Genomic DNA, 57,671 nt, shown 5'->3' with positions numbered 1-57,671 from the left:
TCATGATCTCCTCGGTGCCGCCGCCGATGGCGTTGACCTTGACCTCGCGGTAGATGCGCTCGGCCTTGATGCCGCGCATGAAGCCGGCGCCGCCAAAAATCTGCACGGCTTCAGAGGCGCAGAATGCCATGGTCTGGGTCGCCTGGTTCTTCATCATGCAGATTTCGGCGACCGGGCTTTCACCCTGCTCCAGCCGCCAGGCCAGCATCTCCAGCATCGCTTGCGACGCGGCGACCTTCTGCGCCATGTCGACGATCTTGTGGCGGATCACCTGGTGCTGCGCGAGCGGCTTGCCGAAGGTCTTGCGCTCCTTGGCGTAGGCGATGGCTTCGTCGAGGCAGACGCGCGCGAACGCGGTGCAGCCCGCCGCCATGCCCATGCGCTCGCTGTTGAAATTCCGCATGATGATCTTGAAGCCCTGGCCTTCCTCGCCGATCAGGTTTTCCGCCGGTACGCGACACTCGTCGAAATGCAGGGTCGCGGTGTCGGAGGCCCACCAGCCCATCTTCTTCAGCTTTGTCCGGGACAGGCCCGGCGTATCCCCCTCGATCAGGAGCAGGCTGACGCCGCCGGCGCCCTCACCGCCGGTGCGCACCGCAACGGTCAGATAGTCGGCGCGCATACCCGAGGTGATGAACGTCTTCTCGCCGCTCACAACGTAGTGATCGCCGTCGCGCCGCGCCTTGGCCCGGAGGCTCGCAACATCAGAACCGCCGCCCGGCTCGGTGATCGCGAGCGCGGAGATTTTCTCACCCGCGAGCACCTGAGGCAGCACGCGCGCCTTGACCTCGGGGCGCGCGGCCCGCGCGATCGGCGGCGAGCCGATGGTATGGCTCATCAGGCTGGCGCTGACGCCGCCGGCGCCGGCCCGCGCCAGCTCCTGGCTGGCGACGATCTTCATGAACTGGTCGGCGGCGATCCCGCCATATTCCTCGGGAAATCCGAGTCCCAAGAGGCCGATCTCGGCCGCCTTGCGATAGAGCGCGCGAGGGAATTCGCCGGCCTCGTCCCACTCGTGGGCAAAGGGCGCAATCTCTTTGTCGACGAAGCGGCGCATCACATCGCGAAAGGCGTCATGCTCGGCGGTATAGAACGGGCTCATCATCGCACTCTCGCCCTGCTGGCGGATTCGTCTCGTGCACCATGGCCGGAACTTTGACGGCTCACTTGCGCGGAGTGGCTGGCCGGCGGCCGCTTCCGAGCAGCGCCCGCTCTAGCAACTCAACGCAAGACGATTTTCATCGCTCGCGCGCCAACTCCGGATCAAAAAGAAGCGTGGTGCACAAACTCCGGCTGGCCCCAGGGCCATGCCGGGCATGGTGCATGGCAATAGGGACGTGGGCGGCACCAGACCGCCGAGGGAGGAATTTTGGCCGTTCGTTACTACGACTGGATCGCCCATTATGGCCGCCGCACGCCGAGCAAGGTCGCGGTGATCGACCTCGCGAGCGAGCGCCGCTTCAGCTATGCGCAGCTCGATGCGCGCGTCTCTCGTCTCGCCTCGTTTCTGCGTCATACGCTGAAAGTCTCGCGCGGCGAGCGCGTCGCAGTGCTGGCGCTGAACACGACCGATACGCTGGAGGTGCAGTTCGCCTGCGGCCGGTTAGGTGCGATCTTCGTGCCGCTGAACACCCGCCTCACCGTTCCCGAGCTCCAGTTCATCACCGCAGATTGCGCCCCGAAGGTGATGATCCACGACACCGATCTCGCCGAAACGGCGCTTGCCGTGGCAAAGCTCTGCGGCATTGAGACGAGCCTGCTGCTTGGCCCCGGCGGGACTTATGAGGCCGGCATCGCCGCCGCAAAGCCGCTCGATAAAATCGAGGAGGTCACCCTCGATGACGTCTCGACCATCATGTACACCTCGGGCACGACGGGTCATCCCAAGGGCGCCACCATCACCCATGGCATGACCTTCTGGAATTGCGTCAATCTCGGCGGCCCCGCCTGCATCGGGCCATCCTCGGTGCTGCTCACCGTGCTGCCGCTGTTCCACACCGGCGGACTGAACTGCTACACCAACCCGGTGCTGCACGCCGGTGGCACGGTGATGATCATGCGCGCCTTCGATCCCGGCACGGCGCTTGGCCTGATCAACGATCCCGCGCAGGGCGTCAACGTGTTCTTCGGCGTGCCCGCGATCTACCAGTTCATGGCCCAGCATCCGGCCTTCGCGACCACCGACCTCGGCCGGCTGATCGTCGGCGGTGTCGGCGGCGCACCAATGCCAGTGCCGCTGCTCAAGGTGTGGGAGGCGCGTGGCGTCGCGCTTCAGCAGGGCTACGGCATGACCGAGACCTCGCCGGCGGTGCTGGTGCTCGACCGCGAGGATGCGGCGCGCAAGGCCGGCTCGGCCGGCAAGCCGGTGTTGCACACGGAAGTGCGCATTGTGCGTCCTGATGGCAGCGACGCCGATGTCGGCGAGCTCGGCGAACTCTGGGTTCGGGGGCCGAACATCACGCCCGGCTACTGGAACAGGCCGGAGGCGAACAGAACGTCGTTCACAGACGGGTGGCTGCACACGGGCGACGCGACACGCGTCGACGAGGAAGGCTTTTACTACATCGTCGACCGCTGGAAGGACATGTACATTTCCGGCGGCGAGAACGTCTATCCGGCCGAGGTCGAGAACGTCCTGCACCAACTCGACGCCATCGCGGAAGCCGCCGTGATCGGCATTCCCGATCCGCAATGGGGCGAGGTTGGCCTGGCCATCGTCGCGGCCAAGCCGGGCCAGCGGTTGACCGAGGCAGCAGTCTTCGCGCACTGCGCGGCGAATCTCGCGCGCTTCAAATGTCCGCGCCAGGTCCGCTTCGTCGATGCGTTACCACGCAACGCCACCGGCAAGATCCACAAGCCAACCTTGCGCAAGGAATTCTCGATCACCTCCGAAGTCGACAAGAAAGCCGCCAACGCCTGATCAAAGCGCCCCTCTCGCGGGCGCTTTTCTTTTTTGAAGTGCCAAAGTCAGAAGAAACCCCAAAGAAGCCCCAAGGAATTTTCATGAACAAGAAACTCGCCCTGCTTGCCGCGGCAACAGCGATGACGCTGTTTGCGACCCACTCCGCGTATGCCCAAAAAGCGTACGACACCGGCGTCACCGACACCGAGATCAAGATCGGCAATGTCGAGGCCTATTCCGGCCCGGCTTCCGCCTACGGCGTCATCGGCAAGACCGAGGAAGCCTATTTCAAGATGATCAACGACCAGGGCGGCATCAACGGCCGCAAGATCAACTGGATCTCCTACGATGACGGCTACTCGCCGCCGAAGACGGTTGAGCAGATCCGCAAGCTGATCGAGAGCGACGAGGTCTTCCTGGTGTTCAACGCACTGGGCACGCCGACCCAGACCGCCGTGCAGAAGTATCACAATTCCAAGAAAGTGCCGCAGCTGTTCCTCGCCACAGGCGCCAGCAAGTGGAACGACCCGAAGAATTTTCCCTGGACCATGGGCTTCCAGCCCAGCTACCGCGTCGAGGCACAGATCTTCGCCAAGTATATTTTGAAGGAAAAGCCGGACGGGAAGGTTGCGATCTTCTATGCCAACGATGATTTCGGCAAGGACTACCTCGCCGGCATCAAGGACGTGTTCGGCGACAGGGCATCGAAAATGATCGTGGCGGAAGAGAGCTACGAGACGTCGGAGCCTTCGATCGACGCCCATATCGTCAAGCTCAAGGGAACCGGCGCCGACGTCTTCGTCAACATCGCGACCCCGAAGTTTGCGGCGCAGGCGATCAAGAAGATTGCCGAGCTGGAGTGGAAGCCGATGCATCTCATGACCGATGTCTCGGTGTCGATCGGCGCGGTGATGAAGCCGGCTGGTCTCGAGGCATCCGAAGGCGTGCTGTCGGCCGGTTATCTGAAGGACGCGTCGGATCCGCAGTGGAAGGATGATGAGGGCATGAAGAAATTCATGGCCTTCGTCGACAAATACATACCCGGTGCAAATATTTCGGACGCCAATCTTGTTTACGCCTATGCCGCAGCCCAGACCATGGTGCAGGTGCTGAAGCAGGCGGGCGACAATCTGACCCGCGAGAATGTGATGAAGCAGGCAGCGAGCCTCAAGGACTTCGTCCCCGACACCCTGATCCCGGGTATCAAGATCAACACCTCGGCCACGGACTTCGCGCCGATCGAGCAGCTCAAGATGTGGCGATTCAAGAAGGGCCAGTGGGAGCTGTTCGGCGACATCATCAGCGCCGAAACCGGCGGCTAGTTCGACTGAAAAACTACCGAATAGCGGCTGAAAGGCCGCTATTCTTTTCAAGCGAGCGACGACGCTATTCCCGCGCTTTCGACGTCGATCATGTCGTGGCCGACGTCGATGCCCGCGATGGACAGACCGAGACGACGCGAATCGCCGACGCCCCTGAACCCGGGGCATGCCCAGGCGAGGGTTGCGATGCCTGACGGCGGCACATCGAGGCTCAGTGTGTAGCTGTCATAACCGGTCACGACCGCCTCGGGGGCGACGGGCGTGCCGTCGAGATAGAATCGCGTGCCGATCGTATGCAGCGGCGCGCGAAGCGGCGGGCTTCGAACGCGGACGATGGTGCGGCCGGGCATCCCCTTGATCCGCACGGCGGCCTCCGGTTCGCTCCAGCGGAACGTGTAACCGGCGGAGAACTCCTCGGCATGGAATCCGATCTGCGCGATAATCTGCTCCCCAAGAAACCCGCCGACAGACCGCGCATCTCGCCCGAGACGATGAATGCAATCGAGTCTCTGATGCCGGATCAGCGCGGCGATGTATCGCCGCATCCATCGCGCGATCGCCTCGCTCGATCCGACGGCCGTCAGAACGACCAGCACGGCCCGCGCGTGCCACGCCCCCAGCCGCGCGAAACCGCGTGCGCCGAGATCGCCGAGCAGCGCCGGCACGGCCCAACGCCATAACGCCAGCACTTTCTCGTCAGGCCGTCCCCAGCCGCCGCCAGCGAGGCTGTAGCGCAGGAGCGCGTTCAGTGCATTGCGGGCGAGCGACGTGCCGGCCTCGCTCCGCGAGCTCCACTCGATCGGAACGTCGAGCAGCTCGCTGCCGGGATCGTTGCGGGCCTCGCCCAGATAGCGAATCTCGCCTTGCACGAAGTCGAGCGTGAATTTCTTCAGCTCGTCGATCTCACCGACATAGTAGTGATGGAAGCGCGCCTCCTCGAGATAGCCGAGGGAATAGCCTCTCGCGTGATAGGCGGCGGCAAGCACCCATTCGGCGAAATGACCGAACTCTTCGCGCAGGCCGCCGCATTCCCGGTAGACGTCGCGCCGCGTCACGAAACACTGATCCAGGACCTTGCGCCAGGGATGCTGCTTCATACCGAACTCGATGTCGGCCTGGTACATGGCTGCCTCTGCCACGGATAGCCGGTTATGGCAGATCGGGATCGAACGACAGGAAAAGCCGGCCCAGTCGGGATGAGCATCGATCGCGCGAATGCAGAGTTCGATCACGTCGGGTTCGGGCCGGCAGTGCGATTCCGTGAAGAACAGATAGCTGCCGCGCGCCTTCGTCGCGCCGAATGCGCAGAGCCCGATGTCGTGTTCGGAATCGGTGAATTCGAGGCGAGCCCTGTTGCCGGCCAACACCTTCAACTGCTCGCGTGCCGTGAAATCCGGCGGCACGACCAAGATGATCTCGTAGAGCGATGTGTCGGCAGTCTGCGACGTCCAGCCGAGCCAGGACAGCTCCCACTGCCCGCGGTGAGATTCGAGCGGGATAATGATTGAGAACAGCGGAGATTCGCCGTCGTCGAGTGCGGGCGCGTCCTGCATGTCCCCTTATAGACGCATGCTGCGTCATTCCGGGCTATTTCTTGCGGACTATACCGACAGAAACAGCGCGAACGATTCTTCCACCGTCCGGCGCAGATGCTTTTGGTACAGTTCGTGGTTGGCATCGCCGGGCGCGACCCGCCCCAGCGAGGGCTTCGCGAAGTTTCGGAGCGGCACATAGGCGATCGGCGCTGCGATCGGCGTCAGCTGCGAGCCGGGGCCGGCGCGGAGCGTCGAGATGATCCCGTACATTTCGCCGGCGACCGTCGGCCGCGACACCGTGATCACGCGATGCTGGCCGTGCTTGATGATCACGAGATAGATGAAGCCGGACTGATGCGGCACCGCGACCTCGCCGGTGTGTTCGTAGGCGGCATCGGTCCGCTCCCCCTCGCGGAACACCAGTGAAGAGACCTTCGGCTCCCAGATGATCTCGGTGCGGTAGGCGAAGATCGCGTCCTTGTCGCCGAATGACGGTCGCAACGTGATGTAGACGTCCTCGAGCCAGGTCACCGCGCGATGTGCGTAGGAGCCGAGGCTGTCGGGCGCGACATCGCTTGCGGCCGGAGGCGTCACCACGGCGGCGCTTCTGCGCAGGGAGACGCCCAGCGCCTGCTCCAGCCGCACCGTGGTCGCCAACGTGAACGGCCGTCGGCCGCCGAGCACCTTCTCCAGCGTCGACAGGCTGAGCTTGGCCTGCTCGGCCAGCGCCTGCCGGGAGATCCGGCGTCTGGCGAGCTCCTCGCGAATGGTCTCCGCGATCTCGCGACTCTGCTCGTCCGAAAGCTGCTTGTCGGTGAATTTGTCCTGCGTCTGCATCGTGGCCCTGCTCCAGGACGACATCCTAGCAGGGCGGACAAACCAGCACAAAACCGCACTTCGCCCCCCGACGGCGGCCCGCGCGGGCCGGCCGCGACGGATCATTGCCGATCATTCTGCTCGCGAACTCGGGCCGTCCCGGCGGATGCTCAGAGCCAGCAAACATCCTCGGGAGCAGGCCAAATGGATACCTACGACACGACGGACAGCAACGAACACCCTTGGCTGGGCAGACTGATCGTGGTCGGAATGTTCCTTCTGGCGCAGGGCATCGCGGTGATGCTGGTCGCCTTCGTGGCCCTGCTGGTGAGCTTGGAGCCGGGCTGGTCGGCGACGACGGAGCAGGCCAGCCTGCTTCAGCCCGGCGATGCCAAATCCGGGTCTCTTCTCCTCAAGGAGGACGGCGCCTACACGGAAGCGATCCGCCTCGGCATCGACGTCGACATCACGGTATCAGGCCCGACGCTGCGCGCCCGCGTCACCCAGATCTTCCGCAATCCGACCAAGGACTGGGTCGAGGCGACCTATGTCTATCCGCTCCCCGCCGGCGGTGCCGTCGATTCGCTGAAGATGGTGGTCGGCAACCGCGTCATCGTCGGCGACATCAAGGAGCGGCAGCAGGCGCGCGTGACCTACGAAGAGGCGCGCCGGGCCGGCCAGAAGGCCGCGCTCACCGAGCAGGAGCGGCCGAACATCTTCACCAACTCGGTCGCCAATATCGGCCCCGGCGAAACCGTGCTGGTGCAGATCGAATATCAGGAGCCGGTGCATCAATCCGGCAACGAATATTCGCTGCGCCTGCCGCTGGTGGTCGGGCCGCGCTACAATCCGGCGCCGATCGTCCAGAGCGTCGATTTTCGCAACGACGGTTCCGGCTGGGGCGCGACGAATTCGGACCCGGTGCCGGACCGCGACCGCATCTCGCCGCCCGTGCTGGATCCCGCCAAAAATGCGCCGGTCAATCCGACCAGCATCACGGTGCGCCTGAACGCCGGCTTTGCGCTCGGCGAGGTCAAGAGCCCCCATCATAATTTCAAGGTCGAGAGCCCGGACAATACGACGCGAATCGTCACGCTTGCCGACGGTGCCGTGCCTGCCGACCGCGATTTCGAACTGACCTGGAAGCCGGCTGCCGTGAAGGCGCCGTCGGTCGGCTTGTTCCACGAGCGCGTCGGCGACGCCGATTATCTGCTCGCCTTCGTGACCCCGCCCGCCGCCGAGCAGGCGACGCAGAAGCCACGGCCGCGCGAGGTGGTATTCGTGATCGACAATTCCGGCTCGATGGGCGGCACGTCGATCGTTCAGGCCAAGGCGAGCCTCACCTACGCGCTCTCCCGTCTCCAGCCGACCGACCGTTTCAACGTCATCCGTTTCGACGACACCATGGACGTGCTGTTTCCGGCTTCCGTGGCGGCGGATGCCGAGCGTGTCGGTGAAGCCACCTCGTTCGTCAGCGCGCTGCAGGCGCGTGGCGGCACCGAGATGGTGCCGGCGATGCGGGCCGCGCTGACCGACAAGCTCGGCGACGCCAGCATGGTTCGCCAAATCGTATTCCTGACCGACGGTGCGATCGGCAACGAGCAGCAATTGTTCGAAACGATCACGGCGATGCGCGGCCGCTCGCGCGTGTTCATGATCGGCATCGGCTCGGCGCCCAATACCTATCTGATGACGCGCGCCGCCGAGCTCGGCCGCGGCGCCTTCACCCATATCGGCTCCGTCGAGCAGGTCGAGGAGCGCATGCGCGGCCTGTTTGCCAAGCTCGAGAACCCGGCCGTGACCGGCCTGAGCGCAAAGTTCTCCGAAGCCAAGGCCGACGTCACACCGACGATCATTCCCGACGTCTATCGCGACGAGCCGCTGGTGCTGGCGGCAAAGCTCGACACGCTTGCGGGCTCGGTCGAGATCAAGGGCCGCGTGGGCGACCGCCCATGGTCGGTGACGCTGCCGCTGCAAAATGCGGCCGAAGGCAAAGGCCTGTCGAAGCTTTGGGCCAAGCGCAAGATCGATGATGCCGAAGTGGCGCGCACCCTGCGCGAGATGACGCCCGAAGACTCCGACAAGGCGATCCTGGCACTGGCACTCGACCATCAGATCGTCACCCGGCTCACCAGCCTCGTCGCGGTCGACAAGACGCCGAGCCGTCCCGAAGGCGAGCCGCTCAAGCCCAGCGAGTTGCCGATCAACCTGCCGGCCGGTTGGGATTTCGCGAAGGTCTTTGGCGAACGACAGCAAGTCCCGGCGCAGCTCCGCGAGCGTCACGCCGATGCACGCAACCAGCCGGCCACGAGGCGGCCGACGCCCGCTGCACCGGATACGATCCGCCTGCCCAAGACCGCGACCTCGGCGGAGCTGAAAATGACCGCAGGCCTGATCCTGATCGTGCTCGCCCTGATCCTGTTCGTGTTCAACCGGCGTCAGACCTTGCTCACTGACGCCGCTTGAGAGAGGAGCCCCCGAACTCCTCTGTTAGCGCGCGCGGCTGCCCGTCCCACACCAACGGCCGCGCGCGCCTTTTTTGAACACGCCCTCTCAACTTCGTCATTGCGAGCGAAGCGAAGCAATCCAGAAATTCATCCACGGAGACAGTCTGGATTGCTTCGTCGCTTCGCTCCTCGCAATGACGGGAATTAGCACAATGCCCCGCTTCATCTCTCCCCTGGCTCTCGCCCTGATCGGCATCATCCTGTTCGGCGACGGCGCCTACATCCATGCCAAAGCGTGGCTCGCGCAGGTGCTGCTGGAGCGCGCGTTCGACCGGAGCGTTGCGACCGGCGAAGTGGTCAGGCCATGGTCATGGGCCGATACCTGGCCGGTCGCGCGAATCGAGGTGAAGCGGATCGGCGCCAGCGCGATCGCGCTGGAAGGCGCGAGCGGCCAAGCGCTCGCTTTCGGGCCCGGCCATATCCGCCAAACGGCTGACGCGGGCGAACGGGGTGTTGCCATATATGCAGCGCACCGCGACACTCATTTCCGCTTCCTGCGGAATGTCGCCATTGGTGACCTGATCGATGTCACACGTAGTGATGGCAAGCACTTTCGTTTTCGCGCGGATTCATCCGCTGTGGTTCGCTTCGATGCCTCTGGCATCGATCCTACGGCACGGACTGCCGAACTCGTGCTCGCGACCTGCTGGCCGTTCGACGCGCTCGCGTCCGGCCCCGAGCGCTACATCCTGCATGCCACCCTGATCGGAGCCGATGAATAGCGGTTCGCAATCGATCCGCACCCCCCTCTTGAATCCGCCCGACGTGTAGGGACAATCCCGCTTGATGGAACCGCTGAACCGGCGCCGTCGACCGGAGACCTATCAGAACGGCCCATTGAGCATTTTCGCTGCAATTTGCGAGAAGAACGGTGATGGATGAGGAGTTCAGGCAGCGTCTCGAACAGCTCGAGAACCGCGTCGCGCTCCTGGAGAGGAACCAGGATCTTATTGCCGCCGGGCAAAGACGCTCCTCGCTTCGGAGCCTCTGGCGCCGCCCGCCGATGTGGACCTTCGAGCAATATCCGCCGCGCCTGCTCAACCTGACGGTTTTCCTGCCAGCACCTGCGATCCATTCGGGCGCGCCACGAATCGCGATGGTCACGCCGAGCTACAACCATGCGCAATATCTCGGCGCCACGATCGACAGCATCGTCAGCCAGAACTATCCGGACCTGTATTATCACGTGCAGGACGGCGGCTCGATCGACGGCACGCTCGATCTCTTGAAGAGGCGCGGCGATAGCCTCAGCTGGAGCAGCGAACCGGACAAGGGGCAATCCAGCGCCATCAATCTCGGCTTCGCCGGCATCGAGAGCGAGATCATGGCCTATCTCAACAGCGACGACATCCTGCTGCCCGGGACGCTTGCCTATGTCGCAAATTACTTCATCGCACATCCGCGTGTCGACGTCGTCTATGGCCATCGTGTCTTCATCGATCGCGAGGGACTCGAGGTCGGCCGCGCCGTGCTGCCGCCCCATGACGGCAAGGCGTTGCGATATGCCGACTACATTCCGCAAGAGACGATGTTCTGGCGCAAGCGCGTGTGGGACAGGATCGGGCCGATCGACGAGAGCTTGCACTACGCGATGGACTGGGACTTCATCCTGCGAGCGCAAGCCGCAGGATTCAAATTTGCACGCCTGCCGCGATTTCTCGCCTGCTTCCGAATCCATGACGCACAAAAGACGGCGTCCACCTATGCGGTCGGCGTCAGGGAGATGGGCGTCCTGCGGCGACGCATTCTCGGCTTCGAACCGACACAGATGCAGATCCGGCGCGCCGTCGCTCCTTATCTGGCGAAGCAGTTGGCCTATCACTACGCCTACAAGCTCGGCATGCTGAGATATTGAACGACCGCGCGAGCAGTGATCCGGAGATCCCGGATCACCAGGGTTTGATGCGCGCTCATTCCACCGCACGGCATGCCCGCCCACGTGGTTGCCAGTCCGAAGAACTCGCCATAGAACAGAGCGACGCACCGCCAACAAGAACAACAGGTGAGGTCACACCATGGAAGCTCGCGTATCTGCCGCCCCCGCTTCATCGCGCCCATGGTCTTCGCCGTCCGATGCCAGCGACATCGTCAAGGGCATCCACGCCATGCTGCATCCGCGCAACATCGTGCTGGTGGGCGCGACCGACAAGCCCGGAAATTATGCCGAGCGGATCTGGAACAATCTGGTCAAATACGGCTACGAAGGCGGGCTCTATCCGGTCAATGCCAAACGCGACACCGTCTGGGGTGTCCCCTGCTACAAAGACTTTGCAAGCCTCCCGGAAAAACCCGACCACGTGCTGGTGCTGGTCCCGGCGCGCTTTGCCGTGCAGGTGATCCGCGATGCCGCCGCGGCCGGCGCGCGCTCGGCCACCATCGTCACCTCGGGCTTCAGCGAGTTGCAGGACGAGGAAAGCCAGAAGCTCGCCGCCGAACTGCAAGCGGCCGTCCGCGAGACGGGATTGGCGGTCACCGGCCCGAACTGCCTCGGCAATTTGAGCGCCGGCGAAAAGCTCTTCACCAATATCGACGACCGTATCGTCACCATGGAACAGGGCGCGGTGGCGATTGCCGGACAATCCGGTGCCATCGTCATGGCGATCCGCCAGGCCTTGGAAGATCGCGGCGTCGGGGTCGGCTACATGGTGACGACCGGCAACGAGGCCGGGCTCGAGACGCCGGACCTGATGCGCTATTTCGCCGAGGATCCGAGCATCAAGGTGATCGTGGTGTACCTCGAAGGCGTGCGCAACACCAAGGCATTCCGGGACGCCTGCAAGGCGGCGCGCGCCGCGAGCAAACCGGTAATCGCGCTCAAGCTCGGGGCGTCCGAGGGTGGCCGCGCGGCGGCGATGGCGCACACCGGCGCGCTCGCGGGCTCGATCGAGACATTCGACGCCATTGCAACGCGCGAAGGGGTCATCAGGGTCGGCGGGCTCGACGAACTGATCGAGACCACCGAATGCTTCGTCCATGCCGCTGTGCCCAGGGGCGACCGGCTCGCCGCAGTGACGCTATCCGGCGGCAAGCGCGGCATGCTGATCGACGCCTTCGATGCAGAGGGCCTGAATTTTGCACCGCTCAGCTCGCATGTCGGCTCGGAGTTGGCAAAGATGCTCGGGCCGGGCTCGATCGTCGGCAACCCGCTCGACGCTGGCTTTGCCGCGGTGGTCGATCCCTCCGTCTACATGAAAACGATCGGGCTGATGATCGACGACCCCGATATCGACATCGTCATCATCGATGCCGAGCTGCCGAAAGCGCCGCACGAGCTGCGCGAGCGCAATCTGCGCATCGTCGACGAGATGGCGAGCCGGGCCGGCAAGCCGGTGATCTATATCAGCGCGATGTCGATCGGCTTCACGGAGTTCACCAAGACCTTGCGCAAGTCGCTGCCGCATCTCGCGGTCATGCAGGGCATGGATCGCGCGGTAACTGCGATCAAGTCGCTGCTCGACTACGCCAAGCTGCGCAAGGAAGTGCCCGATATCGTCTCGAGCTCGAAGCCTGCCGCGCGTGCCGTGCTGGAGAAGGCGCTGAAATCGGCAACCGGCGCCGCGCTCGACGAGGTCGCCTCGAAGAAGCTCCTGAAGGCCTATGGCATCCCGACCTCGAAGGAGGCAATCGCACAGACGGCAGCCGAGGCCGTGAAGATCGCCAAGCAGATCGGCTTCCCTGTCGTGGCCAAAGTCGTCAGCGCCGAGATCCTGCACAAATCAGATATCGGCGGCGTGGTGCTGAATCTCACCAGCGCAGCCGAAGTGAAAAAGGCGTTCGCCGACATCACCGCGCGGGTGAGTAAGCTGAAGGGCAAGCCGAAGCTCGATGGCATCCTGATCGCGCAACAGGTCAAGGCCGATCTGGAGCTCGTGGTCGGCGCCTCCCTCGATGCCGAGATGGGCCCGGTCGTGCTGTTCGGCACCGGCGGCATCGACATCGAGCTGATGAAGGACGTCGCGCTCGCCGGTGCGCCGCTGGACGAGGCCGAGGCGCGGCTCCTGATCGGCCGCACCAAGGCCGGCATCAAGATGCGCGGCTATCGCGGCAAGCCGGCCTTGCACGAGGCCTCCGCGGTGAAGGCCCTGGTCGGCCTGTCCAACCTGATCGCCGATGCCGGCGACCGGATCGCCTCGATCGACGTCAATCCGTTCCTGATCAATGCCAAAACAGGCGTCGCCGTCGATGCCCTGATCGTGCTGAACAATGCTGCGGCCAAGCGCGCCGCCGGGCATTGATGTCGCTGGGCGGATTAGCGCAGCGTAATCCGCCAAATCGGTCCATGGCCGCACATGGCGTTGGCGGGTTACGCTTCGCTAACCCGCCCTACGTACCATTGCAGCTCCTTCCAACTTCCCTCGTTTGGCCGTAAAATCACCCGGCATGGCACGCGCGAGCAATCTGGTGATCGGAACGGCGACGCTGGCGGTGATTGCCGTGGCGTTCGGCGGCGTGCTCGGCGTGCAGAAATGGCGCACCCTCCAGAGCCGCAGCCCGTTGCGCGTGGTATTCGAGGGCGGCTCTGCCAGCGGATTGCGCCGCGGCGGGCCGGTCAATTTCGACGGCGTCCCCGCAGGCCAGATCCTGTCGATCAAGCTGGACAATCCGCGCAAGGTCGTGGCGCTGGTGATGCTCGACAATACCGCGCCAATCCGCAAGGACACCGTCGCGGGCATCGAATTCCTGGGTCTCACCGGCGTCGCCGCGGTCTCGCTGATCGGCGGCGCTCCCTCCGCGCCGCCAGTGCCGCTGGACTCGGACGGCGTCCCCGTGCTGACCGCCGATCTCAGCGACGCCGAATCCATCGTCGACACCCTGCATAGTGTCGACCGCACGATCGTCAGCAACGCCCCGGCGATCAAGGAGGGCCTGCGCACGTTCGAGAACTACACCGCCGATCTCCGGAGCAAGGGCGGCGAAATCGATTCCGTCATGGCCAAGGTCGACAGCGCCTTCGCGGGCTTCGACAAGGCGGTCACAAAGATCGAAGGCGTCGTGCCCGGCTTTGCCGACGGCAAGGCGGATGAGCTGTTCGAAAAGATCCAGGGATTGCACGAGCTCGCCGACACCATGAGGAAGAAATCGGCGAACTTCCTCGAAGACATCCGTCGCTCGCTGCTCGACGTCAGCGAGGCCGCGAACAAGATGAGCGGGACACCCACACCGGCCGCCGCTCCGCGCCCGCCGCGCAAGCCGGCGCAGCAGAAACGCTAGACCGTCACCGCGCGTAGCGCACGGCGCCCTTGCCGGCGTGGGAACGGGCGGTTGATGCCAGCCACTGCTCAGTAGTTGCTCGGCGCCGCTTCATTCGGGATACCGTCGATCGGGCATTCGGCGGTCCCGGGCGTCGCGCGCGTCATCGCCTCGACCATGTCCCTTGTGCCCTCGGGATCGGCGATCCAGTTCTTGTAGAAATCATAGGGGCAGGCTGCGACGCCGCGCTGGCTTTCGCCGGAATTGATCATGCCGGTGTAGCCGCGATGGACCAGCTTGTAGAGATGGTTCTGCGACTGGCCGTTGCGGCGTGCATCGCGGATCAAATGCTTCGACAGCTGAGCATATTGGATGCCGTAGTCCTCCTCGCCACACTCGCCGAGGGTGCGGCCGTCGAAGCCGATGATCGCGGAGTGACCGAAATAGGAATAGACCCCGTCGAAGCCGGCGGCGTTGGCGACCGCGACATAGACGTTGTTGGCCCACGCCATCGCCTTTGAAATCAGGATCTGCTGCTCCTTGGCCGGATACATGTAGCCCTGGCAGCGCACGATCAGTTCGGCTCCCTTCATGGCGCAGTCCCGCCAGATCTCCGGGAAGTTACCGTCGTCGCAGATGATCAGGCTGACCTTCATGCCTTTCGGACCGTCCGAGACATAGGTGCAATTGCCGGGATACCAGCCCTCGATCGGCACCCACGGCATGATCTTGCGGTACTTCTGCACGATCTCACCCTTGTCGTTCATCAGGATCAGGGTGTTGTACGGCGCCTTGTTCGGATGCTCCTCGTGGCGCTCGCCGGTGAGCGAGAACACGCCCCACACCTTAGCCTTGCGGCAGGCCTCCGCAAAAATCGCGGTCTCCTCACCCGGCACCGCGCAAGCGGTCTCATACATTTCCTTGGAGTCGTACATGATGCCCTGGGTGGAGTATTCCGGGAAGATCACCAGATCCATGCCGGGAAGACCGGTCTTCATGCCCACCACCATGTCGGCGATCTTGCGGGCGTTATCGAGCACCTCGGCCTTGGTGTGCAGGCGGGGCATCTTGTAGTTGACCACCGCGACGCCGACGGTGTCGTTGCTGCTGGAGATGTCACCGTGAAGCATTTGAATTGCTCCTCTACCCTGTTTGAGATTGCCGCGTGAATCAGTGACTGATCATCCAGGGCCGCGCGGTCGGAAAACCCTTGGCACCGCTCCTGGTCTTGGTCACCAGCCGCGCCGGCTTCTTCTTGTCCGATGAGCTCTTGTCCGACGAACTTTTTCCCGTCGAGCAGCAGCCGCAGCCGGGGCCATGCGAGGCCTTGTATTGCGCCAGCGTCTGCGGCGCGTGGGTGCTACGCTCGTTGACGGCGTGAGCCTTGCGCGTCTCCGACGGCATGCAGAAGAAATTCGGGGCGGTCAGAATCACGCGAGGGGCCATGATTTCACACTGCGGACAGACCTGCGGATCGTCGCATTCGGCCATCGGGCGCATATCCTTGAACGGACCGCAATCGTCACAGAGATATTCATAGACCGGCATCGCATCATCCCTACGCTGTTGTCTGTGAGAGAACTGCCGCGGCGGATGCGGGGCGGCAGATACGCCGTCCCGCATCCGGTCGCGCAGGGATTATTTGTCCGGCGATATCGGCATCTGGATATCGCCCTTGATGTGCTTGATCGGACCTGCCGAGGACGGCATCACGTCGAAGTCGAAGATTTCCGTCGGCAGCCATAATGTTGCGCAGGCGTTGGGCACGTCGACCACGCCGGAGATGTGGCCCTGAACCGGTGCGGTGCCGAGGATCGAATAAGCCTGGGCGCCGGAGTAGCCGAACTTCTTCAGATATTCGATCGCATTCAGGCAGGCCTGGCGATAGGCGATGGTGACATCGAGATAGTGCTGCTTGCCGGCTTCGTCGACCGAGATGCCTTCGAAGATCAGATAGTCCTTGTAGTTCGGCGTGATCGGCGACGGCTTGAAGATCGGGTTCTTGACACCGTACTTCGCCATGCCGTCCTTGATCACCTCGACCTTCAGATGCAGCCAGCCGGCCATCTCGATCGCGCCGCAGAAGGTGATCTCGCCGTCGCCCTGGCTGAAGTGCAGATCGCCCATCGAGAGACCGGCACCGGGTACGTAGACCGGGAAGTAGATTTTCGAGCCGCGCGAAAGATCCTTGATGTCGCAATTGCCGCCGTGCTCGCGCGGCGGCACGGTGCGCGCGCCTTCCGCGCCGATCTTGTCCTTGACCTCGCCCTTGGCGCGACCACCATGGGCGGTCGGCGCGAACGGCGGATTGGCAAGGCCGGGCACCCGGGTCGGATTGGTCGCGATCAGCTCGGCCTCGCGCTTGTTCCAGGTGTCCAGCATCTTCGGATCGGGCAGACAGCCGATCAGGCCGGGATGGATCAGGCCGGCGAAGTTGACGCCGGGGATATGCCGCGACGAGGTGTAGAGGCCCTTGATGTCCCAGATCGACTTCTGCGCTAGCGGGAAATGGTCGGTGAGGAAGCCACCGCCATTCTGCTTGGAGAAGAAGCCATTGAAGCCCCACATGCTCTCCTTCATCGGGCCGACGTCGAGCAGATCGACGACGAGCAGGTCGCCGGGCTCGGCGCCCTTGACGCCGATCGGGCCGGAGAGGAAGTGCACGATCGACAGATCGATGTCGCGCACGTCGTCGGCGGAATCGTTGTTCTTGATGAAACCGCCGGTCCAGTCATAGGTCTCGATGATGAAGTCGTCGCCGGGATTGACCCAGGCTACGATCGGAATGTCGGGGTGCCAGCGGTTATGCACCATGTCATTTTCATAGGCCGACTTGGTGAGATCGACCTTGATCAGTGTCTCTGGCATCGAGATGCTCCCCTTTTACACGGTTGGTTAGACGGACAGATATTTCGAGACCTGCGCGGCATCGACGGCGTCGCGCGGATCGTCACGGACGATCTCGCCGTTCTCGATCACCAGCACACGGTCGGCGATATCGAGCGCGAAGCTCAGGACCTGCTCGGACACGACGATCGAAAGCCCCTTCTCGTCGCGGATGCGCTTGAGCGTGCGCGCCATCTCCTTGATGATCGACGGCTGGATGCCTTCGGTCGGTTCGTCCAGCAGCAGCACTTTTGGCTTGGTCGCCAGCGCGCGAGCGATCGCGAGCTGTTGCTGCTGGCCGCCGGAGAGATTGCCGCCCCGGCGGTCCTTCATTTCCAGCAGCACCGGAAACAATTCGTAGATGTCGCCGGGCACCTCGGTTCCGCCGGAGACCACGAGGCCGGTCTCGATGTTCTCCTTCACCGTCATGGTGGAGAAGATCATGCGGCCCTGCGGGACATAGGCGAGGCCCTTGGCGACGCGCGCGTAGCTCGGCAAGGCACCGAGCTCGGCGCCGTCCATGGTCACCGAGCCGCTCTTGGCCGGCAGGATGCCCATCAGCGATTTCATCAGCGTGGTCTTGCCCATGCCGTTGCGGCCCATGATCGCCACGATCTCGTTGGGCGCGACCTTGACGTTGAGCCCGTGCAGCACCTCGCTCTGGCCATAGGCGACGTGAAGATCGGAAATTGCCAGCATCAGCGTGCTCCTCAATGACCCAAGTAGACTTCAATGACCTTGGGGTCGTTCTTCACCTTCTCCATGGTGCCTTCCGAGAGGATCTGGCCCTGGTGAAGCACGGTGACCTTGTGTGCGATGTCCTCGACGAACTTCATGTCGTGCTCGATCACCAGCACCGAGCGGTTCTTGATGATGCGGTTGAGCAGCTCGGCGGTCTTGGCGCGTTCGGAGACGCTCATGCCGGCGACAGGCTCGTCGAGCATCAAGAGGTCGGGGTCCTGGATCAGCAGCATGCCGATCTCGAGCCATTGCTTCTGACCATGACTGAGCTCGGCGGCATAGGTGTTGAGCTTGTCCTTGAGGAAGATCATCTCGGCGACCTCCCCGACGCGGTCCTTGACCTGCTGGTCGCGTTGGAAGGTCAGCGAGCCGAACACGGTGCGGCCGCGCGGAAAGGAGATCTCGAGGTTCTCGAACACGGTGAGATCCTCGAACACCGACGGCGTCTGGAACTTGCGTCCCACCCCGGCCTTGACGATCTCGTTCTCCTTGAGCTTGGTCAGCTCGGTGCCGCGAAACTGGATCGAGCCTTCGGTCGCCTTGGTCTTGCCGCAGATCAGGTCGAGCACCGTGGTCTTGCCGGCCCCATTGGGGCCGATGATGACGCGGATCTCGTTCTCCTCGATGTAAAACGAGAGATCGTTGACGGCTTTGAAGCCGTCGAAGGAAACCGTCAGTCCGGAGACCGCGAGCAGGAATTCCTTGGGCTGATGACCGACGAGCATGATGATCTCCTCACTCTGCCGGTGCGCCGTCGGCAACCGAATTGTCGCTCCAGCCCGGCTTCTTGCGCGAGGTGAACAGGCGGTCGATGCGCGGCTGCACATAGTCGGCCCAGAGCCCCGACAGGCCGTTCGGGAAAGCGAGCACGACCGCGATGAACAGCGCGCCGAGACCGAACAGCCAGAGTTGCGGGAAGGATTCCGACAGGCTGGTCTTGGCGAAGTTCACCAGGATGGCCCCCCAGATCGCGCCGAAGATCGACATCCGTCCGCCGACCGCGGTGTAAATCACCATCTCGATCGACGGCACGATGCCGACAAAGGACGGCGACATGAAACCGACATTGAGCGCGAACATGGCCCCGCCGATCGCGGCGAAAACCGCGGCCATACAGAACGCAAAGATCTTGAAGTTGGCGACGCTGTAGCCTGAGAAGCGGACGCGATCTTCCTGCTCGCGCATAGCCACCAGGATGCGGCCGAGCTTGGTCAGGCGGATGAACTGCGCGATGCCGATGCAGGCGAACAGCAGCACCACTTCGACGAAGTACAGGATGACCTTGGCGTGGTCGGGCCGGATGTCCCAACCCTTGAGGGTGCGCAGGTCGGTCATGCCGTTGATGCCGCCGGTGTAGCCCTGCTGGCCCACGATCAGGATGGTGAGGATGGCCGCCACCGCCTGGGTGATGATGGCAAAGTAGGTGCCGCCGACGCGGCGCTTGAACATCGCAGTGCCGATGATCAGCGCGAAGATGCCGGGGACCAGGATGATGGCGAGGATGGTGAAGGTGAGACTGTGAAATGGCTGCCAGAACAGTGGCAGTGACGTGATCTGATTCCAGTCCATGAAGTCTGGGATGCCTGGCGTCGACTGGATCTTGGTATTCTCGACGCTGGAGGCCTCCAGCTTGAGGAACATCGCCATGCAATAGCCGCCGAGGCCGAAGAACACGCCCTGCCCCAGACTGAGAATGCCGCCGTAGCCCCAGCACAGCACCAGACCGAGCGCGACGAAGGCGTAGGTCAGATATTTCGCCACAAGGTTGAGACGGAACACATCCAGCGAGAGCGGCAGGATCACGAACAGCACGGCGGCCAGCACGAGGAAGCCCATGAGCTCGGATCGATTGAAGAAGCGTGAGTTGATGACCATGACTTGCCTGCTTCTTGTTATTTGCGGACCTTGAGGGCGAAGAGACCCTGCGGCCGCAGCATCAGGATTCCGACAACGGCAAGCAGCGTCAGCACCTTGGCCATCGAGCCCGACAGGAAGAACTCGAGGGTGGATTGGGTCTGCGAGATCGAGAAGGCCGATGCGATGGTGCCGAGCAGGCTCGCCGCGCCCCCGAACACGACCACCAGGAACGTATCGACGATGTAGAGCTGTCCGGAGGTCGGCCCGGTCGAGCCGATCATGGTGAAGGCGCTCCCGGCCACACCGGCAATGCCGCAGCCGAGGCCGAAAGTGTAGCGATCCACCTTTTCGGTGTTGATGCCGACGGCTCCGGCCATGATGCGGTTCTGCACGACGGCGCGCACCTGCCGACCCCAGCGCGATTTGTACATCACGTAGGCAACGCCCACGGTGATCAGGACGGTGAGGCACATCACGAATACGCCGTTGATCGGCACTTCGATGCTGTCGGTCACGTGGAGCGAGCCAAGCATCCATTGCGGCAGCTCGACGCCGACCTCACGCGCGCCGAACACGGAGCGATAGGCCTGTTGCAGGATCAGGCTGAGGCCCCAGGTCGCGAGCAGCGTGTCGAGCGGCCGCTTGTAGAGATGCCGTATCAGCACCCATTCCACCAGCATCCCCAACGCACCGGATGCGATAAAGGCCAGGATCATCGCGAGGAAGAAGTAGCCGCTGAACAGGCTCGGCAAATAGGATTGGAAGAAGCTCGAGGTCATCCAGGTGACGTAGGCCCCGAGGATCATGAACTCGCCATGGGCCATGTTGATGACGCCCATCTGGCCGAAGATGATCGCGAGCCCCAGCGCCATCAGGACGTAGACGGAGAACAGGATCAATCCTGCAAAGCCCTGCATGACGAAGATGGAGCCAAGGTCACCAAGCGAGTAGTCGCCGAACATCGATGTCCTCCGTCGGGAAAGGGTCCCGCGTCGCGAGCAGGTTCGCGACGCGGGGGTCTTGGGCGTGGATTTGCGGTCCACGCCAGGGAGAGGTTTTGCCTGAGAGGGAAACGGCGACGAACGCCGCGTCTTACTGGTAGCTCTCGTCTTACTGGTAGCCCTTGGGGAACGGATCCGGCTCGACCAGGTCGGCGGTCTCGTAGATCAGTTCGAACTGGCCATCGAGCTTGGCGCGTCCCACCCGGGTCTTCGACCAGAGGTGATGATTTTCGTGGATGCGCACATAGCCTTCCGGAGCGCCCTTGAACTCGATGCCCGGCGATGCCGCCGCGATCTTGTCGATGTCGAAGGAGCCCGCCTTTTCCACCGTCAACTTCCAGAGCCACGGGCCGAGATAGGCAGCCTGGGTGACGTCTCCGATCACGGTCTTCTCGCCCCACATCTTCTTGAACGCCGGGACGAAGGTCTTGTTGTTCGGATTGTCGAGCGACTGGAAGTACTTCATGCAGGCATAGGCGCCCGCGATGTTCTCGCCGCCGATGCCGTCGATCTCGTCTTCCGTCACCGAGATCGTCAGCAGCGCCTGCTTGGAGAGGTCGATGCCGGCGGCCTTGAGCTGCTTGTAGAACGCAACGTTCGAACCGCCGACTACGTCGGTGAAGATCACGTCGGGCTTGGTCAGCTTGATCTTGTTGATGACCGAATTGAACTGGGTGTTGCCGAGCGGATAATATTCTTCGCCGACGACCTTGCCCTTCAGCACATTCTCGACATGCTTGCGCGCGATCTTGTTCGACGTGCGCGGCCAGATGTAGTCGGAGCCGATGAAGAAGAACGACTTCGCGCCCTTCTCCTTGGCGATCCAGTTCAGGCCGGCGAGGATCTGCTGAGTGGCTTCCTGGCCGGTATAGATCACGTTCTTGGACTGCTCGAGACCTTCGTAGAAGGTCGGGTAGTAGAGCATGCCGTTGTACTGCTCCATGACGGGCAGCACGGCCTTGCGGGACGCCGAGGTCCAGCAGCCCATGATCGCCGCGACCTTGTCGTTGACCAGCAATTTCTTGGCCTTTTCGGCAAAGGTCGGCCAGTCGCTGGCGCCGTCTTCCTGGATGAACTTGATCTTGCGCCCGAGCACGCCGCCCATGGCATTGATCTGCTCGATGGCGAGCTTTTCGGCTTCGATCGAGCCAGTCTCGGAGATCGCCATGGTGCCGGTCGCCGAATGCAGAATGCCGACCGTCACCTCGGTGTCGGTAACCGCGAGGCCCGTGGTATTGACCGCCGAGGTCGCCGGGGCCTGCGCAAAAGATGCTCGCGGTAGCATGGTGATGGCCGGCACGGCCGCCATTCCCATCAATAATTTGCGCCGGAGCGGCGATAACAGGCCCTTGTTCGCTTCGTCTGACATGAGCACCCCACTGTTGTTCGAGAACACGCGATTGGTGCCGTGAGGATGGCTCGAATTTGTGCACTGCAAGCATACGCAAGATCGCGTATACTGCACCGCAAAATGACGACGTAGGCTTTTGGTACGGGTTTTGCGAGGGGTCCGGCGCGTTCGGGAGTAGGAGTGGGGCTGAAGTGGCAGGGCGGCAGCGAATAGATCGCGTCAGGCGCCAGTACAACCAATGGGTCGCCAACCAGACGCTGGAGGACTACGCGCTGCGCTTTACCGCCAAGAGCGCGCGCCGGTGGTCCGCCGCCCGCGTCGCCAACACTGCACTGGGCGCCATCTCCTTTCTCGCGCTGGAGGCGATCGGCGGCACCATCACCCTGAACTACGGCGTGACCAACGCCACCGCCGCGATCCTCGTAGTCTCCACCATCATCTTCTGCTGCGGCGTTCCGATTGCCTATTATGCGGCCAAATGCGGCATCGACATTGACCTGCTCACCCGCGGCGCCGGCTTCGGCTATATCGGCTCGACCGTCACCTCGCTGATCTACGCCTCCTTCACCTTCATCTTCTTCGCCATCGAGGCGGTGATCCTGGCGACGGCGCTCGAGATGTGCTTCGGAATTCCGCGCCCGATCGGCTACCTCATCAGCGCGGTCGCGATCATCCCGCTAGTCACCTACGGCATCACGCTGATCAGCCGCTTCCAGCTCTGGACGCAGCCGATCTGGATCATCCTGCACATCCTGCCCTTCGCCGCGATCGCCTGGGCCAACCCTTATTCGTTCACGGAGTGGCGCAAATTCGCCGGCGAGCACGGCGATCCCAGCGGGCATTTCGATCTGCTGCTGTTCGGTGTCGCATCCTCCGTGGTGTTTTCGCTGGTGGCCCAGATCGGCGAGCAGGTCGATTTCCTCAGGTTTCTGCCGCGCGACCGCCGCACGTCGCGAACGTCGTGGTGGGCCGCCCTCCTGATCGCGGGCCCCGGCTGGATCATCTTCGGCGCGCTGAAACTGCTGCTGGGCTCGTTTCTCGCCTTCTTCGCGCTGAGCCACGGTCTCTCCAGCGAGCTGGCGGCCGAGCCTGCGCACATGTATCTCGAAGCGTTTCGCTACGTGCTGTCGCAGCCGGACATGGCCCTGGCCCTCACCGGCGCGTTCGTGATCCTGTCGCAGCTCAAGATCAACGTCACCAATGCCTATGCCGGCTCGATCGCCTGGTCGAACTTCTTCTCGCGGCTGACGCATAGCCATCCCGGCCGGGTCGTCTGGCTGGTGTTCAACGTGATGGTGGCGTTGCTGCTGATGGAGATCGGCGTCTACAAGGCGCTGGAGCAGACGCTCGCGCTCTACTCCAATGTCGCGATCGCCTGGGTTGGCGCGCTGGTGGCCGATCTCGTGGTCAACAAGCCGCTCGGCCTGCGCCCACCGCAGATGGAGTTCAAGCGCGCCCATCTTTACGACATCAATCCGGTCGGCGTCGGCGCAATGACGATCGCGACCATCGTCTCGATCGCGGCCTTCTACGGCCTGTTCGGCTCGACCATGAAAGCGCTCGCGGCCTTTGTCGCGCTGACGGTCGCCTTCGTCACCGCGCCCGTCATCGCCTGGCTCACCGACGGTAAATACTACATCGCGCGCAAGCCGAAGAAGAGCTGGGCCAATATCGAATCGATCCAGTGCTGCATCTGCGAGCACCATTTCGAGCCGGAGGACATGACCTCCTGTCCTGCCTATGCGGGCCCGATCTGCTCGCTATGTTGCTCGCTCGATGCACGCTGCCATGATCTGTGCAAACCGCATGCGCGCGCGCAGGTGCAGTTCGCCGACGCGCTTGTCAGGATCTTGCCGCAGGCGATCTATCGGCGGATCAACTCGCAGTTCGGCCACTATATCGGTGTGTTCGTGGTCTCCGCGGGCCTCGTCGCGCTGGTGCTGGGGCTGATCTACCTCCAGACCTCGGTCAGCGTGCCCGGCGAGAACATGCTCGTCTCCAACGTGCTCTGGAAGGTGTTCTTCTCGCTCAGCATCATCATCGGCGTGGTGGCCTGGCTGTTCGTGCTGGCGCAGCAGAGCCGACGGGCCGCCGAGGCCGAGACCCGGCGCCAGACCACGCTGCTGATCCAGGAGATCGACGCGCACAAGCGCACCGACGCCGAGCTCCAGCGCGCCAAGGAAATCGCCGAATCCGCCAACCTTGCGAAGAGCCGCTACGTGGTGGGCCTGAGCCACGAGCTGCGCTCGCCGCTCAATGCGATCAGCGGCTATGCCCAACTCCTGGAGCAGGATACGACGCTCAACACCAAGCCGCGCGACCAGGTCCGCGTCGTCCGCCGCAGCGCCGATCACCTCTCCGGCCTGATCGACGGCATTCTGGACATCTCCAAGATCGAGGCGGGGCGGCTGTACCTGTCGCGCGACGAGGTGCGCTTGACCGAATTCCTCGACCAGCTCGTCGGCATGTTCCGCCTTCAGGCCGCGGCCAAGAGCATCGACTTCGTGTTCAGGCGGCCGGCGCATTTGCCGGTCGTGGTCTATGCCGACGAGAAGCGGCTGCGCCAGGTGCTGATCAATCTGCTGTCCAACGCAATAAAATTCACCCAGACCGGCAGTGTGCAGTTCGTGGTGCACTATCGCAGCCCGGTCGCGGAGTTCGAGGTGATCGACACCGGCCCCGGCATCCAGGGCGACGATCTCGAACGCATCTTCGCACCCTTCGAACGCGGCGCACTCGGTGTCTCGCAGCCGCAGACCGGCACCGGGCTGGGCCTGACCATCAGCCGGCTGCTCGCCGGCGTCATGGGCGGCGACATCAAGGTCTTGAGCACGGTCGGCAGCGGCAGCACGTTCAAGGTCAAGATGCTGCTCTCGGAAGTCACCAATCCGCAGCGTATTGCGCCAGTGGAGGCCCCGATCTCCGGCTATCACGGCGCGCGCAAGACCATCCTCATCACCGACGACGATCCCGTGCATCGCGACCTCCTGCGCGAGGTGTTGACACCACTCGGCTTCATCCTTCTCAGCGCGCCCGACGGACCTGGTTGCCTGGCGCTGGCCCAGCACTGCCGGCCCGATCTGTTCCTGCTCGACATTTCCATGCCGGGCATGGATGGCTGGACGGTCGCGGAGACGCTCCGCGCCAACGGCCACCATCAGGCGCGGATCCTGATGGTGTCGGCCAGCGCGCTCGAGGCCCACGGCACACCGCTGGCGCAGCCCTTCCACGACGGCTATCTGATGAAGCCGATCGACATTCCCAGGCTTTTGGAAAGCATCCGCCAGCTTCTCAAGATCGAATGGCAATACGGCTCGGACGAGATCGCCGTGCCGCTGTGGCGGCCGGAGAGCGGCTCGCGGCCACCTGTACGACACATCGAGGCGCTGATCGGGCTCGGTCAGATCGGCTACGTCAAGGCTATCGAGTTGAAGCTGGACGAGATCGGCAGCGAGCATCCTGAACATGCCGACTTCGTCGCGGAAATGCGGTCGCTGGTCGACCGCTTCGATCTCGACCAGTACATGGCCACATTGAAGACGTTGTATGCGTATGAGCACTGAGTCGAAAAAGCGCGACGTCGCGCTCGTTGTCGACGACTCTCCGGAGACGCTGCGGCTGCTCACCGATGCGCTCGACAGCGCCGGAATGACGGTGATGGTGGCACTCGACGGCGCGGCCGCGATGCGCATCGTCGACCAGATCACGCCTGACATCGTGCTGCTCGACGCGGTGATGCCGGGCATGGACGGGTTCGAGACCTGCCGCCGCCTCAAGCGTGATGCGGGCCTTGCCAATGTCCCGGTGATATTCATGACGGGGCTCGCCGAGACCGAGCACATCGTGCGCGGGCTGGAGGCCGGCGGCGTCGACTACGTGACCAAGCCGATCGTGATCGAGGAGATGCTCGCGCGCATCCGCGTTCATCTCGGCAATGCGCGGCTGACGCAGAGCGCACGCGCCGCACTCGACGTCTCCGGCCGATTCCTGTTCGCGGTCAATCGCCAAGGCAAATTGTTGTGGGCGACCCCGCAGGCGCAGAAGCTGCTGGCGGACCACCATGGCGCGCAGGCCGAGGACGACTTCGTCCTGCCAGTACCATTGCTGCAATGGCTGGAGCAGGCGAAGGGCAAGGGCAGCTCGAAGTCTCAGGCAGCGTCCTTGCCCGACAATCCTCAGCTCCGGTTGTACTACATGGGCGAGACCGCGCCGAACGAGTTCCTGCTGCGGCTCTCCAGGGAATCCGGCACGGCGCCGCCACCCGAATTCACCAGCGAGCTCGGCCTCACCACCCGCGAAGGCGAGGTGCTGGCCTGGCTCAGCAAGGGCAAGACCAACCGCGACATCGCGCAGATTTTGGGCTTGAGCCCACGCACGGTCGACAAGCATCTCGAGCAGATCTATTCCAAGCTCGGGGTCGAGAACCGGACTGCGGCGGCGGCGATTGCAACGAATGCGACAAGAAGGAATTCGTAGCGATGCTGCGAATGAATTGGGACACTTCTCGCCAAACAAAAGATGTCGTCCCGGCGAAGGCCGGGACCCATAACCCCAGGGAGAGGTTTGGCGAAGACTGGTCGTTCGGGACTAGCACCGTCCGCAATCGATAGGCCTCGCGGTATGGGTCCCGGCCTTCGCCGGGACGACAGCAGAGTGTGTGGTCAGCGCGAGCGCCTCACCCGTACACAAACTCCCCGCCATCCAGATCCGTCTTCGGGATCTCGTCCTTCTCGGTCCAGTAGTCCTGGCTGTGCTGCCATTCCGGCTTGTCACCGCGCTTGGGCAGCAGGCCCATGTTGCGCATCATGTAGCCGGGGTTGAAGTTCTCCGGATCGATCCAGGGCAGGATCGGCATGTTGTGGTCTTCGGCGCGCAAGCTCACCTCGACCTTCTTCTTGCCTTTGGCCTTCATGTGACCGAGCAGACGGCAGACGAAGTCGGCGACGAGGTCGACACGCAGCGTCCAGCTGGCGCGGAAATAGCCGAACACCCAGACCATGTTCGGCACGCCCGTGAACATCATGCCGCGATAGGTGACGGTGTCGCCGAAGGCGAGTGGCTTGCCGTCGACCTCGAAGGCGATGTCACCGAGCGCCGCGAGATTGAAGCCGGTTGCGGTGACGATGATATCGGCTTCGAGCAGCTTGCCGGATTTGAGCTGGATGCCGTTCTCGACGAAGCACTCGATCTCGTCGGTGACGACGGACGCCTTGCCGCTGGCGATGCCCTTGAACAGATCGGCATCGGGCACGAACGCGATGCGCTGCCGCCACGGCCGGTAGCTCGGCGTGAAATGTGTGTCGACATCGTACTCCGGACCGAGCACCGCGCTGATCTGGCCGATCAGCTCTTGCTTCACCTGCTCGGGCTTGGAGATGCAGAGTTTCGTGAACGCGTCCTGCTCGAACAGGATCTTGCGCCGGACGATCTCGTGGATCCAGGCCTCGTCGACCTGAAGCCTGCGTAGCTCCTCCGCGATCTCGATGGCGTTGCGCCCGAGACGGAAATAGGTCGGCGAACGCTGCAGCATCGCGACATGTGCGCATTTGTCGGCGATGTTCGGCACCAACGTCGCCGCCGTCGCGCCGGAGCCGATCACGACGACTTTCTTGTTCGCGAGGTCGATATCATCAGGCCAGGTCTGCGGATGAACGATGCGGCCCTTGAAGCGATCGGTACCCTTCCATTCCGGCGTATAGCCTTCCGAATGGCGGTAATAGCCCTGGCACATCCAGAGAAAGTTCGCCGTGAAGGTTTTCGACTCGCCGGTGTCGGTCGTCACCGCCTCGATGGTCCAGAGGTTTTGCTCGCTCGACCAGCTCGCCGAATTGATCTTGTGCTTGTAGCGGATATGCCGCGCGATATCGTTTTCGTCGATCACCTCGTTCATGTAAGCGAGGATTTCGTCGGCGGTCGCGATCGGCGGCCCGACCCAGGGCTTGAAACTATAACCGAAGGTGTGGAGATCGCTGTCGGAGCGGATGCCGGGATAGCGATGCGTCGTCCACGTGCCGCCGAACGTCGCCTGCGTTTCCAGGATGACGAAGCTCGCACCCGGAAGCTGCTTGGTCATGTGATAGGCGCTGCCGATGCCCGAGATGCCGGCGCCGACGATCAGCACGTCGAAATGTTCAGAAGCCTGTTTGGCCGTGGCGTGACTGCGAACAGCGACATTCATTGTTGCTTCTATGCCTTGCTTGTTTTTATGGCCGCCCTTGGTTGGGCGACGCGTTTCCCCCGCGACGGACATGGTTGCCCATCGCGCTTCCGCTTCAAGATGACATAGATCGGGACGCGGTCAAATCACAGCGCCGCACCCCAGCTCCGCGCGGTCTGCAAGATCCAGTCGCGATAGAGCGTGAGCGGTGTGACGCCGGTCAGCCCGCCGCAGCCGGCGGCTCCGTTCGGCCCCGTGGACCAGCTGATCACGCCGACGAGCACGGATCCGGTCGGCTTGTCCTCGAACACGGGACCGCCGGAGTCACCGGTGCAGGCGCCAATTCCGTCGCGAACACCGTTGGTTACGGGGTCGACCAGCCGGATCTGGAGCGTGCCGGGCTGACCTGTCGCGACGAGGCCGGCAACACGCGTCGCGCCGCCACTCTTGCCGTCGCCACGCACGGTGACGCCGATACCGGCGATGACGAAGCGGCTGCCGACCTGGATCGGAATATTCGGCGCACCGACCGGTACCGTCGATTTTCCCTTCAATGGAATTTCCAGCTGCAGCAGTGCCAGGTCGGCGGTAGCGCGATGCGCCTGCATCGCCTGCATGTTGAAACTCGGATGGATCGCGACGGTGCGCACATTCAGCAGTTGCGGCTGTCCGTCGGTGCTGCGATCGACGATCTTATAGTCCGCGCCGGGCTGCACGCAGTGGGCGACGGTGAGCACCAGCCTTGGCGCAACCAGGGTTCCGGTACAGAAATTGCCGCGCGAGCCGACGATCGTGACGACAGCGCGCGCGACGCCATCGGCCTGCGGCGTGCCGCCGCCAACGATGGCATAAGCGGGCGTGGCCAGCAGCAGCGCGGCTGTAATGATGGTTGCAAGCTTTTTCATGGGAACACGCTTCGGCATCGGTGACGGCGGCGGGATGGCTTCGGACTGGCCCTTGCCGATAGCGCATGCTAGCGCTCTTGGAAAGGAATTGACGAGGGCGGGATCTTGACGATCGAGGCTGTGATTTTTGATTTTGGCGGCGTGCTGACGAGTTCGCCATTTGAGGCGTTCACGCGGTTCGAGACTGAGCGTGGCCTGCCCATCGACATCATCCGGCGCACCAATGCCGCCAATCATCTGGAAAATGCCTGGGCCAAGTTCGAGCGCGCCGAGGTCGACATCGACACGTTCGATCATTTGTTCGCGACGGAGTCGCTGGCGCTCGGCGCGGAGGTGCGCGGCCGCGATGTGCTGCCGCTGCTTCAGGGCGATCTGCGCCCCGAGATGGTCGAAGCGCTGAAGCGCATCAAGGCGCAATTCAAGACCGGCTGCATTACCAACAATCTGCCGGCCAATGCGATCGGCAGCATGACCGGGCGCTCACTCTATGTCGCCGAGGTGATGGTGCTGTTCGACCATGTGATCGAGTCCGCCAAGATCGGCCTGCGCAAGCCCGACCCGCGCATCTACCAGATGATGGCCGAGACGCTGAACGTCGACCCGAAGAATTGCATCTATCTCGACGATCTCGGCGTCAATCTGAAGCCCGCGCGCGAGATGGGCATGACCACGATCAAGGTGACCAGTGGCGCCCAGGCGATCGCCGAGCTCGAGGCCGTGACGGGATTGAAGCTGAGCTAGAACATCATTCTCCGTCATTGCGAGCGCAGCGAAGCAATCCAGACTGCCGCCGCGGTGGGATTCTGGATTGCTTCGCTGCGCTCGCAATGACGGCGTGGAAAAATCTCGCATGGCGAACTGATTATTCCGCAGCGGCGGCAATACGCTCCGGAAACGCAGCCGCCAGCGAGGCGCGATCAGGCTTCAATACGCCTCGCTCGGTGATGAGGCCGGTGACGAGCCGCGCCGGGGTGACGTCGAAGGCATAGTTTGCAACGGGCGAGCCCTCCGGCACGATGCGTACCGTCTCAAGCCTTCCGTCCGCAGTGCGGCCGGTCATGTCGGTGACCTCCGTGCCGCTGCGCTGCTCGATCGGGATGTCGCGGATGCCGTCATCGACGGCGAAATCGATCGTCGGCGACGGCAGCGCGACATAGAACGGCACGTTATTGTCGTGCGCGGCGAGCGCCTTCAAATACGTGCCGATCTTGTTGCAGACGTCGCCATTGGCGGCAACGCGATCGGTGCCGACGATGGCGAGATCGACCATGCCGTGCTGCATCAGATGCCCGCCGGTGTTGTCCGGAATGACCGTATGCGCCACGCCGTGATGGCCGAGCTCCCAAGCCGTGAGCGAGGCGCCCTGGTTGCGCGGACGCGTCTCATCGACCCAGACATGGACCTTGATGCCGCGCTCGTGCGCGAGATAGATCGGCGCCGTCGCCGTGCCCCAATCTACGGTCGCAAGCCAGCCGGCGTTGCAATGGGTCAGCAAATTGACGGTCTCGCCCGGCTTCTTCCTTGCGACGATCGCCTCGATGAGTTTCAGGCCGTTGCCGGCGATGCCGCGGTTGATCTCGACGTCCTGCTCGACGATCTCGTCGGCGCGCGCATAGGCGGCCTCCGCGCGCTCCAGCGGATCGATCGGCGCGAGGCTCGCGCGCATCTCGTCCAGCGCCCATTTCAGATTGATCGCCGTCGGCCGCGCCACCACGAGCGTGTCGTAGGCGCGCTTCAGGCCGGCGTCGGAGGCGTCCTCGCGCATCGCCAGCGCCATGCCGTAAGCTGCGGTCGCGCCGATCAGCGGCGCACCGCGTACCAGCATGTCGCGGATGGCGAGGGCCGCGTCCTCGCATGAGGTCAGCTTCGCAACGATGAACTCATGCGGCAGCCGGCGCTGGTCGATCGCTCCGACCGACCAGCCGTCGCGCTCACGCCAGATGCTGCGGAAATGCTTGCCGTCGACCTTCATGGCATTCTGCCTTTCGTATCACGTTCGCAAGATGCGCCCGGCCACCGCATCGAGCTTCTTCAAGAGCTCGGGATCGCGCGCCTCGGGCGCGGTGATCAATGCGGTATCGAGCGCGCGGTCCGAGCCGATCGGGCACGGCTCATGCTCGCGCGGGAAGTCTTTCGCCAGTCGCGCCACCAGCGCTTTTGCCTTGTCGGCGTTCGAGCTCAGAACGCGGATGATGTCCTGCACGGTGACGGCGTCGTGATCGGGATGCCAGCAATCGAAATCCGTCACCATCGCGACGGTGGCGTAGCAAAGCTCGGCCTCACGCGCGAGCTTCGCTTCGGGCATGTTGGTCATGCCGATCACGGAATAGCCAAGCGTCTTGTAGGTCATGCTTTCCGCATAGGTCGAGAATTGCGGTCCCTCCATGCAGACATAGGTGCCGCCTCGCGAAAACGCGATGCCCTCGGCTTCGGCCGCCGTGGCAAGATGGATGCGCAGCCGCGGCGATACCGGGTGCGCCATCGAGACATGCGCGACGCATCCCCTCCCGAAGAACGAGCTGTCGCGCTTGTGGGTACGATCGACGAATTGGTCGACGAGAACGAAGGTTCCCGGCGGCAGTTCCTCCCTGAACGAGCCGCAGGCCGACAGCGAGATCAGGTCGGTGACGCCGGCGCGCTTGAGGACGTCGATATTGGCGCGATAATTGATGTCAGAGGGCGACAGCCGGTGGCCCTTGTCGTGGCGCGGCAGGAACACGATCGGCAGGCCGGCAATGGAGCCGCGCCGCAGCGGCGCCGACGGCTCGCCCCAGGGGCTTTTGATCACCTCTTCGCGAGCGTCCTCCAGCCCCGGCAGATCGTAGATGCCGGAGCCGCCGATGATGCCCAATACCGCCTGCGTCATGCCTGCTCCACCCCGTTCGCGCCATCGCGATTCCGTGGGGAAGCTATGCCAGTTTTACGTCGGCTTTGGAACGGGGGATGGGGTCAAGAAGTGCCGTCAGGAGGATGTGCGCCAGCACTCCTGATTATGCCGCGGCCGCCGACTGCAGCTGGGTCGCAACCATACGCTCCAGCGTCTCGACCGACTGGAAGTTCTCCGGTGTGATCTCGGATTGGGGAATCGTAAAGTCGAACTCGGCTTCGACGCCGAGCATCAGATTGACCATGTCCATCGAGGTCAGGCCGACGTCGACGAGCTTGGCCTGCGCCGTGACCTCGGCGGAGAGCGAGTTCTGGGCGAGGATGCCCTTCACCAGCTTGATGATGCGATTGCGCAACTCGGTATCGAAAGCCTGCATCGGTAAATTCCCATCTGTCGACAAAGGTCGGACCGGTTGCCGGCTACGATGGGCACGGCGGGCCGATCCCGCAATGGACGCCACCATTACTTCGCGTTTCTTAGTAAACGATGACTCAGATTGTCTGGATTTCCGGCTTCTTACAGATCCCTAACGCGATCGCGGGAATCCGGAAGATGCAAACAACCCGAACTTAACTGTTCGTTCGGAATTGGGCTTTGTTTACCCTCTATTTCATCGACGAATTTGAATTAAATCCGTAGCCTCATCTCATAAGCAAAGATGGTCGAAGGATCGCTCAAGCGGCATCGCGAATGATGCCGGCGATCCTGAACGGCAAACCGGAGGCGGACGAGTATGAACGTGCGTGAAGCAGTCCTCACTGTCGACGAGACGCAGACGAGCTTTCTCGAGCATGGTCCCTCCCTCATCGAACGCGCCGCCCGGACCGCCACCGTGGCGGCAGCGGACGCCGACGGGGTCGATCGCGATGCCCGCTTCCCTCACAAGGCTTTCGAGGTTGCGCGTGAGCAGAAGCTGCTCGGCGTCATGATCCCGGCCGAGTTCGGCGGCTTCGGTGCCTCGATCCACGACGTCACCGACGTCTGCTACACGCTCGGACGCGCCTGCGCCTCCACGGCGATGATCTACGCGATGCACACGACAAAGGTCGCCTGCGTCGTCAGGCACGGCCACGGCATCCCCTGGATGGAAACCATGATGCGCCGGGTCGCGCGCGACCAGTGGCTGCTCGCCTCCTCCACCACCGAAGGCCAGAACGGCGGCAACATCCGCGCTAGCGCCGCCGCCGTCGACGTCGCCGGCGACACCGTCTCGCTGCTGCGCGACGCCACCGTGATCTCCTACGGTGCCGAGGCCGACGGCCTCGTGACCATCGCCCGCCGCGCCACCGACGCTTCTGCGTCCGACCAGGTGCTGCTGGCGCTCGCCAAGGACGATTATTCGCTGAAGCGGACGCTGGGCTGGGAAACGCTCGGCATGCGCGGCACCTGCTCGACCGGCTTCGAGCTGAAGGTCGACTGCCCGACCGACCGCGTCTTCCCGGAATCCTACGACAAGATCCACGCCCAGACCATGACGCCGTTCGCGCATCTGTGCTGGTCCTCGGCCTGGGCTGGTATCGCTGCAGCCGCCGTCACCCGTGCGCAGGCCTTCGTCCGCAAGGCGGCTCGCAGCTCAGGGGGCCAGATGCCCCCGGCAGCCGCGCATTTCACCGCCGCCAAGATGTCGCTGGCCAAGCTGCGGGCGCTGATATCAGCCAATATCGACGCCTTTGCCCGCGCCGAGCACGACGAACGCGCGCTCGGCTCGCTCGACTTCCAGTCTTCGATCACGCTTCTGAAGGTGCAGGCCTCGGAGCTCGCGGTCGAGACCGTGATGCATGCGATGCGCACCGCAGGCCTTTCCGGCTACCGCAACGACGGTGAGTTCACCATGGGTCGCCACCTGCGCGACGTACTGTCGTCGCCGATCATGATCAACAACGACCGCATTCTGACCAATGCCGCAACATCGACCCTGATGAGCGGCGTGCCGACAAGCCTTCGGGACTGACGAGCTTTCGAGACCGACGTGCCTTCGTTCAATAAGAATAATTTCAGATAGCAGGAAGCCGAACATGAACATTGCTGTTCTCCCCAACTCGCCTGAGACCGCGCCGCAGATCGCGGATCCGCTGGATCATCTCGCCGAGAAGCTGTTCCACCCCATGGGCTCGGACGGCGTCTATGCCCGCACCGCGCTCTACGAGGGCATCGTCGAAAAGCTCGCCGCGCTGATCACGAGCCATCGCGAGGCCGGCACTGAGGTGATGCGCTTCCCGCCGGTGATGAGCCGGTCTCAGCTGGAAAAATCCGGCTACCTGAAGAGCTTTCCGAACCTGCTCGGTTGCGTCTGCGGCTTGCACGGCACCGAGCGCGAGATCAACGCCGCGGTCAGCCGCTTCGATGCCGGCGGCGACTGGACCAGCTCGCTCTCGCCGGCAGACCTCGTGCTGTCGCCGGCAGCCTGCTATCCCGTCTATCCGATCGCGGCGAGCCGCGGCCAGTTGCCGAAGGGCGGCCTGCGCTTCGACGTCGCCGCCGACTGCTTCCGCCGCGAGCCGTCGAAACATCTCGACCGGCTGCAATCGTTCCGGATGCGGGAATATGTCTGCATCGGCAGCCCCGATGACGTCGCCGATTTCCGCGAGCGCTGGATGGTGCGGGCGCAGGCGATTGCGACCGATCTCGGTCTCACCTTCCGCGTCGATTATGCCAGCGATCCGTTCTTTGGCCGCGTCGGTCAGATGAAGGCGGTGAGCCAGAAGCAGCAGCAGCTCAAGTTCGAACTGCTGATCCCGCTGCGCTCGGAAGAGCAGCCGACGGCCTGCATGAGCTTCAATTATCACCGCGAGCATTTCGGCACGACCTGGGACATCAAGGACGCCAATGGCGAGCCGGCCCACACCGGCTGCGTCGCCTTCGGCATGGACCGCCTGGCCGTCGCCATGTTCCATACCCACGGCACCGATCCTTCCGCCTGGCCCGCCAAGGTGCGGGAGATCATGGGCCTGCAGCCGCAGATCGCGGCCGATGCCCACGGCGAAGGCTGGCGCTAACGGAACGAGGCCGGTCATTTCCACGGGAAAGACGAGCGTGATCCATACCAAGGTCCGATGCCGCGAGATCACCGAGTCCGACGTCGATGCGGTCGCGGACTTGCTGACGCGCGGCTTCGTCGGCCGCTCGCGCGGCTACTGGATCCAGGGCCTGCGCCGGCAGGCCTTCAGGCCCGTACCGGAAGGCTACCCGCGCTTTGGCTACATGCTCGACAATGACGGCACGCCGGTCGGCGTGCTGCTGCTGATCTACACGGCGCGGAGGGACGGCGATGAGACCGCCATCCAGTGCAATTTGTCGAGCTGGTACGTCGATCCGGCCTACCGCAACTACGCCCCGCTCCTGACCAAGATCGCGCAGCGCCACAAGGACGTCACCTATCTCAACATCAGCCCGGCGCCGTGGACCTGGCCGATCATCGAGACGCAGGGCTTTCGCGCCTATTGCAGGGGTATATTCTTCTCGGTGCCCGTGCTCGCGCGCGTCCCACGCTGGAGCAAGATCGAGGTCATCTCGCAGCACGCCAAGACGATCGACGGGCTTTCCGATGCCGAGACCGATCTGTTGACGCGGCATGCGCGCTACAATTGCCTCAGCCTCGTCTGCCGCACGCCGAAGGGAACGTTCCCCTTCATCCTGCAACCGGTGCGCATCCGCCGTGGCATCATTGCGCCGCCCGCGATGAAGCTGATCTACTGTCGCAACGCGGCCGAATACACCGAATGCGCGGGCCGCATCGGCCGGCTGCTGCTGCGGCTCGGCAAGATCGCGGTCGCCGTCGATTCCAACGGCCCGGTTCCCGGCCTCGTCGGCATCTACACCGAGCGTCGCGGCCGCAAATATTTCAAGGGCCCGCACCGGCCGCAGCTCGCCGACCTCACCGATACGGAACTTGTGCTGTACGGGCCGTAGGCCCCGTTTGGGCCGGATTCGATCCGGGTCTAACGCGCAATTGCGCAGGTCGACCGGCGCGACGGTACATTGCCCCCTTCACATTGGCAGCATCCCTGCATCCCCGGTCACTCTCCGTAAACTACGGCGCTTAAGGGAATTTTCCCGCCTCTTCGCTAGCCTCGGCGACTGAATTACATCGCGTTAAGTCTATCGCCCGCCGGGACCCCGCCGCCCATGACGTCGATCCGCGACAACGAGCTTGATGCACGCCGCGAGCATGGCCCGAAGGCCCTGGTCGGGCTGAGCCAGCTTGCGCTCGACCACATGGAGCAAGGCGTCTGCGTCTACGATGCCGGCAACCGGATCGTGCTGGTCAATCAGCGCTATCTCAGCCTGTTCAACATGTCGGCCGAGAAAGTGCGGGTCGGCACGAGCTATCGCGACGTGCTCGCCCACAGTGTGGCCCTCGGCAACATCCCCGCAGAGGAAGTCGACGCACTCTATGCCGCGCGCATGGCACGGATCGCAGCCGGCAAGCCGTTCCGGACTCAACAGACGCTTGCAAGCGGCCTCGTCATGGCGCTCGAACTGAAGCCGCTTCCCGGCGGCGGCTGGATGACGATCTGCGACGACGTCAGCCGCCTCGCCCGGGTCGAGGCGGAGCTGCGCGTGCAGACCGAGCGCAGCCAGCACGCGCTCGCCAACATGTCGCACGGACTGATCATGTACGATGCCGACAGCCGCGTCGTCGTCTGCAACGATCGCTTCCTGAAGCTCTATAATCTCGACCCGGACATCGTGAAGCCGGGCGTCACGCACGGCGCGACCATCGATCATTGGCTTTCGCGCGGCAACCTGCCGGGCATGCCGGGCGACGAATTCCACTACACCAGGCTGGAGGACGTGCGCACCAGGAAGACGAAAACCCTGCTGGTGATGCGCTATGACGGACGGATGGTGCAGGTGGTTTCCCGCTTTCTGCCCGACGGCGGCTGGGTGACGGTGCACGAAGACGTCACCGAGCGGCTGCAATACGAGGAGATGCTGAGGCAGCAGAACTTCATGCTCGATGCGGCGCTGGAGAACATGGCGCACGGGCTCGCCTTCTACGACAGCGACATGCGCCTGCGCGTCTGCAACACCACCTACCAAAAGATCTATCGGCTGTCGCCGGAGGAATCCAAGCCGGGCACGCATCTCGGCGAACTGATCGAACGCTCGATGGCAAACGGCGCGTTCTCGTCCGAGTATAGTCCGCAACAACTCCTGGAAGCCGCCAGCGCAAGGATTGCCGACCGCAACTCCTCGCCGATACGCCGGCGGATGTCGAACGACACCACGATCTCGGTGCGCTATTGCGCCCTGGCCGAGGGTGGTTTTGTGGCCACCTACGAGGACATCACCGAGCGCGAGCACGCAGTCGAGGAGTTGAGCGAGCAGTATCGGCGCTTCGACGCGGCCCTGAACAACATGAGCCAGGGCCTGTGCATGCTCGATTCGAGCTTGCGCGTCATCGTCTGCAATCGGCGCTATATCGAGATGTACGGACTGTCACCCGAATTGGTGAAGCCGGGTGTGTCGATGCGCGAGATCATGGAGCACAGCTGCGAGCTCGGCATCCATCCAAACACCACCGCCGCGCGGCTCTATGCCGACTATGTCGAGAGGCTGCGCGAGGGCGAGCACACACTGCACCGCTATTTGGGCGACGGCCGCATCATCAAGCTCAATCACAAGCGAATGGAGCATGGAGGCTGGGTCGTCACCTATGAGGATGTCACCGAACGCCACAAGGCCCAGGCCCGCGTGGCGCACATGGCGCGGCACGATTCACTCACCGACCTGCCCAATCGCACTCTGTTCCGCGAGAAGATGGGCGAGGGACTGAACCAGGTCGCGATCGCCGGCGGCGCGATGGCCGTGCTGTGCTTCGACCTCGACAATTTCAAGACCGTCAACGACCGCCTCGGCCACGCGGCCGGCGACCGGCTGTTGCGCTGGGTCGCGGCGCGGCTGCAGGAGAATGTCGGCGAGCACGACACCGTCGCGCGGCTCGGTGGCGACGAGTTCGCGGTTCTCCAGCGCGGGCCGCAGCCGCAATCGGCGGAAAGGCTCGCGCGCCGCCTGGTCGAGATCATCGGTCACCCGCCGCCGCTGGAGCACCAGTCGATACATGTTGGCGTCTCCGTCGGCATCGCAATCGCGCCCGATCATGGGCTCGACGCCGACGAGCTGATGAAATGCGCCGACCTCGCGCTGTACCAAGCCAAGGCCAAGGGGCGCGGCGCCTATCAGCTGTTCGAGCCCGAAATGGAGAAAGAGGCTCGCAGCCGGCACGCGCTCGAGCACGATCTGCGCGGCGCGCTGGAGGCCCGTGAATTCCACCTGGCATTCCAGCCGCAGGTGCGGCTCGACACCACCGAACTTACCGGCTTCGAGGCGCTGCTGCGCTGGAAGCATCCTTCGCGCGGCCCCGTCTCACCGGCCGAATTCATTCCGATTGCGGAAGAGAACGGCCTGATCGTTCCGATCGGCGAGTGGGTGCTGCGCACGGCCTGCGCGACCGCCGCGACCTGGCCCGATCTCACCGTCGCGGTGAACCTGTCGCCGGTGCAATTCCGCTCGCGCGGGCTGGTGGCGATGGTGACGAGCGCGCTTGCGGAGGCCGGCCTGCCGCCGCATCGGCTCGAGCTCGAGCTCACCGAGACGGCGCTGCTCGACGACAGCGAATCGACGATCGAGATCCTGCACCAGCTCCGCGCGTTGGGTGTGCGCGTCAGCCTCGACGATTTCGGCGTCGGTTATTCTTCGCTGAGCTATTTGCGCAGATTTCCGTTCGACCGCATCAAGATCGACCGCTCCTTCGTCGGCACGCTCAGTGAAAGCCCTGAGAGTATGGCGATCGTCCGCACCATCGCCAGCCTCGGCTCGGTGCTCAACGTCGAGACCACGGCAGAAGGCGTGGAGACGATTGAACAACTCGACTTCGTCCGCGAATGCGGCTGCACCGCCGTGCAGGGATATTATTTCGGCAAGCCCTCCCCGGCCGCGGAGGTAGGACGCATGATCGAGACGCTGGGCGCAGTCCGCCGCGTCGCGTAAGGGCTCAGCCGAAGGCAAATTCCGTATCTCGGCACGCTTCCAAACGACCAATTGTCGCACGTGCGTTTTTCGGCGGGATCACCGTCTCGCCTCCGCGGAGCGGCCGCGCAATGCGCTTTTCTTCTCCCATGATTTCGGGGACAATCCCGTCATAACAATGAGAAAACGGCGGCCCGCACGAGGCCACCGCGAGGGAGGAGTTTCGATGTCGCGATACGGGCTGAAGACAACCGCCTTTGCCGCCATGCATGTCGTGGGCGCGTTGCTCTCGACTGCTGCCGGTGCGCAGGACTATCCCACCAAACCGGTGACGCTGATCGTGCCGTGGCCGGCCGGCGGGTCGACCGACATCTCGATGCGCGCGATCGCCGATAGCGCCTCCAAGGTCCTGGGGCAGCCGATCGTGATCGACAACAAGGCCGGCGGCGGCGGCACGGTTGGACCTGCCACGATGGCCGCGGCCGCGAAGCCGGACGGCTACACCATTTCACAGCTTCCGATCACCGTTTTCCGCCTGCCCCTGATGCAGGAGGTGTCCTGGGATCCGACAAAGGATTTTACCTACATCATTCATCTCACCGGCTACACCTTCGGCGTAACCACCAGCGCGGAGTCGCAGTTCAAGTCCTGGAAGGACGTGGTCGAGTTCGCGAAGGCAAATCCCGGCAAGGTGACTTACGCGACGCCGGGCACCGGCACCTCACTTCATATCGGCATGGAGCAGATCGCCGCGATGTCCGGCATCAAGCTCACACAGGTGCCGTTCAAGGGCGGGGCGGAAACCAACGCCGCGGTACTCGGCCAGCACACCATGCTGCAAGCCGACTCCACCGGTTGGCGGCCCTTGGTTGACGCCGGCAAGCTGAAGCTTCTTATGGTGTGGACCGGCGCGCGATCGCCGAACTATCCTGACGTGCCTACGCTGAAGGAACTCGGCTATCCCATGGTCTACGATTCCCCGTTCGGCATCGGAGGACCCAAGGGCATGGATCCCAAGATCGTCGCCAAATTGCACGACGCCTTCAAGAATGCGGTCGAAGACCCCGCGGTGATCGCCACGCTCGCCAAATACGACATGGTGCCGAGCTACAAGAATACCGAGGACTACAAAAAGTTCGTCGTCGAGGTCACGGAGTCAGAGCGCAAGGTGATCGACACGCTCGGGCTTGCGAAGAAGTAGGATTGAGCCACTTTCGTGTCCCGGATCTGCAGCGCACCGCGTCGCGCTGCGTAGCGTCCGGGGCACGGCCGAGAGGGTATCGATGAACGACCAAACCACCGTCAAACTCCGTCTCAACAACTCCGAACTCTGGGGCGGCTTGATCGGGCTCGCGCTGGGCGGCTTCGTGATCTGGCAGGGCGTTAAGCTCAAGCTTGGCACCATCAACGACCCCGGCTCCGGCTACGTGCTGTTCTACACGGGCATCCTGATGTGCGTGTTCGCGGCCAGCATCATCATTTCGGCCATCACCGAGGGCGGGCCGACGCTGGCTTCGCGCTGGGACAATGTGAGCTGGAGCAAGCCGCTTCTCGTCATCGCCTGCCTCACCGCGTTCTCCTTTGCCCTCGAGCCGCTGGGATTCCTGCTGTCGTCGATCCCGCTCATGCTGCTTTTGTTGCGCTTGATCGATCCGGTGCGCTGGACACTGGCGATGCCGATCGCGGTGCTGGTGCCGCTCGGAATGTGGTGGGTACTCAAGCGGCTGCTGCTGATCCAGCTGCCCTCGGGCCTGTTCGGGATCGGTTGATCGCATGGATACGCTCGTCAACGTCGCGCACGGGTTTGGCATCGCGCTCCTACCGATCAACCTGCTCTACTGCTTCATCGGCGTCTTCATCGGTACGTTAGTCGGCGTGCTGCCAGGCATCGGACCGATCTCGGCGATGTCGTTGTTGCTTCCGGTGACACTGTCAGGAACGCCGGAATCCGGCATCATCATGATGGCGGGGATCTATTACGGCTCGATGTATGGCGGCTCGACCACCTCGATCCTGGTCAACATTCCCGGCGAGGCAGCTTCCGTCGTGACCTGTATCGACGGTCACCAGATGGCGAAGCGGGGCCGCGCGGGCCCTGCGCTGGGCATCTCCGCTTTCGGTTCCTTCATCGCCGGCACATTTTCGCTCGTTGCGCTAATGTTGGTGGCACCGCGGCTCGCCAACATCGCCATCGCGTTCGGCCCAGCCGAATATTTCAGCCTGATGGTGCTCGGCCTCATCGTACTCACTTTCCTTACTCAGGGATCGATGCCAAAGGCGCTTCTGATGGCATGTATCGGCGTCGTGCTCGGACTGATCGGCCTCGACAGCATCACGGCGCAGCCGCGGCTGACGTTCGGCCGCATGGAACTGATCGACGGCATCGGACTCGTGCCCGTCGTGATGGGCCTGTTCGGCGTCGCCGAGGTGCTGCTCAATACCGAGCAGGCGATCAAACGCGACATCATCAACGCCAAGATCACGCAGCTGTTGCCCAACAAGGCCGATTGGCAAGCGAGCGCCGGCCCGGTGGCGCGTGGCACGTTACTCGGCTTCCTGCTCGGCATTCTCCCGGGCGGCGGCGCGGTGGTGGCCTCATTCGCGTCCTATGCGCTGGAGAAGCGGCTGTCGAAAACGCCCGAGCGTTTCGGCCATGGCGCGATCGAGGGCGTAGCGGGTCCCGAATCCGCCAACAACGCGGCGGCCGGCGGCGCGTTCATTCCGCTGATGACCTTGGGCATCCCCCCGAACGTGGTGATGGCGCTGCTGCTCGGCGCCTTTGTCATCCACGGCCTGCAACCGGGACCGCTGCTGATCACGCAAAACCCCGGCCTGTTCTGGGGCATCGTTGCCAGCATGTATATCGGCAATGTCATGCTGCTGATCCTCAATTTGCCACTGATCGGCATGTGGGTGCAGCTACTCAAGCTGCCCTACAATATCCTGTTTCCGTTGATCATCCTGTTCACGATCCTTGGCGTCTACTGCTCAAGCAACAACGTGTTCGACGTCTATGTGATGATCGCATTCGGCATCATCGGTTATTTCATGCGCAAGCTCGGCTTCGAGCCCGCGCCGCTGGTGCTGGCATTCGTGCTGGGACCGATGATGGAGAACAATCTGCGCAAGTCGCTGATCCTGTCGCAGGGCGACCTCTGGACATTCGTGCAGCGCCCGATCTCGGCGGCGTGTCTTGCGCTCGCGCTGGTGCTGCTGATAGCGCCGCTATTACCCGCGTTGCGCAAGAAGCGCGAGCTCGTGGCGCTGGACGAGGGGGCGTGAAGGCTTGGTAGGGTTGTCTTACCCTGCCGCGGGCAGCGCGCTGTCCGGCGGCGCGCCCCAGGGGCGGTCGGCTGAGGCGAGCCCGATCAGGCGGCCCTGGATGTAGTCGCAGCCCCAGTCGCGCAGCATGTTCGCAGCTTCTTCGTCCTGCACCCATTCGGCCACCGTCTTGATGTCGAGGCGGCGGGCGAGGTCGATCAGGGTCTGCACGAAGGCGCGGTCGTCGGCGGAACGGGTGATGTTCTGCACGAAGGCGCCGTCGATCTTCACGATGTCTACGCCGAGCTTGCGCAAATTGCGGAACGAGGTGTAGCCGGCGCCGAAATCGTCGATGGCGATGCGGCTGCCGAAATTTTTCAGCCGGGTGACGAAGCCGCGCACATCGTCGATGTCCTGGATCGCGACGGTCTCGGTGATCTCGACGATCAGCCGCTCGGCGACGCCGGGATGGGCCCGCATCAGCGATTCGATTCCGGCCCACCAATCGGGATCCATGGTGGTGTCCGGCGAGATGTTGAGGCTGAGGCAGATGTCGGGCGCGGCGGCGAGCTCGGCGACCACGAGCTCGAGCACGCGGTGATCGACCAGGCGGATCAGGCCGAGCCGTTCCGCGACCGGCACGATGTCGGGCGCGAGCAGCACCTGGCCGTCGCCCTGGTCCATCCGCACCAGGCATTCGTGAAAAGCGCACTCGCGCGAGAGGGCGGCAACCACCGGCTCATAGGCCAGCTTGATGCGGCGCTCGTTCAGTGCGGTGACGATCTCGTCGGTGACGCGGATGTTGACGCGGCGCTGGGCGTCGCGCGCGGCATCCGGGCGCCAGGCTGCGAACGAGCCGACCCGGCGTTGTTTCGCGGTGTCCAGGGTCTCGTGGGCGCGATTGACGGCTTCATCGGTGTTGCGGGCATAGCGCGGCACGCTGACCGCGCCGATCGAGGCGGTGACCGACACCGGGCCGGATTTGGTCGGCACCACCTCGTCGCGGATGCCGGCGAGGAAGCGCTCGGCGGCGACGTTCATGTCGTCGACGGTGCAGTTCTTCAGGATCAGGCCGAACTTGTTGCCGGAGAAGCGGCCGAGCACGTCGCCGCCGCGCAAGCGCGCGCGAATGCGCGTGGCGACGTCGAGGATCACGGCGTCTGCAACGTCGAAGCCGAAGGCTTCGTTGACACGCGCGAGATGATCGATGCCGACCAGCATGAAGGCCGCGGTCGAGCGGAAACGGGTCGTCTCCTCGATGGCCTCGGCCAGCGCGGCGATCAGATGCGAGCGATTGAGCTCGCCGGTCAGCGGATCGAGCCGGGCGAGCTTCGTCAGTTCCTCGTCGCGGGCATGGCGTTCATTGTTGATGCGGACGGAGCCGATCGCACGCACCGGTCGGCCGTCGGGGCCGGCGAACCAGCGGCCGGTCTCCTCGATCCAGACCACGGGATCGGCGGCGCTCATGCGCACGCCGTACTCGACCCGGTAGGGCGTGCCGTCGGCGCCATGCACGGCCGAGGTCTGCGCCAGCGCGGCGGTCCGCAGCGATTGCGCGGGCTCGATCAGCTTTGCGAATTCGGCGCCGGTGGCCAGCCGTTCGGTGGGAATCCCGGGGAAGATGGCGCCGACCTGCTCACCCCAGACGATGGCATCGCTGGCGATGTCCCAGGCGAACACGGCCTGGCCGAGGGCAGCCAGGATGTCGGAGGCTTGCGGCAATGCGGGGGTCAAAATCGCCTCGTTTCGGGACAGCGGGGAGTCCTGAGTCGGCACAGGATAAAGCCAGATTCGCCATTGACCCTAGGCAAAGTTGATAAACAATTTGGAAACCACGTTTGTCCTCGCACAGGAACCAAACCGGCCCGCCCGGCATAGGCCTTGCGAGTACATGACACGCACCGGCGCCAGCGTCTCGAAACGCGACAATCCAGGCCGGGTCAACGGTGATTGCGATGTTGAGTACGGATCAAGTGGACGTGGCGGACAACGGCACAGGCTCGGCTGTGGTGCCGCTGATGCCGGTTTTGCAGTGGGTGCACAAGGCACCGCTGCCGCGCCCCGACCCCAGCTTCGTCGCCCAGCTCATCGCCAATGCCGAGCACCTGCCGCAGACGAGCCGGCTCCGCCGCGTGTCTTCCGCGGATGCGCAGGTCGCCTATGGCAGCAAGCGCTCACTTCCGAGCGTCACCGCGCGCACGCGGCAGCTGGCTTGAATTAGATCAGCGTGGCGCGTCGGGAGACGGCTGGGTGCCGTTGCCCGGCTGCAAATGCGGCGAAGGGATTTCCGGCGAGGGCGTACTCACAGGCTTCGGCGCCGGGTGATCCATCAGCACGGATTCGGCGACCGATTGCGCCGTGGGCGCGGGCGGCTCTGCCGGAGCTGGTTGCGGAGGGGACACTGGCTCGAACTTGGGCTCGAACTCATCCGCCGGCGTCTCGGCCCGGCGCTTGGCCTTGCGCGGCGCCGGCACCGTCGTTTCGGCGACATAAGCGACGCGGCGGCGGGTGCGCTGGGCGATGCCGCCGAGGAAATCGGCCATCGCCAGCAGCACCAGAAGGAAATAGGTGGAGTTGCCGAATTTGGGCCACATCACGAATTCGGCCGCAGCCGCGCCGAACACGATCAGCGACAGCAAATGATCCATCAGGAATTTCGAGCCGGGCCGCGCGCCCTTGACCACCTCGAGCAGCAGCAGCACGACACCTAGCGCGAGCATCACGTCGGAGAGCGTGACCGGCCAGGCCTCGCCCGTGATCATCGGCATCCTGAACAGCACGTCCGTAAAGGACACGCTCGGCATCAGGAAGGCGATGATGTTGTAGACCGCGAGCGGGATCAGGAGCAGCGGGAAACCGACCATCGGCGAAATGCCTTCTCGATCAAGATATCCAGACAGGACAATGCGGCGGCGAAGCATTCGCTCCGCCGCCGTCACTGTCATATCTCATGGGTTGGCCGAAATCAGGCAGGGCCGATCGTCCTGCCCAAAGAAAGGTCCCGAACTCAGGACTCTTTCTTCTTCAGGACCTGACGGCCCTTGTACATGCCGGTCTTGAGGTCGAGATGGTGCGGACGACGGAGTTCGCCGGAATCCTTGTCTTCCACATAGGTCGGCTTCTTGATGGCGTCAGCCGAGCGGCGCATGCCGCGGCGCGACGGCGAGGTTTTTCTTCTCGGAACGGCCATTTCAGTATCCTCTAGGGATTGGTGTCATCAGGGCATCGTCCGCGGAGGGACGGCTCAGCACCCGCAAACCGAGGCGAGCTGAATGCCGGTCAAGGCCGGGCTTATAGAGGAAGGCCTGCCTTAAATCTAGGGCTCTGGGCCGGAAAATGCGCCCGAAAAGGACCGGAAATCAGCGATTCTCCCGCCAGCAGGTCGAAAGCGAGCTGGCCTGCGCCCTCGCCACATAGGTCCCGGCCAGCCGCCGGACACCCGGTCCCGGCGTCCTGGCGCTGCGTTTGACCGGATTCGGCAGGATCGAGGCCAGAAGCGCCGCCTCCCGGGGGGAGAGGTTCGCCGCCGATTTGCCGAAGGCATAGGCGCTGCCCGCCTCGGCCCCAAACTGGCCCTGTGGCCCCAGCTCGGCGATGTTGAGGTAAATCTCCAGGATCCGTGCCTTGGGCAGGACGAGATCGATCCACAGCGCCAGCGGGAATTCCAGCGCCTTGCGGACGAAGTCCCGCCCCTGCCAGAGGAACAGGTTTTTCGCCACCTGCTGGGTGATGGTGGAAGCGCCCCGGAACGGGGTGCCGTCCTCCCGGGCATCGTCGACCGCCTCACGCAGCGCGCCCCAGTCGATACCGTGATGCTTGCAGAAATGGGCGTCCTCGGCCGCCACCACCGAGCGTGGCAGCGAGGGCGACATCGCCGCCAGATCGATCCATTCCCGCTGCATCGGCGCACCCCGAAGCGAGCGCCAGATCATCAGCGTCGAAACGGGATGACCGGTGCGGTAGAACGGCGCGACGACATAGGGCGCGAGAGCCGCGACCGCGAGCACCAGGAGAAGGGTTTTGACGACGCGCAAATCAACCTTTCCGGCGCAGAACGAAACGCGGCCACGGGCCCGGCATTAAGTCTGTGATAATTCGGGCCTTTTCCAGCACTTTTTAGGCCTTCCAAACGATTGACTGAGGCGGGCGCATAAAGGATTGTCCCGCCGAATTTTAGTTCTGGAGCCCTTCTTGATGACCGGCACGTCCCCGTCCGATTTCGCCAAACGTCTGGACAAGACCGCTGATGACACCGAGGCGCTGCTCGGGCGCCTGCTGTCGGACGACATCCTGCCCGATGAGATCGCCCGGCCCAAGCGACTGATGGACGCAATGCGCTATTCGAGCCTGAATGGCGGCAAGCGCCTGCGGCCCTTCCTGGTGGTCGAGAGCGCGGCGGTGTTCGGTGTTCCCCGCGAAGCCGCGCTGCTCGTGGGCGCCGCCCTCGAATGCATCCACTGCTACTCGCTGATCCATGACGATCTGCCGGCGATGGACAATTCGGACCTGCGCCGCGGCCGTCCGACCTTGCACAAGAAGACCGACGACGCGACCGCGATCCTCGCCGGTGACGGCCTGTTGACGCTTGCCTTCGACATCATCACCCGCGACGAGATCCATCGCGACGCCAATGTCAGGCTCCTGCTGACCCGCGCGCTGGCGCGCTGCGCCGGCATCGGCGGCATGGTCGGCGGCCAGATTCTCGACCTTGCCGGCGAAGGCCGCTTTGGCGGCAACGAGCCGATCGACGTCGCCCGCATTCAGCAGATGAAGACCGGCGCCCTGCTGCGCTACGGCTGCATCGCCGGCGCGATCCTCGGCCAGGCCTCGCAAAAGGAATATCAGGCGCTCGACGATTACGGCCGCGCGCTCGGCGAAGCCTTCCAGATCGCCGACGATCTGCTCGACGTCGAAGGTGATGCCGCCGCGCTTGGCAAGCCTGCCGGCGCCGATGCAGCTCTCGGCAAGACAACCTTTGTCACCCAGCTCGGCATCGAAGGCGCCAAGCAGCGCGTACGCGACCTGCTCGCGCGCGCCGACAGCGCGGTCTCGATTTTCGGCGATCGCGCCGCCGTGCTGCAAGCGGCTGCGCGGTTCGTGGCCGAACGGAAGAGCTGATAGCGCGATGGCGGGCGGCAACAAGGAAGACCCCGCCCTCGCCCGCTTTCGCAAGATGTCGCGGCCGATGCGGCTGATTTATGCGCGTCCGCGGACGTTCATGTCGCTTGCCGTTGGTATTCTCGTCTGCCTGCTCATCCCGGGTTCGCACCGGCTGGTCACCCGGCTTCTGTTCGGCTGGGATGCGTTGATCGCCGTTTATCTGGTGCTGGTCTACGCGATGATGCTGTGCAACGACCACCAGCACATCCGCCGCGCCGCAGCGATGCAGGACGACGGTCGCTTCGTGATCCTGCTGGTGACGGCGATCGGCGCCTTCGCCAGCATCGCCGCGATCGTCTCCGAGCTTGGAACGCCGCATCGCGGCGTCCTGGAGCTGAGCATCGCAATCACCACCATCGTATTGTCATGGGCCGCCGTGCACACGATCTTCGCGTTGCATTATGCGCATGATTATTACCGGCACGCCACGCCGGGCGGCCTTCAGTTTCCCAGCGGCGACAAGGAAGACCACGCTGATTATTGGGACTTCGTCTATTTCTCGTTCGTGATCGGCATGACCGCGCAGGTCTCCGACGTCGGCATATCCGATAAGACCATCCGCCGCACCGCCACCGCGCACGGCATCATCTCATTCATCTACAACACGGCCTTGCTGGCGCTGACGGTCAATATCGCGGCGAGCGCGATCTCGACGTAGTCGTCGTCCTGGCTTTCGCCAGGACGACATTGGGAGTTAATTACAGACCTCGGCATTGGCATCGTTGCCGGGGCCGCCGCCGCCGCGATATTCGAGATGGCAACCGCGGTTGACCGGACGGCAGCCGCCGCTATTGCAGAAGAGCTGTCCGCCACTCGAGCGGCGGCTGGCGCCAGCGGCAGCAGCAATGCCGGCAGCGCCGCCAAAGCCGCCCGCTGCTCCGGCAGCTTCACCGCCGGCTTGACGACGCTGCCGTGCGGGACGCTCGTCGCCGCCGTCACGCTTTGCAGTCGCAGGCTTGGCGGTCGCGGGCTTGGCGGCACGCTGCTTCTCGCACTCGTTGTCGTCGTTGAGCGCATAGCCATCTCGGCAGACGATCTTGGTGCACTTATCCCCGTCGGCCTTGAAGCCGTGCTCGCAAACCAGCGGACAGACGCGCGACTGCTTTGACTTGACCGTGTCGAGTGCATCGGTGCTCGCCACCTTCACGTCGAGCTTGGTGCCGGCATAACGGTTGAACTGCGACAACGAGCGCTGCGCAGACGTCGTCCAGTTGCCGTCGGCGGCGCCGGAGAAGCAGCCGACGCGACCGAGCTCGGTCTGCACCGAGCGGCTGAGATCGGCCGGCGCGGTGGCCGGGGTCAGCGACGCGACGTTGGTGCCGGCTGGGCTCGCCGTGCTGGCTGGCGCTGCACCCGGCGCCGCGGCGGCGAGATTGACGCGCTGCTGCTCGGCGGCGGCCGCCTGCTGCTGCGCCTGCTCCTTGGCCTTTTGCGCGGCAAGCTGTACCTGCTCGGCGGCCTTCGCATCGGCGGCTGCCTTGGCCTGCGTATCCTTCTGCGCGCCAAGTGCGGCAAGACGATCGCGCTCGGCCTCGGCCTGTTTCGCCTTCTCGGTGGCCGCCGCATGAGCCTGCTCGGCGCCGATTTTTTCGACCTGAAGCTTGGCGAGGCTCGCATAGAAGCCGTCAGGATGCTGGGCGAGGAACGCATCCCACGCCGGCCTGTTGCCAACCTGGAGCGCGAGCTCGTAATCGCGGCGGATGTCGGCCTGAGGGTTCGGCGCGGGCGCAGCGGCAGCCGCAGCGGTCACCTTGACCGGCACCAGCGGCACGTCCTCGCCGCCGAGCGAGCCATAGACGAACGGCTCCTGCTTGTTACCTGTCGACTTGAGCACGTCGTCGCGCACGAAGCCGAAGGCGCGGCGGACGTCGAGGCCCGGCGTCGTCAGATGCTTCGACAGCGCCACGGTAAAGGGGCTGTTCGCACCGTCGCCATCCTGCGCCGTGAAGCCGGCCTTGGCCGAATAGGCGATCAGCGTGTTGGGGCTGGTCGGCTCAACCTGGGCGAGGCCGCGGCCGATGCCGCGCGAGGCAACCGTGCGCTTCATGGTCTTGCCGAAGGGATTGTCACGGCAGGCATCCAGGATCACCAGGCGAAGCTGCTTGGCCGGTTCGACCGCAACCAGGACGCGGTCGAGGGAGAGCGCCTCGTCAAAGACGTCGGTGTCACGCTCCAGCTTGGCGTCGACAGGGATCAGATAGTTCGAGCCTTCGACCTCGATGCCGTGGCCGGCATAATAGACCACGGCGATATCGGCATCGCGGGTCCCGTCGGCGAATTCGCGCAGCACACGCCGGGTTTCCTGCGCCGTCAGATCGTGCCGGGAATCGACGATGTCGAACCCGGCCTCCTTCAGCGTCCTGGTCATCACCGAACCGTCATTGACGGGGTTCGTCAGCGACGGCGCATGCTGATAGGCGGAGTTGGCGATCACCAGCGCGACGCGCTTTCCGGCGAAAGCCGGCCCGGTGCCGAATAGCAGCGCGACGGCAAGGAGAAGGGGGCAAAGTCTGAGCAATTTGCGCATGGCACGACTTCCGGGTTCAGGGCATTTCAAGCCCCTTTGGGATGGCTTTAGCAGGATCCGCCGCGAGCGCTTGTGATGGAGGTCACGAAGGTGGCGCCAGCGGCAGGCCGAAAGGCCCCTTTTGTTTGTCGCGCCAGTCCGGGCGCGGTTCGCCGAGAAACAGGCGCGCAGCAGGTTCCCTCAGCCATCTCCCACGTGGCCCCGATATTGCGGCAGATTATCCGTAATCTCGTGCCAGGGCGCCTTCGAGCCCACGAAAATGTGGGCGCTCGGTCGGATCGAGGGGGCATCGACCAGGGTTCCCATGGCGACATGGACCCATTTTCCCTCGCGCACCCGGGAATAAAGCAGCGAGCCGCAACGGGCGCAGTGGGCGTCGTGGGTGGTGTCGTCACCGTAGATGGTGCGCTGGTTCTCGCCCCTGACGATGCGGAGCTTGCTCTGCTCGATGCCGGCGAACGGCTTGAAGGCGGCGCCGGTGGTGCGGCGGCAATCCGAGCAATGACAGTTCAACGCATAGGAGAATGCGTCCGCCACCTCGTAGCGCACGGCGCGGCAGTAGCATTCGCCGACCAGGATACGAGCGTTCGAATTCTCTGATCCGGTCATCACAGTGTCCTCGCGCAAATGGTACGCACTCCCATAGCGCATTTTGATGTGTACGACTAAGTTCGCCCCGAGCCATCATTCAAAGGGATGACCCATGAGCCAGAACCGTTCGAGCGTCGAAGCCGTCGTGCAATCCTATTTCGACGGACTTTACGAGGGCGATGCCGACAAACTCGGCGCGATCTTCCATCCCTCCGCCGATTTGCGCTGGGTCGAGAAAGGTGAGCTGCAGGTGCTGACCGTGCCGGACTGGCTCGACCGGGTGCGCAAGCGCCCCTCCGGCAAGGCCGAAGGCAAGGCGCGCGAGGATTTCATTGTCACGATCGACCGTTCCGACGACAAGACCGCCTTCATCAAGGTTCGGTGCCAACTGCCGCCGCGTTTTTTCACCGACTATCTGGTGGCGATGAAGCTCGCCGACGGCTGGCAGATCGTATCGAAGTCTTATCGGTATGACCTGCGGGAGTGAGGGAGGCCTAATCTTCCGCTGCCCGAAATCGGGCGCACTCTTCCCACATCCTCCGTCATTGCGAGCGAAGCGAAGCAATCCAGAGTCTTTCCGCGGAGACAGATTGGATTGCTTCGCTGCGCTCGCAATGACGATGCGGATGGAGTGCATGCCGCATCTCCATCTCGCCCCGTCTCGCTCAAAAGGTCCCCCATGCTTCTCGACCGCCGTTCGCTGCTTGCCTCACTGTGCTGGATTGCCGCCTCTCCAGCGCTCGCCGCGGACGCACCCGAACTCGAAGCCTATGAGCGCGAGAGTGGCGGCCGGATCGGGGTTTATGCCGAGAACCTCGCGACCGGCGCGAAGCTCGCCTGGCGCGCCGACGAACGGTTCGTCATGTGCTCGACATTCAAGGCTTCGCTGGCGGCTTGCGTCCTGGCGCGGGTCGATCGTGGCGAAGATCAGCTTGCGGCCATGATCCCGTACGGCAAGGCCGACCTGCTGGAGTACGCACCGGTCGCCAAGCAAAACATTGCCGCCGGCGCAATGTCGGTCACCGAAATGTGCAAGGCGATCGTCGAGCTCAGCGACAACACCTGCGCCAATTTGTTGCTGGCGCGGATCGGCGGCCCCGCCGCACTCACCGCGTTCTGGCGATCGCTTGGCGACAGCACCTCGCGGCTCGACCACAACGAGCCCGAGCTCAACCGCTCACCGCCCGGTGATCCCCGCGACACCACGACGCCGGCGGCGATGGCGGGCAATCTGCGCCGACTGCTCACGGGCGAGGCGCTGTCGGACACCTCGCGTGCTCAACTCACGGAATGGATGGTGGGTTGCAAGACCGGTGCGAACCGGCTGCGTGGCGGGCTCCCCGCAAGCTGGAAGATCGGCGACAAGACCGGCAACAACGGCAAGGACGCCTCCGGCGACATCGCGGTGGCCTGGCCCAAGCCCGACACGAAGCCGGATGCGCCGATCCTGATCGCGGCCTATACCCAGGGCGGCACGCCGAGCGCGGCACAGATCGAAGCCGTGTTCGCACGCATCGGCCGCATGGTGGCCGAGCGGCTGGCGTGAGCCGCACGCATTGACCTTGCGGCCGCTTCCGGGTGAAGACAGATCATCATGGAAGCGAAATTTCAGACCTTTCTCATCCTGCTCGCCGTGCTGGCGGGCACCGCGCTTGTCGCCCGCCGCTTCAACATCGCGCCTGCCATTCTGCTGATGCTCTCCGGCGTCGGCCTCGCCTTCGTGCCGGGCATGCCGCCGGTCGAACTGCCGCCGGAACTGGTGCTGCTGATGGTGCTGCCGCCGCTGATCTATTCGGCGAGCGTGGCGATGAGCTGGCGCGAGTTCAAAAAGAATCTTCGCCCCATTGTGCTGCTGGCGGTCGGCGCGGTGATCTTCACCACAGCACTGGTCGCGACCGCCACGCATTATTTCATCGGCCTGCCCTGGACCATCGGCTTCCTGCTCGGCGCCATCGTCGCCCCGCCCGACGTGGTGGCGCCGCTCGCGATCGCGCGCCGGCTGCATCTGCCGCGCAGGCTGATGGTCATCCTCGAAGGCGAAGGGCTCGCGAATGACGCCACCGCGCTGATTCTCTACCGCTTCGCGCTCGCCGCAATCATGGTCGGGCATTTCTCGCTGCCTCTGGCAGGCGGCGAGTTCTTGCTCATCGTCGCCGGCGAGATCGCCTTCGGCATCGGTGTCGGCTGGCTCTCCCTACGGTTCCGCAAATGGTCGGGAGACCCGCAGGTCGAGCTGACACTGTCGCTGATCACGCCCTACGTCTCCTACTGGCTGCCCGAGCATCTCGGCGGCTCCGGCGTGATCGCCACCGTCGCCTGTGGCCTCTATGTCAGCTGGAACGGCCCGCTGCTGATCTCGGCATCGACGCGGCTGCAGGGCATCTTCTTCTGGGACCTTGTGATCTATCTGATCGAGGGCTTGCTGTTCCTGCTCACGGGATTCCAGATGCGCGCGCTCTACGAGAAGTCGAAGGCGTTCCCGCTCGACGACATCATGATTGCGACCGCCGTGGTGCTGGCGGTCGTCGTAATCGCACGCTTCGCCTGGCTCTATCCCGCGACCTATCTGCCACGGATGCTCAGCAAGTCGTTGCGCGCGCGCGATCCGTCACCACCATGGCAATGGCCGTTCGTGCTTGCGTTCACCGGCGTGCGCGGCGCGGTGTCGCTGGCGGCAGCGCTGGCGCTGCCGTTCACGCTGCCGGGCGGCGAGGCCTTTCCGTTTCGCGACCTGATCCTGTTCGTTGCCTTCGGCGTCATCTTCATCACGCTGATCGGCGTTGGCCTCACGCTGCCCCCGGTGGTGCGTTGGCTCGGTGTCGCGGACGCCGGCCGCAGCGAGCATGCCGCCGAGCACGAGTCCGAGATCGCGGCACGGCGCCAGGCCCTCGATGCCGCCCTGAAGTCGCTCGATGCGCTGACAGAGGAGAAGGACGTGTCGGACGAGGTGATGCGGCTCCTGCGCGCCCGCCACGAGATCCGGGTCAACCAGCTGCCGGACTCGCTCGATCCCACCCGCCACGACGTCTCCGCCGCCGGCACCGCGCTGACCCGCGATCTGATCGCCGCCGAGCGCAAATTCATCCACGAGCTGCTGCGCGACGGCCAGATCACCGACGAGACGCGGCGGCGGATCGAGCGGGATCTGGACCTGGAGGAGGCGAGTTTGGCAAACCGCGAGTATCGGGGCGGGCCGCTGTAGCTCCTCGTCATTGCGAGCGTAGCGAAGCAATCCAGTATCTTTCCGCTGCGACAGCCTGGATTGCTTCGCTGCGCTCGCAATGACGGCTGTTGAAGCGGCGGCGCGAACTACCGCCTCTCGCAAAATTCCTTCATCGCCACCGCCACGGCGCCCGCAATGATCTCCTGCCGCTCCGGGGAGTTCATCGCCATCTCCTCGTCGCGGTTGATGATGGAGCCCGCTTCGAGCAGCACTGCGGCGCTGCGGGTTTGCGAGAGCACGACGAGCCCGTCATAGCGGTAGACACCGACATCCTTGTCGAGCAATTGGCGCCGGTAGCGGCCCATCACCGGCAGGGTGTATTGGCCGGCATAATGCAGGTCCTGATCCTTTAGCTGCCGGCCGATCATCCGGGCCAGCATCAGGCTCGCAGCGTAGTGCGGATTCCGCTGCGACACGAACAGAGAGTGGCCCGAAAAGCGATCGCTGAAATAGCTGTTCGCACCGTCGAACTCCCAGGTCTCGATCAGCTTGTCCGGCACCGAATCGTGATGGATCGACAGGAAGAGATCGGCCCGGGCGTCATTCGCGGTGCTGACGCGTTTGAGCAGGCTCGGCCGCGCCTTGCCGGCCGTGACGAGCAGCCGCGTCGCGGCAAAGCCTTCGGCCTTGAGCCTCGCCGTGATCAGACTCGCAAGCCGGAAGTTGAAGCCGAACTCAGTGTCGTTGCGTGCGCTCAACGCGCCGTAGGAGTCCGGGGTGTGCCCGACATCCACGACGATCCGGAATTTCGACATCTCACATTTGACCGGCGCGTGCGGCGGCTTGGGTTTCGCGATTTTCCGCGCGATAGCAGCATGGCCCTCACCTGCAGGCGCCAGCGACCATAGCAAGATCGACGCGATGAGCGTCGAGACGAGACTTGCAAGGATGCTGCGCGGCTGCCCCAAGCGCTACTCCGCTGCCGCTGTTCGCGGTCGGCCGACAAAGCCCGTGGCGTCACCGAAACGCTCCAGCATCACCGCGGAAAGGTCCTTGGCCTTGCTGGTGACGCAGGCGCCCGAGCGCACAGCGTAGCGGTCCTGATGCGCGGCCTGCGGCGGCGGCTCGCCCTGCTGAAGCGCCCGCGCCAACTCCATCACGACTTTACGGAAATGCATGATACCGAGATCGGTCGGACCGAGATGCTCGCGGGTGCGGTCGGCGATCGGGCCCTGGCTGTCCTGCACGGCCGCGTCCTGTTCGGAGACGCCCTTGATGCCGGTGTAGCTCCTGGTCTTCTGCAGCTTGCGATCGATCAGATAGTCGTTGCCCTTGTGGCGCAGCGGCACGTAATTGTCGCCAACCTCCGCGATCACGCCGTTGCCCCGGTCGAAGGCCTCCCGCTCGGCTTGCGTCAGCGGCCGCTCCGGATTCCAGGCATAGGTGTAGATCCAGCAATTGGTGTCGGTGACCGGCACGAAAGTCTGTCCAAAGATGTTCTCGCCCGGCATCGCGCTCGGGGCATAGGCGTGGAACGGCATCAGGAACTGCGCGATGCGCCAGTAGATGTCATCGCGGCCGGTGAGCCGCCCGCCGGCGATGGTGAGGCCAGCCGGGTGCGCCTGGATCTTGATCACAGGCCGTGGGTCTTCGGCGATCCAGCGCATGTGATCGCTCGACATCCGCGCGATCGGATTCACGAAATGCTTCTTGATGTCCAGGATCTCGTTCTCCTCCTTGTCGAAGGAGAGATGGGCGAAGGTGAAATGCGCGGTGTCGATCGAGCCTTCCAGCGCCTGCACCCAGTTGCAGTCCTGCCATTTCTTGCTGACATAGCGGTGCGAAGCCGGCAGCAGCGCCATTTCGAGATCGGGCAGATCAGGCATGGCGTCAGCCGGGCCCATATAGGCCCAGATCATCTCGCCCCATTCGCGCGCCGGATAGGATTTGATGCGGATGAGATCCTTGGCGTTGAGATCGGGATAGGAGGTCGGCATGTCGACGCACCTTCCGTCGGTGTCGAACTTCCAGCCGTGATAGACGCAGCGGATGCCGCATTCCTCGTTGCGCCCAAGCCAGAGATTGGCGCCACGATGCGGGCAGTATTGGTCGATGACCCCGACCACGCCGCGGGAGTCGCGGAAGGCAAGCAGCTCCTCGCCGAGCACGACGATCTTCTTCGGCTCGCCGTCGGGTTCGGGAAGTTCTTCCGACAGCAGCACGGGGATCCAGAACCGCCGCAACAATTCGCCCATGCCCGTTCCGGGACCGGACTCAGTCAGGAATTTGTTGTCCTCGGCGCGGAGCATGGAAAAATCCTCCCGACGGTCTTTGTTTTCGGCGAGATTGGCGCGGACGCGGGAAGACGTCAACGCGGAACGCGGTGCGCAGGCCGGTTAAACCGGCCGCTCCCCCTTCACCGTCACGCGCGTGCCGGAGCGCGTGTGCGGCCAGTAGTCCCACATCGCGCGGTGCTGGGTGCAGCGGTTGTCCCAGAAGGCGATGGCGTTCTCGGTCCAGCGGAAGCGGCACTGGAACAGCGGGTTCTCGGCGTGCTGGTAGAGATAGGCCAGCATCGCGTCGCTCTCGTCGCGCGGGATTCCGTTGATGTGGCGGGTGAAGCCGCGGTTGACGTAAAGCGCCTTCCTGCCGGTGACCGGATGCGTGCGCACCACGGGATGCTCGGCACTCGGATAGGACGGGCGGTCGGCGACGCCGTAATTGGCGTAGAGCCCGCGATAGATCGGCTCGCCGTCATGCAGCGCGGTCAAGCCGTCGAGATAGGCCTTCATCCGGTCCGACAGCGCCTCGTAGGCGGCGTACATGTTGGCAAACAACGTGTCGCCGCCGCGCGGCGGGCACTGCTTGATGTAGAGGATCGAGCCCATCGGCGGCTCGAGATCGCAGGACACGTCGGAATGCCAGCCCTCGCCGTTGGCGCGCGGCGAATTCGCATCCGCATAGATCTTCATCAGCGCGGGGTCTTCATCCTCATGCGGAGCAGCAGGATGAAAATGCAGCTCGCCGAACTTGCGACCGAAGGCGAGATGCTGTTGGGGCGTGATGTGTTGGTCGCGGAAGAAGATGACGAGGTTTTCGGCAAGCGCGCGGTGGACCTCGTCCATCTGCCGGTTGGAGCGCGCATCGTCCGAGACAAGCTTGCCGATGTCCATGCCGGAGATTTCCGCGCCGATGATGGGCGTGAGCTTTTCGACCGCGATGGTTTGATATGGCGCGCCATCGTCCGCCGCATGGCGGTAGCGCGGGCCCTGCTTGCCGGCGAGTGAGCTCATGGCGTGTCTCCCGATCGCTCTTGATTGGGAGCATGGTAGCCCGGATGGAGCGAAGCGCAATCCGGGTTGAGTTCGTCAGCTTGCGAGAACCCGGATTTCGCTGCGCTCCATCCGGGCTACACGCCGCAAAAGCGGAGCAATACTACTCCGCCGCGGTCACCGGCACCTTGGCGCCCTGGCCGTAGCGTTGCTCGATGTAGTCGATCACGAGCGCCTTGAAGTCGGCGGAGATGGTCGGGCCGCGCAGGGTGCGGAACTTCTTGCCGTCGACGAACACCGGGGCAGCCGGCGCCTCGCCCGTGCCCGGCAGCGAGATGCCGATATTGGCGTGCTTGGATTCGCCGGGGCCGTTGACGATGCAGCCCATCACCGCGACGTTGAGCTCTTCCACGCCGGGATATTTCGTCTTCCAGGTCGGCATCTCGTCGCGGATGAACCCCTGGATCGAGCTGGCCAGCTCCTGGAAGGTCGTCGAGGTGGTGCGGCCGCAGCCGGGGCACGCCGCAACGAGGGGCACGAAGGTGCGGAAGCCCATGGTCTGCAAGAGCTCCTGGCCAACCTGCACCTCGCGGGTGCGGTCGCCGCCGGGCTCCGGCGTCAGCGAGATGCGGATGGTGTCGCCGATGCCCTGCTGCAACAGGATGCCG

Annotated in this window: 49 protein-coding genes (2 of these 49 cut by a window edge); 23 read left to right on the top strand and 26 right to left on the bottom strand. The window is 63.9% G+C overall.

All coding sequences use genetic code 11. From position 1 onward, the window contains the following. Positions 1-1,105: the 5' portion of an acyl-CoA dehydrogenase family protein gene (locus AC0L3U_RS13290; RefSeq protein WP_473362053.1), read on the bottom strand. It extends 32 nt beyond the left edge of the window; the window shows 1,105 of its 1,137 coding nt (coding positions 1-1,105); it begins with the start codon at positions 1,103-1,105; the stop codon falls past the left edge of the window. A 264-nt stretch (positions 1,106-1,369) separates the two neighbouring features. Here AC0L3U_RS13290 and AC0L3U_RS13285 point away from each other — a divergent pair, with 264 nt between their 5' ends. Both AC0L3U_RS13285 and AC0L3U_RS13280 read left to right on the top strand, forming a co-directional pair. After that, positions 1,370-2,920 (top strand): acyl-CoA synthetase, encoded by a 1,551-nt coding sequence (locus AC0L3U_RS13285; RefSeq protein WP_473362052.1) that lies wholly within the window; start codon positions 1,370-1,372, stop codon positions 2,918-2,920. A gap of 83 nt (positions 2,921-3,003) precedes the next feature. Next, positions 3,004-4,224, top strand: a complete 1,221-nt coding sequence (locus AC0L3U_RS13280; RefSeq protein WP_473362051.1) for an ABC transporter substrate-binding protein — start codon at positions 3,004-3,006, stop codon at positions 4,222-4,224. A gap of 47 nt (positions 4,225-4,271) precedes the next feature. Here the strand turns inward: AC0L3U_RS13280 and AC0L3U_RS13275 are convergent, their stop codons facing one another. Beyond that, complete coding sequence (locus tag AC0L3U_RS13275) at positions 4,272-5,777, bottom strand: glycosyltransferase family 2 protein (protein WP_473362050.1); 1,506 nt, start codon at positions 5,775-5,777, stop codon at positions 4,272-4,274. A gap of 48 nt (positions 5,778-5,825) precedes the next feature. Continuing rightward, positions 5,826-6,596: a helix-turn-helix transcriptional regulator gene (locus tag AC0L3U_RS13270; protein WP_473288443.1), complete on the bottom strand. Its 771-nt coding sequence runs from the start codon at positions 6,594-6,596 to the stop codon at positions 5,826-5,828. 183 nt (positions 6,597-6,779) lie between these two features. On the opposite strand from AC0L3U_RS13270, the gene AC0L3U_RS13265 reads away from it, so the two are divergent. The 5 genes from AC0L3U_RS13265 (at position 6,780) to AC0L3U_RS13245 (ending at position 14,293) form a co-directional block, all read left to right on the top strand. Then, positions 6,780-9,041: a marine proteobacterial sortase target protein gene (locus AC0L3U_RS13265; protein WP_473362049.1), complete on the top strand. Its 2,262-nt coding sequence runs from the start codon at positions 6,780-6,782 to the stop codon at positions 9,039-9,041. Between the two features lie 193 nt (positions 9,042-9,234). Beyond that, the gene (locus AC0L3U_RS13260) at positions 9,235-9,804 is read left to right on the top strand and encodes a class GN sortase (protein WP_473362048.1); all 570 of its coding nucleotides are present in this window, start codon (positions 9,235-9,237) and stop codon (positions 9,802-9,804) included. A 152-nt stretch (positions 9,805-9,956) separates the two neighbouring features. Further along, entirely contained in the window at positions 9,957-10,937 is a 981-nt protein-coding gene (locus AC0L3U_RS13255; RefSeq protein ID WP_473362047.1) for a glycosyltransferase family 2 protein, read from the top strand. Between the two features lie 160 nt (positions 10,938-11,097). Further along, positions 11,098-13,317, top strand: a complete 2,220-nt coding sequence (locus AC0L3U_RS13250) for an acetate--CoA ligase family protein (protein ID WP_473362046.1) — start codon at positions 11,098-11,100, stop codon at positions 13,315-13,317. A 145-nt stretch (positions 13,318-13,462) separates the two neighbouring features. Continuing rightward, positions 13,463-14,293, top strand: coding sequence for an MlaD family protein (locus AC0L3U_RS13245; RefSeq protein ID WP_473362045.1), 831 nt, complete (start codon positions 13,463-13,465; stop codon positions 14,291-14,293). Between the two features lie 68 nt (positions 14,294-14,361). Here AC0L3U_RS13245 and AC0L3U_RS13240 read toward each other — a convergent pair whose 3' ends face one another. From AC0L3U_RS13240 to urtA, 8 genes are all read right to left on the bottom strand, one after another. Beyond that, entirely contained in the window at positions 14,362-15,402 is a 1,041-nt protein-coding gene (locus AC0L3U_RS13240) for an aliphatic amidase (protein ID WP_473362044.1), read from the bottom strand. Positions 15,403-15,442: 40 nt separating this feature from the next. Further along, positions 15,443-15,820 carry an FmdB family zinc ribbon protein gene (locus tag AC0L3U_RS13235; RefSeq protein WP_473362043.1) on the bottom strand — a complete coding sequence of 126 codons (378 nt, stop codon included), beginning with the start codon at positions 15,818-15,820 and terminating at the stop codon, positions 15,443-15,445. A 90-nt stretch (positions 15,821-15,910) separates the two neighbouring features. Then, entirely contained in the window at positions 15,911-17,140 is a 1,230-nt protein-coding gene (fmdA, locus tag AC0L3U_RS13230) for a formamidase (protein WP_007598072.1), read from the bottom strand. A gap of 27 nt (positions 17,141-17,167) precedes the next feature. Beyond that, positions 17,168-17,857 (bottom strand): urea ABC transporter ATP-binding subunit UrtE, encoded by a 690-nt coding sequence (gene urtE, locus AC0L3U_RS13225; RefSeq protein WP_007598073.1) that lies wholly within the window; start codon positions 17,855-17,857, stop codon positions 17,168-17,170. An 11-nt stretch (positions 17,858-17,868) separates the two neighbouring features. Continuing rightward, positions 17,869-18,624, bottom strand: a complete 756-nt coding sequence (urtD, locus tag AC0L3U_RS13220) for an urea ABC transporter ATP-binding protein UrtD (protein WP_473288434.1) — start codon at positions 18,622-18,624, stop codon at positions 17,869-17,871. 10 nt (positions 18,625-18,634) lie between these two features. Next, entirely contained in the window at positions 18,635-19,774 is a 1,140-nt protein-coding gene (gene urtC / locus AC0L3U_RS13215; protein WP_354200198.1) for an urea ABC transporter permease subunit UrtC, read from the bottom strand. Between the two features lie 17 nt (positions 19,775-19,791). Continuing rightward, positions 19,792-20,718, bottom strand: coding sequence for an urea ABC transporter permease subunit UrtB (urtB, locus tag AC0L3U_RS13210; RefSeq protein ID WP_007598078.1), 927 nt, complete (start codon positions 20,716-20,718; stop codon positions 19,792-19,794). 148 nt (positions 20,719-20,866) lie between these two features. After that, entirely contained in the window at positions 20,867-22,126 is a 1,260-nt protein-coding gene (gene urtA / locus AC0L3U_RS13205; protein WP_018455941.1) for an urea ABC transporter substrate-binding protein, read from the bottom strand. A 173-nt stretch (positions 22,127-22,299) separates the two neighbouring features. On the opposite strand from urtA, the gene AC0L3U_RS13200 reads away from it, so the two are divergent. Both AC0L3U_RS13200 and AC0L3U_RS13195 read left to right on the top strand, forming a co-directional pair. Beyond that, positions 22,300-25,671, top strand: a complete 3,372-nt coding sequence (locus AC0L3U_RS13200) for a hybrid sensor histidine kinase/response regulator (RefSeq protein WP_473362042.1) — start codon at positions 22,300-22,302, stop codon at positions 25,669-25,671. After that, positions 25,655-26,584 carry a response regulator gene (locus tag AC0L3U_RS13195; RefSeq protein ID WP_456767133.1) on the top strand — a complete coding sequence of 310 codons (930 nt, stop codon included), beginning with the start codon at positions 25,655-25,657 and terminating at the stop codon, positions 26,582-26,584. Before AC0L3U_RS13200 ends, AC0L3U_RS13195 begins: the two co-directional genes overlap by 17 nt. A gap of 199 nt (positions 26,585-26,783) precedes the next feature. Here the strand turns inward: AC0L3U_RS13195 and AC0L3U_RS13190 are convergent, their stop codons facing one another. Both AC0L3U_RS13190 and AC0L3U_RS13185 read right to left on the bottom strand, forming a co-directional pair. Continuing rightward, the gene (locus tag AC0L3U_RS13190) at positions 26,784-28,286 is read right to left on the bottom strand and encodes a flavin-containing monooxygenase (RefSeq protein WP_473362041.1); all 1,503 of its coding nucleotides are present in this window, start codon (positions 28,284-28,286) and stop codon (positions 26,784-26,786) included. A 125-nt stretch (positions 28,287-28,411) separates the two neighbouring features. Then, on the bottom strand, positions 28,412-29,170 hold the full coding sequence (locus tag AC0L3U_RS13185) for a S1 family peptidase (RefSeq protein ID WP_473362040.1): 759 nt from the start codon (positions 29,168-29,170) through the stop codon (positions 28,412-28,414). 105 nt (positions 29,171-29,275) lie between these two features. On the opposite strand from AC0L3U_RS13185, the gene AC0L3U_RS13180 reads away from it, so the two are divergent. Then, positions 29,276-29,911, top strand: coding sequence for an HAD-IA family hydrolase (locus tag AC0L3U_RS13180; protein WP_473362039.1), 636 nt, complete (start codon positions 29,276-29,278; stop codon positions 29,909-29,911). 121 nt (positions 29,912-30,032) lie between these two features. Here AC0L3U_RS13180 and mtnA read toward each other — a convergent pair whose 3' ends face one another. From mtnA to AC0L3U_RS13165, 3 genes are all read right to left on the bottom strand, one after another. Beyond that, entirely contained in the window at positions 30,033-31,142 is a 1,110-nt protein-coding gene (gene mtnA / locus AC0L3U_RS13175; protein WP_473362038.1) for an S-methyl-5-thioribose-1-phosphate isomerase, read from the bottom strand. Between the two features lie 18 nt (positions 31,143-31,160). After that, positions 31,161-32,036 carry an S-methyl-5'-thioadenosine phosphorylase gene (locus AC0L3U_RS13170; RefSeq protein WP_473362037.1) on the bottom strand — a complete coding sequence of 292 codons (876 nt, stop codon included), beginning with the start codon at positions 32,034-32,036 and terminating at the stop codon, positions 31,161-31,163. A gap of 124 nt (positions 32,037-32,160) precedes the next feature. Next, positions 32,161-32,433, bottom strand: coding sequence for a phosphopantetheine-binding protein (locus AC0L3U_RS13165; protein WP_473362036.1), 273 nt, complete (start codon positions 32,431-32,433; stop codon positions 32,161-32,163). A gap of 357 nt (positions 32,434-32,790) precedes the next feature. Between AC0L3U_RS13165 and AC0L3U_RS13160 the strand changes: the two genes are divergently transcribed. From AC0L3U_RS13160 to AC0L3U_RS13130, 7 genes are all read left to right on the top strand, one after another. Next, a complete protein-coding gene (locus AC0L3U_RS13160) occupies positions 32,791-34,008 on the top strand; it encodes an acyl-CoA dehydrogenase family protein (RefSeq protein WP_473362035.1) in 1,218 nt (405 codons plus the stop codon). Between the two features lie 64 nt (positions 34,009-34,072). Continuing rightward, the gene (locus AC0L3U_RS13155; RefSeq protein ID WP_473362034.1) at positions 34,073-35,053 is read left to right on the top strand and encodes an amino acid--[acyl-carrier-protein] ligase; all 981 of its coding nucleotides are present in this window, start codon (positions 34,073-34,075) and stop codon (positions 35,051-35,053) included. Between the two features lie 37 nt (positions 35,054-35,090). Beyond that, a complete protein-coding gene (locus tag AC0L3U_RS13150) occupies positions 35,091-35,966 on the top strand; it encodes an acyl-CoA acyltransferase (RefSeq protein WP_473362033.1) in 876 nt (291 codons plus the stop codon). A 216-nt stretch (positions 35,967-36,182) separates the two neighbouring features. Further along, positions 36,183-39,050, top strand: coding sequence for a PAS-domain containing protein (locus tag AC0L3U_RS13145; protein WP_473288420.1), 2,868 nt, complete (start codon positions 36,183-36,185; stop codon positions 39,048-39,050). 205 nt (positions 39,051-39,255) lie between these two features. Continuing rightward, the gene (locus AC0L3U_RS13140; RefSeq protein WP_473362032.1) at positions 39,256-40,230 is read left to right on the top strand and encodes a tripartite tricarboxylate transporter substrate binding protein; all 975 of its coding nucleotides are present in this window, start codon (positions 39,256-39,258) and stop codon (positions 40,228-40,230) included. Positions 40,231-40,312: 82 nt separating this feature from the next. Beyond that, complete coding sequence (locus AC0L3U_RS13135) at positions 40,313-40,798, top strand: tripartite tricarboxylate transporter TctB family protein (RefSeq protein ID WP_473288417.1); 486 nt, start codon at positions 40,313-40,315, stop codon at positions 40,796-40,798. A gap of 4 nt (positions 40,799-40,802) precedes the next feature. Then, complete coding sequence (locus AC0L3U_RS13130) at positions 40,803-42,311, top strand: tripartite tricarboxylate transporter permease (RefSeq protein ID WP_473288416.1); 1,509 nt, start codon at positions 40,803-40,805, stop codon at positions 42,309-42,311. Positions 42,312-42,329: 18 nt separating this feature from the next. Here the strand turns inward: AC0L3U_RS13130 and AC0L3U_RS13125 are convergent, their stop codons facing one another. Then, entirely contained in the window at positions 42,330-44,024 is a 1,695-nt protein-coding gene (locus tag AC0L3U_RS13125; protein WP_473345742.1) for an EAL domain-containing protein, read from the bottom strand. A gap of 221 nt (positions 44,025-44,245) precedes the next feature. Here AC0L3U_RS13125 and AC0L3U_RS13120 point away from each other — a divergent pair, with 221 nt between their 5' ends. Then, positions 44,246-44,506, top strand: a complete 261-nt coding sequence (locus AC0L3U_RS13120) for a hypothetical protein (protein ID WP_473362031.1) — start codon at positions 44,246-44,248, stop codon at positions 44,504-44,506. Positions 44,507-44,512: 6 nt separating this feature from the next. Here the strand turns inward: AC0L3U_RS13120 and AC0L3U_RS13115 are convergent, their stop codons facing one another. The 3 genes from AC0L3U_RS13115 to mtgA form a co-directional block, all read right to left on the bottom strand. Beyond that, positions 44,513-45,154: a hypothetical protein gene (locus tag AC0L3U_RS13115; RefSeq protein WP_473362030.1), complete on the bottom strand. Its 642-nt coding sequence runs from the start codon at positions 45,152-45,154 to the stop codon at positions 44,513-44,515. 143 nt (positions 45,155-45,297) lie between these two features. Further along, a complete protein-coding gene (gene rpmF, locus AC0L3U_RS13110) occupies positions 45,298-45,480 on the bottom strand; it encodes a 50S ribosomal protein L32 (protein WP_007598106.1) in 183 nt (60 codons plus the stop codon). Between the two features lie 169 nt (positions 45,481-45,649). Continuing rightward, positions 45,650-46,324 (bottom strand): monofunctional biosynthetic peptidoglycan transglycosylase, encoded by a 675-nt coding sequence (gene mtgA, locus AC0L3U_RS13105; protein WP_473288412.1) that lies wholly within the window; start codon positions 46,322-46,324, stop codon positions 45,650-45,652. Positions 46,325-46,484: 160 nt separating this feature from the next. On the opposite strand from mtgA, the gene AC0L3U_RS13100 reads away from it, so the two are divergent. Beyond that, a complete protein-coding gene (locus tag AC0L3U_RS13100; protein WP_027566019.1) occupies positions 46,485-47,408 on the top strand; it encodes a polyprenyl synthetase family protein in 924 nt (307 codons plus the stop codon). A gap of 7 nt (positions 47,409-47,415) precedes the next feature. Further along, on the top strand, positions 47,416-48,108 hold the full coding sequence (locus AC0L3U_RS13095) for a DUF1345 domain-containing protein (RefSeq protein ID WP_473288411.1): 693 nt from the start codon (positions 47,416-47,418) through the stop codon (positions 48,106-48,108). 36 nt (positions 48,109-48,144) lie between these two features. On the opposite strand, the gene AC0L3U_RS13090 is transcribed toward AC0L3U_RS13095, so the two are convergent. Both AC0L3U_RS13090 and AC0L3U_RS13085 read right to left on the bottom strand, forming a co-directional pair. Then, on the bottom strand, positions 48,145-49,977 hold the full coding sequence (locus tag AC0L3U_RS13090; RefSeq protein WP_473362029.1) for a caspase family protein: 1,833 nt from the start codon (positions 49,975-49,977) through the stop codon (positions 48,145-48,147). 180 nt (positions 49,978-50,157) lie between these two features. Further along, positions 50,158-50,586, bottom strand: a complete 429-nt coding sequence (locus tag AC0L3U_RS13085) for a GFA family protein (protein WP_473362028.1) — start codon at positions 50,584-50,586, stop codon at positions 50,158-50,160. A 94-nt stretch (positions 50,587-50,680) separates the two neighbouring features. Between AC0L3U_RS13085 and AC0L3U_RS13080 the strand changes: the two genes are divergently transcribed. From AC0L3U_RS13080 to AC0L3U_RS13070, 3 genes are all read left to right on the top strand, one after another. Continuing rightward, entirely contained in the window at positions 50,681-51,055 is a 375-nt protein-coding gene (locus AC0L3U_RS13080; RefSeq protein WP_473345750.1) for a nuclear transport factor 2 family protein, read from the top strand. Positions 51,056-51,247: 192 nt separating this feature from the next. Beyond that, entirely contained in the window at positions 51,248-52,114 is an 867-nt protein-coding gene (bla, locus tag AC0L3U_RS13075; protein WP_473362027.1) for a class A beta-lactamase, read from the top strand. A gap of 48 nt (positions 52,115-52,162) precedes the next feature. Then, positions 52,163-53,770: a Na+/H+ antiporter gene (locus tag AC0L3U_RS13070; protein ID WP_473362026.1), complete on the top strand. Its 1,608-nt coding sequence runs from the start codon at positions 52,163-52,165 to the stop codon at positions 53,768-53,770. Positions 53,771-53,877: 107 nt separating this feature from the next. On the opposite strand, the gene AC0L3U_RS13065 is transcribed toward AC0L3U_RS13070, so the two are convergent. The 4 genes from AC0L3U_RS13065 to ispG form a co-directional block, all read right to left on the bottom strand. Continuing rightward, positions 53,878-54,699: an N-acetylmuramoyl-L-alanine amidase gene (locus AC0L3U_RS13065; protein ID WP_456767113.1), complete on the bottom strand. Its 822-nt coding sequence runs from the start codon at positions 54,697-54,699 to the stop codon at positions 53,878-53,880. 3 nt (positions 54,700-54,702) lie between these two features. Next, positions 54,703-56,040 carry a Rieske 2Fe-2S domain-containing protein gene (locus AC0L3U_RS13060; RefSeq protein ID WP_473362025.1) on the bottom strand — a complete coding sequence of 446 codons (1,338 nt, stop codon included), beginning with the start codon at positions 56,038-56,040 and terminating at the stop codon, positions 54,703-54,705. Between the two features lie 87 nt (positions 56,041-56,127). After that, entirely contained in the window at positions 56,128-57,024 is an 897-nt protein-coding gene (locus AC0L3U_RS13055; RefSeq protein ID WP_473362024.1) for a TauD/TfdA dioxygenase family protein, read from the bottom strand. Positions 57,025-57,166: 142 nt separating this feature from the next. Beyond that, on the bottom strand, positions 57,167-57,671 hold the 3' end of the coding sequence (gene ispG, locus AC0L3U_RS13050; RefSeq protein ID WP_027514566.1) for a flavodoxin-dependent (E)-4-hydroxy-3-methylbut-2-enyl-diphosphate synthase. The gene runs 779 nt beyond the window's last position; 505 of the gene's 1,284 nt are visible here — the last part of the coding sequence; its start codon lies off the right edge, out of view; its stop codon occupies positions 57,167-57,169.

This window comes from Bradyrhizobium sp. Kon69, assembly GCF_055807515.1.
The sequence above is the reverse complement of the archived record's forward strand: the minus strand, read 5'-3'. Positions and strand labels throughout refer to the sequence as shown.

Excerpts from the sequence above, each read along its gene's own strand:
- AC0L3U_RS13280 (WP_473362051.1), top strand. The coding sequence starts at position 3,004 with ATGAACAAGAAACTCGCCCTGCTTGCCGCGGCAACAGCGATGACGCTG.
- AC0L3U_RS13275 (WP_473362050.1), bottom strand. The coding sequence starts at position 5,777 with ATGCAGGACGCGCCCGCACTCGACGACGGCGAATCTCCGCTGTTCTCA.
- AC0L3U_RS13270 (WP_473288443.1), bottom strand. The coding sequence starts at position 6,596 with ATGCAGACGCAGGACAAATTCACCGACAAGCAGCTTTCGGACGAGCAG.
- AC0L3U_RS13265 (WP_473362049.1), top strand. The coding sequence starts at position 6,780 with ATGGATACCTACGACACGACGGACAGCAACGAACACCCTTGGCTGGGC.
- AC0L3U_RS13260 (WP_473362048.1), top strand. The coding sequence starts at position 9,235 with ATGCCCCGCTTCATCTCTCCCCTGGCTCTCGCCCTGATCGGCATCATC.
- AC0L3U_RS13255 (WP_473362047.1), top strand. The coding sequence starts at position 9,957 with ATGGATGAGGAGTTCAGGCAGCGTCTCGAACAGCTCGAGAACCGCGTC.
- AC0L3U_RS13250 (WP_473362046.1), top strand. The coding sequence starts at position 11,098 with ATGGAAGCTCGCGTATCTGCCGCCCCCGCTTCATCGCGCCCATGGTCT.
- AC0L3U_RS13245 (WP_473362045.1), top strand. The coding sequence starts at position 13,463 with ATGGCACGCGCGAGCAATCTGGTGATCGGAACGGCGACGCTGGCGGTG.
- AC0L3U_RS13240 (WP_473362044.1), bottom strand. The coding sequence starts at position 15,402 with ATGCTTCACGGTGACATCTCCAGCAGCAACGACACCGTCGGCGTCGCG.
- AC0L3U_RS13235 (WP_473362043.1), bottom strand. The coding sequence starts at position 15,820 with ATGCCGGTCTATGAATATCTCTGTGACGATTGCGGTCCGTTCAAGGAT.
- fmdA (WP_007598072.1), bottom strand. The coding sequence starts at position 17,140 with ATGCCAGAGACACTGATCAAGGTCGATCTCACCAAGTCGGCCTATGAA.
- urtE (WP_007598073.1), bottom strand. The coding sequence starts at position 17,857 with ATGCTGGCAATTTCCGATCTTCACGTCGCCTATGGCCAGAGCGAGGTG.
- urtD (WP_473288434.1), bottom strand. The coding sequence starts at position 18,624 with ATGCTCGTCGGTCATCAGCCCAAGGAATTCCTGCTCGCGGTCTCCGGA.
- urtC (WP_354200198.1), bottom strand. The coding sequence starts at position 19,774 with ATGGTCATCAACTCACGCTTCTTCAATCGATCCGAGCTCATGGGCTTC.
- urtB (WP_007598078.1), bottom strand. The coding sequence starts at position 20,718 with ATGTTCGGCGACTACTCGCTTGGTGACCTTGGCTCCATCTTCGTCATG.
- urtA (WP_018455941.1), bottom strand. The coding sequence starts at position 22,126 with ATGTCAGACGAAGCGAACAAGGGCCTGTTATCGCCGCTCCGGCGCAAA.
- AC0L3U_RS13195 (WP_456767133.1), top strand. The coding sequence starts at position 25,655 with ATGCGTATGAGCACTGAGTCGAAAAAGCGCGACGTCGCGCTCGTTGTC.
- AC0L3U_RS13190 (WP_473362041.1), bottom strand. The coding sequence starts at position 28,286 with ATGAATGTCGCTGTTCGCAGTCACGCCACGGCCAAACAGGCTTCTGAA.
- AC0L3U_RS13185 (WP_473362040.1), bottom strand. The coding sequence starts at position 29,170 with ATGAAAAAGCTTGCAACCATCATTACAGCCGCGCTGCTGCTGGCCACG.
- mtnA (WP_473362038.1), bottom strand. The coding sequence starts at position 31,142 with ATGAAGGTCGACGGCAAGCATTTCCGCAGCATCTGGCGTGAGCGCGAC.
- AC0L3U_RS13170 (WP_473362037.1), bottom strand. The coding sequence starts at position 32,036 with ATGACGCAGGCGGTATTGGGCATCATCGGCGGCTCCGGCATCTACGAT.
- AC0L3U_RS13165 (WP_473362036.1), bottom strand. The coding sequence starts at position 32,433 with ATGCAGGCTTTCGATACCGAGTTGCGCAATCGCATCATCAAGCTGGTG.
- AC0L3U_RS13160 (WP_473362035.1), top strand. The coding sequence starts at position 32,791 with ATGAACGTGCGTGAAGCAGTCCTCACTGTCGACGAGACGCAGACGAGC.
- AC0L3U_RS13155 (WP_473362034.1), top strand. The coding sequence starts at position 34,073 with ATGAACATTGCTGTTCTCCCCAACTCGCCTGAGACCGCGCCGCAGATC.
- AC0L3U_RS13145 (WP_473288420.1), top strand. The coding sequence starts at position 36,183 with ATGACGTCGATCCGCGACAACGAGCTTGATGCACGCCGCGAGCATGGC.
- AC0L3U_RS13140 (WP_473362032.1), top strand. The coding sequence starts at position 39,256 with ATGTCGCGATACGGGCTGAAGACAACCGCCTTTGCCGCCATGCATGTC.
- AC0L3U_RS13135 (WP_473288417.1), top strand. The coding sequence starts at position 40,313 with ATGAACGACCAAACCACCGTCAAACTCCGTCTCAACAACTCCGAACTC.
- AC0L3U_RS13130 (WP_473288416.1), top strand. The coding sequence starts at position 40,803 with ATGGATACGCTCGTCAACGTCGCGCACGGGTTTGGCATCGCGCTCCTA.
- AC0L3U_RS13120 (WP_473362031.1), top strand. The coding sequence starts at position 44,246 with ATGTTGAGTACGGATCAAGTGGACGTGGCGGACAACGGCACAGGCTCG.
- AC0L3U_RS13115 (WP_473362030.1), bottom strand. The coding sequence starts at position 45,154 with ATGGTCGGTTTCCCGCTGCTCCTGATCCCGCTCGCGGTCTACAACATC.
- rpmF (WP_007598106.1), bottom strand. The coding sequence starts at position 45,480 with ATGGCCGTTCCGAGAAGAAAAACCTCGCCGTCGCGCCGCGGCATGCGC.
- AC0L3U_RS13100 (WP_027566019.1), top strand. The coding sequence starts at position 46,485 with ATGACCGGCACGTCCCCGTCCGATTTCGCCAAACGTCTGGACAAGACC.
- AC0L3U_RS13095 (WP_473288411.1), top strand. The coding sequence starts at position 47,416 with ATGGCGGGCGGCAACAAGGAAGACCCCGCCCTCGCCCGCTTTCGCAAG.
- AC0L3U_RS13090 (WP_473362029.1), bottom strand. The coding sequence starts at position 49,977 with ATGCGCAAATTGCTCAGACTTTGCCCCCTTCTCCTTGCCGTCGCGCTG.
- AC0L3U_RS13085 (WP_473362028.1), bottom strand. The coding sequence starts at position 50,586 with ATGACCGGATCAGAGAATTCGAACGCTCGTATCCTGGTCGGCGAATGC.
- AC0L3U_RS13080 (WP_473345750.1), top strand. The coding sequence starts at position 50,681 with ATGAGCCAGAACCGTTCGAGCGTCGAAGCCGTCGTGCAATCCTATTTC.
- bla (WP_473362027.1), top strand. The coding sequence starts at position 51,248 with ATGCTTCTCGACCGCCGTTCGCTGCTTGCCTCACTGTGCTGGATTGCC.
- AC0L3U_RS13070 (WP_473362026.1), top strand. The coding sequence starts at position 52,163 with ATGGAAGCGAAATTTCAGACCTTTCTCATCCTGCTCGCCGTGCTGGCG.
- AC0L3U_RS13060 (WP_473362025.1), bottom strand. The coding sequence starts at position 56,040 with ATGCTCCGCGCCGAGGACAACAAATTCCTGACTGAGTCCGGTCCCGGA.
- AC0L3U_RS13055 (WP_473362024.1), bottom strand. The coding sequence starts at position 57,024 with ATGAGCTCACTCGCCGGCAAGCAGGGCCCGCGCTACCGCCATGCGGCG.